This is a genomic window from Stakelama marina, assembly GCF_018122655.1.
Taxonomy (GTDB): Bacteria; Pseudomonadota; Alphaproteobacteria; order Sphingomonadales; family Sphingomonadaceae; genus Sphingomonas; species Sphingomonas marina.
The window spans coordinates 1-57,671 of sequence record NZ_JAGRQC010000007.1 but is presented as its reverse complement, the minus strand read 5'-3'; the positions used below and the strand labels follow the sequence as shown (position 1 = coordinate 57,671).

Below are 57,671 nucleotides of genomic sequence, written 5' to 3'. Positions count from 1 at the left end.
ATCCGGTATTTGTTCGCCCGGTGCTTCCGCTTCAGCGGCTTTGACGCGAACCGGGCCGTCTGGCACGTCGCCAGCATGGAGGTCGGCGTAAACGAGGCCAGCATCGATCCCGAGAGCCTTGTAGATCTTCTCGATGCAAGCCACTTCTTCAGATTGAATCACGCTGTCGGCGTGGGCTATCGCGACAACTGCCGCGCGCAGGGCTAGATGATGCTCAGTGTCCGCATCTTTCAGCTTGCTGCGCAGCCATGACATGTCTGGCGGAACATCGAGATACCATTCGAGGTTGGCGTGGAGACGCTTTCTTTCAAGCTCAGTCAGGCCGCTAACAGCGTCGATCTTTTCACGGAGTGCTCTGCGTTCGGCTTCCACAATTTTGCTGTCGGCATGTGCGACGAAGGTCGCCAGCGCTAGTTCAAACAATTCGGTTCGATAGGCCGGGGAGACGTCTTCAAGCAGTTCGACCGGCTCGCCGAGTTCGAAGATCACAACGGGTTCGTCGATCTTCGGTCCGCGCAGCGAGAATCTTGGGTCTGGAGCCATACCGAACCCGATACGGGCGAGTGCATCCGCTGCGCCAGTCAGGTTCCGCTTGCCGAGCTTCTCCGGCGTTTCTCCTTCCAGGCGCGAGATCACATCAAGTGCTGGGACCAGCCCGCCCGTCGCTACTTGCTCGCGCGCCCAATCCTTGAGTTCTTCCAACTCGTCCGACGGGAACAGACGCCACAGCTCAGCAGGTAGGAGCGCCTGTGCTTCAATGCTCCCGCGGCCATCTGGATTTCGTCCAAGATACCGGCTGAACTTATCGAGTTCATCCATCGCCTCATCTGCGATTTTTTGCGCTTTCTGTACCGGCGACCACAAATCAGTAACGTCGGGGATCACCACATCTCCGCCATCTCCCGCCGTGAGATTGACCGAGCAATTGAACTCGCTGGATGCAGCACGATAGTCCATTTTCAGAAGCTTGCGAGGCGTTCGAATCTTTAAGCCATCAGGATAAAGCGCGTCGAACTTCAATTTGAAAAGTGCCTTGAATTCGTTGCCGCAACGCTCGGCTGGAGTGCGAAGGCGTCGCTCTGGGTGGCAATGCAGCCAGAGATGCAGCCATTCGGCATCGATGGCCTTGCCTTCGGCGATCATGTTGCCGAGCGCGAACTTCAGCGAAAATGGCAAGTCCCAGCTACGGCTCTCAAGGATCGCCTGCTTAAGTGTCGCATCGTCCAAGGAGAAGCCGCCCATCGCCATGATGCGCGCTATGTCGAGAAACTCTCCTAGATACCTTTGAACAGAGTAGTTGTCGGAGAAAAGTGCCTTGAGGCGCTCCACCTCGGCAACGATTTCCTGCTTTTCTTCGTCGGACGGCTGGTCGATCAGAAAACGTCGCTCAAGGCCATAGAAGAAAAGAAACAAATAGCCTGGGCTGATCGATCCATCGACGCGCTCACCGGCAAGCCAATCGAGGTATGTAGCTCGGCAGATGGATGGAATTTCGGAATAACTCGGCCAATATGGCAGATTGTCGCCATTGCGATCATTACCGAATTCCGAAACGTGTTCAGCCGGATCGATGTAGGCTCCACACCTTTCGGTGTAATAGGATGATCCAATGCGTGGGGGAACGCCCATGTAGATCATCCCTGCAATTTCTCGGCCCGCTATTGTGACGGTCTGCCCCTTTGGAACCCAGCCTTGGATTGGACGAGGTGAGCTTGTCTCCTTTGTTGCTCCTATTTGATTTGAAAGCTCTGCGCTCGAAGGTGATTGATCGGGAGCCGGTTCATGGCCGAACAATTTTTCACGCAATTCTTCTATTCGCGAGTGGCGCGTCTCAGTAGCTCCGGTTTCCGGGACTCTTCTCGCAGCATCACGGTCCTGATTGGTAGATTCTTGCCGGTAACTTTCTGACCTCTTCTCAGCTGCCCTCCTCGTTGAAGCAGCCTCCAGAGCTTCTCTTGCAGCCTTTCCTACTCGTATGAGTTCGGCGTTGTCCTGTTTTGGGCGATAGATGTGTGAGGTAGAGCGATCAGGCGGCTTACGTGATGAGTCAGTAATTTCGTCCGGAGAGGGGATGCGAGATGTGATCTCCTCCACCCGTTGTGTGTTCTTTGGGTCGAAGATCGATGTATCGTCGCCAAACAGCTTTTCGCGAAGCTCCTTGGTTCGAGACCCTTTAGGTATCTCCTTCAATTCCACCAGCTTGAGATGTTCGGGTGTTCTTGAGGCTGCCGGGGCAGTTTTCGCTACGCTATGGGCTTGAGGCAGTTCCGCCTTAATATGGCGCCTTACGGACCGAGCACTTTCTCGATGTTGGATTGGCATCTGAGTAGTAGGCGGCTCAACATCCGATAGGGCATGTTCCGACTGAAGCCGTGCGGTTCGACGTTTTTCATGCCACCGAACAAGAAATACAGGGGTAACAAACGCAAACAGCATTTGCATTCCGACAGGCACGTTGGTCATTGCGATGGCAGCGACGAACATGCAGGCAAAGTAGAACAAGAAATACTTGATTGCCCAACGAACGAATCTCAAAGCCCGCCCCCTTCCGCGATAGAGAATACGCTATTGTGTTGAGATCGAAAGGCAATGAATTGATAGCGGGGCAGGCCGTGCAGCCGGTCCTGACATTTGGTGCCTGAAATGGAGCGCGGGTCTTGCCCCCGCAGTGCAAAATCAGCAGGCATTCAAGGTTTGATATAGTCGCGCAGCCGATCCTCGATGACTCGGCGATCCTTATCTGTGCGTTTCAGGCGTCCTACTGATCCGTGCTCGAACTCTGAATAATCGAGAATGACAAGATCGATACCGTGCATCGGAAGCACTGCTCGCCGCAGCTCGTCGTAACGGCGACGTTGCTCGCCGCGCGAAACTCCCGACACTGTTTGCCGCTTGTCGAAGTGCGCGACAGATTGCGAATGCTGAATCTCGTGAAACTCCACTACCAGTTGCCGTGATGGATAGTATGCATCGACCGGTAGTCGCGTTGCCCTACCTGTCGGCCCTCGATCACCTGTCAAAAACGCAAATCTGTGCTGACGGAGCGATTGCTCGCCGAGAACTTCGTCGCAAAGGTCAACGATCCATGCTTCGTCACTATCTTCGCGTTGCGTTGACCGGCGCTCGGACTTACCCCGATGACCTGTCACCTCGGGGCGCTGCGTGGTCGTGAGGAACTCCAAGACCTGAAGCATGTCCCGATGCTCTGCGCTATCGCGCAGCGCTTCCCACCTTCCATTGTGTGGGTGCCAACTGATATTCGCCTGTCTGAGTACCGCGCGAAAACGCTTTGGATCAATGCCGGCCGAGCGTGCCATGTCAGCCGCCGTCACGAGCCGACTTGAACCGCTGCCGCTCATGGACTGAATGTCTCGATGATCGCTCGACCATGTGCCTGTAGGTCGCCACCGTTGGGCCACGTCGAGATCCAGTCGCGATAGCTGGAGAAGTGAAACGCGACGTCATCTCCTCTCACTGCTTCGGCAAATTCCGTGATTTCCTTTCGATGCCGCAAAATATCCTCTGACGGGATAGCTTTGCCTGCCCGTGAGGTCGGTTCGGCAAAAATATAGAGTAGCACGGCGCTGCGGCCTCTTCGCCGCGCCTCCGTCACAAGCCCGAAAGCGTGTTTGACTAACTGCACGGCGTCCAAATGGCGGAACGTGACTGCACCGGACCGCAATCGGTCATGCATTTGCTCATACCGCCGCATATTGTCGCCCCAGACCGGTCGATCATAGGCCGACGATAAAGACACCGATTTCTGGTCACGGAAGGGTTCAAACCGTTTGCTCTCGATGCCGATAAGGCTGACCTGCGTTTGAACGACAGCGTCAAGCCAAGGGTGACGCCCCCCGGACCAGGGAAATCGAGCGGTAAATTCAACATCCACCATTTCCACGGGGCCAGAGTTATCCATGCCGGGCAGCGGCGGAAAACTCTCCAAGCGTTCGATGAACCATCCAAAGCAATTCACAGCAAGGGCGGCTGAGCTTTCAGGACTTGCGAACTTGCCGGACTCGACTTCCTTCCCGCCTGCCGTGGCAAGCCTGTTCAGTACATGCTCTGCCGGAACACCGGGAAGAAAACCGGGCAATGTCATCATCTCGGCACCATCAGTACATTCTCCAATGCCTCAATCATCGCCTTCCGATTTTCAGGTTGCATCTTCTCCAGGTTTTGCTGCTTCCACAAGACTGCTGGCAGATGCCTTGCTTCCGGTATGCCGAGAAGTTCCCAGTCCGGTTCACCGCGCTTGAAGCCGATCAGGAACTGGCGGTGCGCGTCTGGCATCTCGCCAACCATTGTGGCGACGAGTGCCTCGCGGGTAGCCTCTAGATCGGCAAGCTCGACATTCTCTTGCGTCATGCCGACAAATCCGCGCTCGAATTCCTCCGCCAGCGGTTTGTGGGTCGGAGCGAGCACCTCGGCCATCGGGCGATTGTGGCTGATGAGGTAGACGAGGAATGCGCGCCGCAGTTCGTCACTTATACCTTCATTCGCCAGCAGGTCTCGCACGTCGAACAGGTCACGCGGGTGCTGGCGATCCAGCGCCGCCACGATCTTTCCCGCATAGAGGTCGGCGAAGGAAACAACCTGCATTTCGGCGAAGCCGAACGTGTCTTCGACTGTAGGCACAACACTCATGACTACGGGATCGTAGACTGTGCCGCGCAAGACGGGTGTGACCTCGATCTTGATCTGAACGCCTTCGGAGCGGACGATTAGCTTGGTGATGATGTTGTCGCCTGCTGAACGCGATGGGGCGACCGCCGCGCCCGGTATCCCGCCTTCGATCCGCTCCTTGATCCGCATCATTGCCGCATCGATTGCTTTGAGTGATGAAGCGCGATCCTCGACCGGCAAGTAGGTCAAGTCGATGTCCACCGAGAGGCGCGGCAAGTCGCGCACGAAGAGGTTGATCGCCGTGCCGCCCTTGAGCGCGAAACACTGCTCTTGCGCCACGAACGGGATGGTGCGGATCAGGAGGGCAACCTGCTGCCGATAAGCGTCCTGGAAGGCCATTTCCTATTGCACTCCAAGATCGGCAGGCACCGTGATGTCGTATTGCGGATCGAGCCTGCCCCCCTTCACCAGGACCCGTTTGCCGGAACCCAAATCGATCCTGGTCAAGTCGAGTTTCGGTCGCCACGCATGGCGGTGCCGGTCGGCAAAGAACAGGAACAGCCGCTTCACCTTTACGCTGGAGCAGGCTTCGAGAAGAGTTTGCAGGCGACGCGGGCTGAGATCGCTCAAGCCTTCCATCAAGGCATCGACCTGATGAAAGCTTTCATGCTTGGGCAGTTCATCGAGCAATTCGAGAACGGCGCGTTCCTTGCTCGAGTAGCGAACCGGCAATTGCGCGCCAGCGGCACTATACATGGTGGGGCTTGGCAATGGTGGCGTGTCGGAATCTGCCGGAAACAGGCGCAAGCTGTTGTGCCATGCGAATGTCACGTCGAGCGGCAAATCGTCCAGCCAGGTTGGCGGTCGTGTCGGTCCGTAAAGGTGAACTGTATGGACGTTTGCCGAAAGGTAGTGGGCATAGCCTTGCTGTTCGAGCGCGGTGCGACCGCCAACGGTCAGTGGAAGGTCAAGCATGGTCTGGAGCGAGATTACGACCTGCTGCCAGGTCATAGGCCCGCGTGAACGGCGATAGACCCGTCGCGCTGGGCTATCGAGCCAGCCGGAACTTACATACTGGCTGCGCAGCGCGGACGAATAGCCATTGGCCTCCAGCCAAGCGGCATCGACCAAAAGTCCTTCCGGAAGCTCCTGCTGGAGTTGGTTTAGCCTGCTGTCCAAACGCGTAGTCATGCTTAGTGTTTTGCCGCTTATGTAAACTTGTGTCTAGTTTGAAATAATCCCAAAAGACTAAGCTTAACTTAGCATTCTAGCAAAGCTTCAAACTGAGCCGCCCAGCCGATTGCGCGAGAAAAGGCAGATTCGTGCGTGAAATCCGGCAAAGCTGGCGCGGAAATCCGTCGCTGCTGTCGCAAATTCGCGCGTGCCAGCCGCAAGATTGCGTCGAGCGAAAAAATTCTCAGAACCAAGGGCAACGGAGTGGTTTGTCCGCGAACGTCTCTAACCGTCCATAGCTGGTTCAAATCGTGCAAATCGTTGAAGAATTGCCCGAATCCCAACTGAACCTGGCCCTTGCGCCTTTCCAAAAAGTTCTCATTATGTTCCGACGAGGGGCTGCAAATGTCAAAGTGAGAATGCCCCATGTCGAATACCGAACGCATTATCCGCCTCAAAACCGTGCTCGACCGCACCGGCCTTTCCCGCTCCACCATTTATCGCAAAATCGCAGAGGGCACGTTTCCGTCGCAGGTCAAAATCAGCATCCACGGCGCGGGCTGGCACGAGTCTGCCATCAATCGCTGGATCGCCGATCCCGCTCGCTATCGTGAAGAGGAACCGGCGGAATGAGCGGGCATCAACACATCGAACCGATCTGCGTTGGGATTAATGACGCTGCCCGTATGATAGGCGTAGGACGTACGAAGCTGTACGAGCTGATTTCAGCTGGCGAACTCGAAACGGTGAAGATCGGCAACGCAACTCGCGTAACCACCGCCAGCCTCCATGCACTTGTCATGCGACTGCGTGTGGCGAGCAGATAACAACTGCTGACGGTAGCAGCACTTTATGATCGATAGCTCGTCAAGGATGATTTTGTTGCCGTCTCTCCGTGCTGTCACGCCATGCCCGGCGTTCAGGGATCGGGCGCTTAGGGGAGAAAGTGAGCCCCAAGTCCGATCAGCCGGTGTTTTGCACGACCGCCGGCTGCGCGCGGGCCAGGTAAGGCCCTCATCAAGACGATTACTTTAGTTGGCTCACGCGAGCGCGAAGCGCTTCACGTGCGGTGTCGAGCGCAACTGTGTTCGTCTTGGCTGAGCAAAGATCGGCGGCTTTTTCGCCTAGAAAGTAGGCAATTCGTTCGTTGTTGGCTCCGCTTGGATGAGGAAGGCCAGCCATAATCCGTTTCTTGTCGAACTGCCCAAGCGACGCCAGATGATTGAGCGCAGCAGTGACCTTCGGGCCGAGTGGCACTAAAATGGCGTCCGGCAAAGCGGCGAGTTCCTCGCCAGTGTAGTCTTCAAGCCAGCGCCTCAATTCTGGCGTTTTGACCATGTCAGGATTGCCTGACCAGTTATCACCATCCACGAAGACGGGATAACGTAGTGCCGAGGTGAAGTGAACGAGCGTGGAGTCGCGGTCCCACAGTGTGGCCGTCGTCTCCAATCCTAACAGTTCGGCGATACCAACGAGATCAAGCATCCGGACCAGGTTGCCGCGCATTGAACCAGAGAAGCTGGCAAAGACCTTTGCTTCTTTGGCAGCCTTGTCGAGAGGCATGCCATTCATGAGCGCCGCTTGGGCGGCCCGCAGTGCGTTTCCGGCCTGCTGACGCCCAGGCGTCATGCCGACAATGACAATCCGAGCGTCCCGATTAACGTGGTCGAAGGGCGCGTAGCACATTGTCACTTCACGATTTCGAATCTGGCAGCTTTCCATCCTAAGATTTGGAATGGCAGCCGGGTCGTTGAGGGATTGAGTCGCCAACCCTCGTATTCAGTCTGCATATTGCGAGAACTTGTTCGGAATCGAGCGCATCAGAGAGTTCCTTCGAATTTCTGGATTTTCTGGATGAGGGCTTCGGAGATAGAGGCTGGCAAAAGTTCGCCCTGGTCAAAGCAACGTCGCGCATCTTCGACCGTGAAATCAAAAGCTGGGGCGAGCGATGCCAATGGGCCTAGATTTATGATGCTGGCCATTAGCAAACCACGCGTTGAGTTTGCCGGATTGGCGTTCGCCAAGCGTTGGGTGATCCACGCGGGATCGACGGCAGAGACATGGAAGTCCTTGCGACTTTTCAGCCAATCTACCGCATCAAGTGCGTGAAGGTGAACAAATGCCGGAGAAGCGCTGTTGCGATCCTGGGATGTCCTCGCCGCACTCGTCCTGATTAGCTTATCTGGACCACAGCGGTTACGTATCGTGCGCGTGTCCAGGCCTGAGAGGAGGGCCAAATCGCCCACCGTTAGCGACGATTCGGTCTCCCCATAGAAGGCCCCTTCGATTGTCTCGATGAGATTGAGCCATGCGTAAGCAAGCTCGTAGATCCTTCGGACTTCGCCATTCCTTGCTGCGGTAAGGTCTAGGCCGCCCAGCGCGACGTCCGGGAGGGTGGACAGAAAGTGTTCCAGGAAATCGAGCGCATCGTTCCGAGCAAACTCAACGTCCGGTCGATGCTCATGGTGAAGGGAGAGCTGGCGACGCTCCAACATCCCGAACAGCAGAAGAACTCGATCCGAAATAGCAAAGCGCGCCAGATCGATTGATGCGATCTCGGCTTCGGACAGATTTTCATCTGCAAGCCCCTCGACCTCGATCCCGAGAAATTCATTTCGCACCTTCGAACCAGCCGGGTCGGCAAGCGTGAAATAAAGGTCATCTGCCTTCAGTAGAAGGCAATGCCGCAAGTTGATTTCAACTTCGCTGAGAGAGGGAATTTCCATGACCGGCTCCTTTGTGATATCTTCATATCACTCATATAAAGGTCCGAGTCAACAGAAAAATGATATCTAGATATCACCGATCTTGCGGATCGACGCCTACGATTCCGTTTAGCCGATGAATTCGGCCCACATCGCCATCAACTCCCGCCGCTTGTCGAAGAAGTCGGTGCGGCGATAGGCTGCTTCAACCTGGTTGCTCAGCTTGTGGGCCAAGGCCTTGTCGGCCACTTTCTTCGGAAAATCGGTCTTTTCCGCTGCCCAATCGGTGAATGCGGAACGGAAGCCATGGACGGTTGCGCCCTTGATCCCGGCATCGCGCAACAGCTTGGTCATCGTCATGTCGCTGATGGGCTTCTCGCCATTATTCGAGAAGATGAGGCCATCGTCGCTCGTGCGCGACTTCCAGCGCCGACGCAGAATGGAAACCGCTGCCTTGGAGAGCGGCACCACATGCGTTTCCTTTGCCTTCATGCGCTCGTCGGGGATGGTCCAGACCGCCTTGTCGAGGTCGATCTCGGTCCAGACGGCCTTGCGCGTTTCGCTCGACCGTACGGCATTATAGATCGTGAAACGCAGGGCATCGCGGCCTGTAGTGGGTGATGCAGTCGTCAGCTCCGTCATGAACGCCGGAATGTCCGCAAAGGGCATTGCCTTGAAGTGCTCGACCTTGTCGGTCTGGCGCGGCAATCCTTTGCGGACTGAACGCAGCGCGGCCTCTTCTTCCCGCCAGCCCTTGATATGCGCGAAGTCGAGCACGGCACCGATGCGCTGCAAGATCTTACGGGCGGTGTCGGGGATTTCGAGCCAGATGGGCGTGAGCACCTCGACCACGTGTGTGCTGTCTACCTGATCGACGGCTTCCTGCCGATTAGCGGGAAGACATGGTTCTCCATGCTGGCGATCCAGTTGCGGTAGTTCTGGTTTTTCCAGCCGTCCTTCAACGCCTCGTAGCACTCGCGCGCTGCCGTTTCGAAGCTGGGCACAACCTTGCGCGACTTCCGTCGCTCGGCCACCGGGATCGATCCCGGCGCGAACCTGGCGGCGTAATGCGGCTGCGGCGTCCCGCGCCTCAGTCAACGTCACATCGAGCGCCGATCCCAATCCGTAGTCGCGCCGCCTGCCGTTATGCTGCATCCGCAAGACCCAACTACGGGAGCCGCTTTCCTTCACGAAAAGACACAAGCCACGGCCATCAACGTAGCGACCGGGCTTGGCGTTCTTCACCTTCGATGCTGTCAGTGCCATAGGTTATACACACCATAAAATTGTTCCAACTTTCGACCCCACATGGTGATCGAAATGCAGGCAAACGGGGGCGATCAACCGTGAACACGGTAGAAGACAAATCCCTGATTTTACAGAGTAGTTAGGGACGTCCCGACACTGCCTGCGACAGAAGTTTTAGCATTGTCGGGTGCGCCAGCCGCTGCCGGTGCGGCAGAAGCTGGCGCATTCAGCCGAATTTACGCCGCCACCTTGGCGAGCGCGCTGACCAGTTCCTGGGCGGCGGGGCCTGACGAAGCCGGATTCTGTCCGGTAATCAGCAGCCCGTCATGCAGCACATGGACGCCCCAGTCGTCGGTTTTCGAATAGATGCCGCCGGCATCCTTCAGCATATCCTCGACGAGGAACGGCACCACATCGGTCAGGCCGACCGCCGCTTCCTCGCCATTGGTGAAGCCGGTGACCTTCTTGCCGGCAACGAGCGGAGAACCGTCGGCCGCCTTGGCGTGGCGGAAAACCGCAGGGGCGTGGCAAACCGCGGCGACGTGCTTCCCTGCGGCGAACGCCTGTTCGATCAGCGCGCGCGAATGCGCGTCCTCCGCCAGATCCCATAGCGGCCCGTGCCCGCCGGGATAGAATATCGCGTCGAAATCCCCGATCGCGACGTCGTCGAGCCGACGCGTATCGGCCAGCCGGGCCTGCGCATCGGTATCCGCCTCAAAACGGCGCGTGTCTTCGGTCTGCGCGCTGGGGTCGGCACTTTTCGGATCGAGCGGCGGCTGCCCGCCCTTGGGCGAGGCAAGCGTGATGTCCACGCCCGCATCCTTCAGCACATAATAAGGCGCGGCCAGTTCCTCGAGCCAGAAGCCCGTTTTCTCGCCGGTATCGCCGAGCCGGTCGTGCGACGTCAGAACCATCAGGACCTTCATGTCGATCTCCTAAAAATCACATTCACAGTGACTGGAGATGGGAAGGCGGCCCCACGATTTCCACCGCCGCTTACCGCACCGGCGTCGCCGCTCCGTCGCCGACGACGGTGGTCCATCGCCGCACGCGCCAGTGCGTTACGAGGCCCTTGGTGACATAGGGATCGGCCTTGGCGAACGCCTCCGCGCCCTCCGGGCCGTCGCCCTCGAACAGCAGCACCGCCCGGTCGACGGGATCGTCGAGCGCGCCGCCCAGCACCAGTTCGCCGCGATCCGCTGCGGCCCATGCCAGCGAAAGATGCTCGTCGCGCAGCGCCGCCCGGCGCTCGAGATAATCGGGCGCCAGGTCGTAGATCAGCAGGAAATGGGCCATCGCATCAGTCCGCGAACAGCAGTACCGGCGTCTCGAGCAGCTTCTTGAGCGCCTGGACATAGCTTGCCGCATCATAGCCGTCGACGACACGGTGGTCGCAGCTGATCGACAGGTTCATCAGCTTGGCGCGGCGAATGTCGTCGCCGTCGAACACGGGGCGTTCGACGATCTTGTTCGGCCCGATGATCGCGACCTCGGGACGGTTGATGACCGGCGTCGTCGCGACACCGCCCAGCGGCCCGAGCGAAGTGATGGTCAGCGTGCCGCCCTGCATCTCCTCGGACTTCGCCTTGCCCGTCCGTGCGGCCTCGGCGAGGCGGTTGATCTCGCTCGCGAGCTGCCAGACATTCTTGTCCTGCGCGTCGCGGATCACCGGCACCATCAGCCCGGCATCGGTCTGCGTCGCCATGCCGAGATTGACCGTGCCCGACCGCGTCACCACGCCCGCCTCGTCGTCGTAGCGCGCGTTTATCATCGGGAAGTCGGGCAGCGAGCGGCAGATCGCGACGATGATCAGCGGCAGTACCGTCAGCTTGGGCCGCTGCCCACGATTAGCGTTGAGCGAGGCGCGCATCGCCTCGAGCTCGGTGACGTCGATTTCCTCGACATAGGTGAAGTGCGGGATGTTGCGCTTCGACGCCGCCATGTTCTCGGCGATGCGACGGCGCATGCCGATCACCTTGACCGTTTCGTCGGCCCAGCCGCGATCGGCCTGCGGGGCAAGATAGCCCTCGCCCGATCCGTAGCGCAGATACGCGTCGAGATCGCCGTGCCGCACGCGCTCGCCATCGCTGCGCACATCGGCGAGATCGATGCCGAGGTCGTGCGCGCGCTTGCGCACTGCGGGCGATGCCAGCACCGGGCGGTCATGATCCTCCCCGGAACGGGGAAGGGGACCGCTCGCCGAAGGCGAGGGGTGGAGGGAGGCATCCGTTGCGCGGTTCGCCTGCTGCGATCCCCCTCCACCAGCCTGCGGCTGGTTCCCCTCCCCCTGCGGGGGAGGATTTAGGCTCTTGTCCTTCGCCTCTTCGCGAATTTCGGCGTCTTCCTCGTCGGTCGTGCAGGCGGCTTCGGCCTCGCCCTCGGCATCCTTGCCCGGCGTTTCGGCCGCAACCTGTTCCTCGACCTCGGCCTCGTCGCCTTCGACCTCGATCACCACCAGCGTCGACCCGATCGGAATCATGTCTCCGGCCTCGCCCGCCAGTTCGAGCACCTTGCCCGCGACCGGCGATTCCATCTCGACCGTAGCCTTGTCGGTCATCATGTCGGCAAGCTGCTGGTCCTCCTCGACCACGTCACCGACCTTCACATGCCATTCGACGACCTCGGCCTCGGAAATGCCTTCGCCAATGTCCGGCAGACGAAATTCAAAGCGAGCCATTAAAAAACTCCGTTGGTGTCGAGCGAAGTCGAGACACGCTGGGACAGAAATTCGCTTCCGTTTCTCGACTTCGCTCGAAACGAACGGAAGGGTGAGGACGGCGCCATCACGCGTCCTTCATGATGTTCTTGAGCGCCTCGCCGATGCGGACAGGGCCGGGGAAATAGGCCCATTCGAGGCTGTGGGGATACGGCGTGTCGAAGCCGGTGACGCGCGTCACCGGCGCTTCGAGATGATAGAAGCAGCGTTCCTGCACCAGCGCGGACAGTTCCGCGCCGAAGCCCATCGTCCGCGTCGCTTCGTGGACGATCATGCAGCGGCCGGTCTTCTTCACCGACTCCTCGATCGCCTCGATATCGACGGGCACGATCGAACGCAGGTCGACGATCTCTGCATCAACGCCGGTTTCCTTGACCACATTCTGGCAGACATGGACCATCGTGCCGTAGGCGAGGATCGTGACGTCCTGCCCCTCGCGCACCGTGTTCGCCTTGCCCAGCGGAATGCGGTAATATCCGGTCGGCACCTCGCCGCCGGGATGTTTCGACCAGTTCTTCGACGGGCCGTCCCAATGACCGTCGAACGGGCCGTTGTAGATGCGCTTGGGTTCGAAGAAGAGGACGGGATCATTGTCCTCGATCGCCGAGATCAGCAGCCCCTTCGCGTCATAGGGCGTCGACGGGATCACCGTCTTCAGACCCGACACGTGCGCGAAGATGGACTCAGGCGACTGCGAATGCGTCTGCCCGCCGAAGATGCCGCCGCCAAAGGGCGACCGCACGGTGATCGGCGCGGTGAACTCGCCCGCCGAGCGGTAGCGCAGACGCGCCGCCTCGCTGACGAGCTGGTCGAGCGCGGGATAGATGTAATCGGCGAACTGGATCTCGGGCACCGGCCGCAGGCCGTATGCGCCCATGCCGACGGCGACGCCGATGATACCGCATTCGGTAATAGGCGTGTCGAACACGCGCTGCTTGCCATATTTGTTCTGCAGGCCGGCGGTGGCGCGGAAGACGCCGCCGAAATAGCCGACATCCTCGCCCATCACGACGACATTGTCGTCGCGCGCCATCATCACGTCCATCGCGGAATTGACCGCCTGGATCATGTTCATCCGCGCGGTGTCGCCTTCGCGCTCGGGCGTCGGGGCGATGCGCGCTTCTTCGGTGGTAATATCGTTCATCGGCTCGCTCACTTCCGGGCCCAGGGGCGGCCGGAGGCTTCTTCCTCTGCCATCATCTGTTGCTGTTGCTCGCGCAGGTGCCAGGGCATCTCCTCGTAGACGCCCTCGAACAACGTATCGAGCGGCTGGTGGAGGCCGTGGCCGAGAATGCCGTTCTTCTCGGCATCCTTCTGCGTCTTGCGGACGAGGTCGGCGCACTCCTTGTCCATCGCTTCCTGCCGCTCCTCGTCCCACTCGCCGAGCGCGATCAGGTGGTTCTTGAGCCGCGTCACGGGATCGCCGAGCGGCCAGTTCGAATATTCCTGCGCGCTGCGATAACCGGTGGGATCGTCCGAGGTGGAGTGCCCTTCGGCGCGGTAGGTGAAATGCTCGATCAGCGTCGGTCCCTGGTTGGTCCGCGCGCGCTCGGCCGCCCATAGCGTCGCCGCATAGACCGCCAGCGCGTCGTTGCCGTCGACGCGAAGCCCGGCGATGCCGTACCCGATCGCGCGCGCGGCAAAGGTCGTCGCCTCGGCACCGGCAAAGCCGGAAAAGCTCGAAATCGCCCACTGGTTGTTGACGACGTTGAGGATCACCGGCGCGCGGTAAACGCTGGCGAAGGTGCAGGCCGAATGGAAGTCGCCCTCAGCGGTCGATCCCTCGCCGCACCAGGTCGCCGCGATCCGCGTGTCGCCCTTCGCGGCCGACGCCATCGCCCAGCCCACGGCCTGCGGATATTGCGTCGCGAGGTTGCCCGAGATCGAGAAGAAGCCGTCTTCCTTCGACGAATACATGATCGGAAGCTGCTTGCCCTGCAGCTTGTCGCCCTTGTTCGAATAGATCTGGTTCATCATCTCGATCATCGGATAGTTCCGCGTGATCAGGATGCCCTGCTGGCGATAGCTGGGAAAACACATGTCGTCCGACGCCAGCGCCATCGCCGCGCCGACGGCGACCGCCTCCTCGCCCGTCGATTTCATGTAGAAGCTGGTCTTGCCCTGCCGCTGCGCGCGGAACATGCGCTCGTCGAACGCGCGCGTCATCGCCATGTTGCGCAGCATGCGGCGGAGCACATCGGCATCCAGCCGCGGGTTCCACTGGCCGACCGCCCGGTCGTTCTCGTCGAGCACGCGGACGAGGCCGTAGGACAGCTCGTGAAACGTATCGGGATGCGCGCCGACATCGGGGCGTTTCGCGGCATCGGCCGCCGGCACCTCGATATCGGAAAAGTCGACCTCGTCGCCCGGCCGGAACTTTGGTTCGGGGACGTGGAGCGACAAGGGTTTCAGGTTGGCGCGCTGTTCGCTGGCCATGCTCTCTCCAAACAGAATGACGGTCCGCGGCGTTCCATCAACGCGCGGATTCGGCTTTCGCCGCGTTGTTATAAAATTTCAACGCCGAAAGCGAGTCATGGTTGCGAGAGCGACAAGTTCAGCGTGGCAGGGCGATGCTCCCGGTCACGTCGAAGCTGCCCGAAACGCCCGGAGCACCGGTGTCGGGCTGCCCGCCGCCGACCCACAAGCGGTATGCCGACTGCGTCACGCGCATCACGCCCTTGTCGTCGGCAAAGGCCAGATCGCGCGGATCGAGCTTGAAGCTGACCGTGCGGCTCTCGCCGGGCGCAAGATGGACGCGGTTATATCCCTTGAGCGATCGGATCGGCGTCGCCGGCCGGCCCGGCACCGACAGATAAAGCTGCGCGACCTCGTCGCCAGCGACCTTGCCGTCGTTGCGGATCGTCACGCTGACGGTCTGCGGATCGCCCGCCTTCACCGATGGCGTCAGCTTCAGCCCCGAATAGCCGAACTGCGTGTAGCTCAGCCCGTGCCCGAACGGATATTCGACCTTGCCGTCGAAATAGCGATAGGTCCGCCCCTTCATCGCATAGTCTGTGAAGGGCGGCAGTTCGTCGGTCGACTGGTAAAAGGTCACCGGCAGCCGTCCGCTGGGATTGGTCTTGCCGCTCAGGATATCGGCGATGGCGCGGCCGCCCTGTTCGCCGGGATACCATGCCTGCAGCACCGCCTTCGCCCGCATATTGGCGTCACCCAGCGCGATCGCCGAACCCGATTGCAGGACGATCACGACCGGCTTGCCTGTCGCCTCCAGCGCGTCGAGCAGCTTCCGCTGCGCCGCCGGCAGCGCGATGCTGGTGCGGTCGCCGCCGTCGAAGCCAGGAATCTCGAGCTGCATTTCCTCGCCCTCCAGCCAGGCGTTCAGCCCGACGAACGCGACGACGACATCGGCGTCTTTCGCCGTCTCGACCGCTTCGGCGCGCAGCGCGCCCAGCGGCGCCTTCCACGCAAAGGTGATGTCGCTGGCGCGCGACGACTGATGCGCGAACTCGACTGAAAAGGCGCGCGGCGTCGTGTCGTCGAAATGTACCTTCATCGGCTCGAACGTCTGGTCGCGCTTGTTGCACTTCATCTCGACCTGCTGGTCGGGGACGCCTTCGATATGGATGGTGTAGCGTTCGGACCCGTTGCCGACATCGCAGCGCCGCCGCGTCTGCAGTTCGAACTCGTAATCGCCGGCGGCGGGCGGTGCGATCCTGCCGCTCCAGCGCACCGAAAAGGTCTTCGGATCGACGCCCGGCGCCGGGTCGATCCCCGCCCAGTTGACGTCGATCGCGGGCACCTGCCGCGTCGCGACGGGGTCGCCCGAAAAATCGGCATTGTTGTAAAAGGTCGCGGTCAACCCGCCGGGAAAGGCGGTTCGCGGCACCATCACCGGCACCGATTCGGTAAAGGGCGCGCCTTGCGCATAGGAAACGCGGTCCTTGCCGAACGTCTGCTCGATCCCGTCGAGCGGCAGCACAGCGCCGACCGGCGTGCCGTTGTAATTACCCTCCAGCCCGATCAGCGCAGTCGCGGTCGGGCCGACCACGGCGATCTTCTGAGCACCCGCTGCAAGCGGCAGCGCACCGTCATTCTTCAGGAGTACGATCGATTCGCGCGCCGCCCTCAGCGCCAGCGCCTTGTGCTCGGGCGAATGATCGGCGCTGATCGGGATCGACGAAAAGGGCACCCGGTCGGCGGGGTCGAACATGCCCAGCCGGATACGCGCGGCGAACAGCCGCTCGAGCGCGCGGTCCATCTGCGATTCGTCGATATAGCCCTTCTTCACCGCTTCGGGCAGCGACAGCATCTCGTCCTTGAAATCGCAGCCGGTGTCGGTTCCCGCCTTCACCGCCATCGCCGCCGCCTGCGCCATCGACGTTGCGTTGTGATGTCCGTTCAATATGTCGTCGATCGCACCGCAATCGGACGTGACGAAACCCGAAAAGCCCCAGTCGTCGCGCAATATGTCCTGCAACAGATGACTGTTCGCGCACGCAGCGGTTCCGCCCACGGCGTTATAGGCGCACATCAGCGATTCGGCCTTTCCCTGCGTGATCGTTCGCCGGAACGCGGGCAGATAGGTCTCGCTCATGTCGCGCGGCGACGGATCGACGTTGAACCCGTGGCGCAGCGGTTCCGGCCCCGAATGGACGGCATAATGTTTGGGCGTCGCGACCGCTTCCAGATAATGCGGATCGTCGCCCTGCACGCCCTTGATGAACTCGGTCGCGAGCGTACCGGTCAGATAGGGGTCCTCGCCCAGCGTTTCCTGCCCGCGCCCCCAGCGGGGATCGCGAAAGATGTTGATGTTGGGCGACCAGAAGGTCAGCCCGTAATAGCGGTCGTAATTCTTTTCGCGCTGCGCCTGATTATATTTGGCGCGGCCCTCCACCGCGACGGTGCGGCCTTCGAGATGCATCAGATCGCGGTCGAAGGTGGCGGCCATGCCGATCGCCTGCGGAAACACGGTCGCCTCGCCCGAACGCGCAACCCCGTGCAGCGCCTCGTTCCAATAGTCGTAGGGCGGGATGCCGAGCCGCTCGATACCCGGCGCGGCGTTCTGCATCTGCGCGGCCTTTTCCTCCAGCGTCATGCGGCTGACGATATCGGCGGCGCGCTTGGCGACCGGCGCATCGGGATCGCGATAGAGCTGCGCCGAGGCGGAGCTTGCCAGCATCGTGCCCGCGGCGAGCGCCGCCAGCGCAACAGATTTGCGAAAAACCGTCATGTCCCTCTCCCGTCGCTGCGCGTGGTCCGCGCTTGTCGGGCAGACGGTACCAGAGCATTCGTGTCTTTGGTAGCGCTCTCATTACGATTTTTCAGGGTGTATCGGGCATTCCATATTCGCCGATCAGCGCGCGCGTCACGCCGTTGGTCCAGCCGAATCCGTCCTGCAGCGGATATTCGCCGCCACCGCCGGGGCGCACCTTTTCGACGTCATATTTCTCGACCAGCTTGCCGCTCGCACGATATTCGCGCACGACCGTCGTCAGAAAGCGCGTCGCGATTTCGCGCGCCAGTGCGCCATGTCCGGTCCGGCGCAGCCCTTCGACCGCGATCCATTGCAGCGGCGCCCAGCCATTGGGCGCATCCCATTGCTCGCCGGTCTGGATGCGCGTCGTCCGCAACCCGCCCGGCGCGAGCAGCAGATGCTCGATCGTCTGCGCCACCTGGTCGGCATGCTCGCCGGTGTCGAGACCGGTAAACAGCGGATAGGCGGTCGCCGCCGTCACCTCCGGCTGGATGCGGCCTTCGCGCAGGTTCCAGTCGGCATAGGCGCCGCGATCGCCGTTCCACAGCCAGCGCTCGACCGCGCGTTTTCGCGCCTGCGCCTGTGCGCGGTAATCGGATGCGCACCCCTCGCCCAGCGCTTCGCAGCGGCGGGCGATGTCCATCTCCATGCCATAGAGCAGCGCGTTGAGATCGACCGGCACGATGCTGGTCGTTTCGATCGACGAGAGCTTGTGGTTGTCGGCCAGCCAGCGCGACGAAAAGTCCCATCCGCTTTCGGCCGCGGCGCGCAGGTCGCGATAGACCTGCCGGTCCTGCCGCTCGCTTTCGCGCGCGGTCAGCACATCCTCGCGATAGCTTTCGTCGCGCGGTGTGTCGCGCATGTCCCAATAACGGTTGAGGATGCTGCCATCGGGCATCCGCACGACATGTTCGGAGGCGCGATGCTCGGCCGATACCTTGCTGCGCCCGCGCATCCAGAACGCATGTTCGCGCTTCAGCGTGGCGAGCCTGCGCTCAAGCGTCGCGCGGTCGCGCTTTTCCGACAGGCCCATCATCAGATAGAGGACCGGCGGCTGCGACCGGCTGACATAATAAGTGCGCGTGCCGTTGGGGACGTGCCCGAACCGGTCGACCAGATGCGCGAAATCGGCGATCATCGCCTCGACAAGTTCGTCGTGCCCGTCGGCCTTCGCACCGAGCAGCGTGAAATAGCTGTCCCAGTAATACATTTCGCGGAACCGCCCGCCCGGTACGATGAACCGTTCGGGCACCGCGATCTGCGACGACCCCGGCTCACGCTGGACCGGCTGGCGCGTCAGGTGCGACCACAAATTCGCGATATGCTCGGCGACCGGCACGTCCGGGTGCGTTCCGCGCCCCAGCGGCTGGGCGGGCGCGGCCTGTTCGGGCATCTCGAAATTGTCGAGGACGAAGCGGCGCAGCTCGGGGTCGGTCCAGTCTTGGCGCGCCCTGAAATCGGCCAGAATCGCCTTGCTGTCGCGTCTGGGAATGGCATCGGCGAAGCTCTTGCTGTCGCGAAAGATGCGGCGCATCTCGACGGCACGGAACAGCGCGCCGAAACGCTCTTCGGGCGTTACGACGCGCGCCGCTTCTGCCTCCGCGCCGCCGGACGCACGCGGCGGCGGCGTGGCGGCGCAGGATGGCAACGCGCTCAGCGCCAATGCCGCAAGTCCCGCGCGCCAGCGCCGCATGCCTCGTCTCCCATCGTAACGGCGATCAGGCGCCCGCCACTTGCTGTTCGATCACACCGAAGATCGGATGGTGGTTGTCGTCCTCCGCCCAGATGCGGACGGTGTCGCCCGCCTTCAGGAATTCGGTGGTCGGCTTGCCATCCTTGATCGTCTCGACGGTACGCACCTCGGCAAGGCAGCTATAGCCGACGCCGCCGTCCTTGATCGGCTTGCCCGGCCCGCCATCGGCATCGCGGTTCGACACCGTGCCCGACCCGACGATGGTGCCTGCGCCCAGCTTGCGCGTCTTGGCGGCGTGCGCGACCAGCGTGCCGAAATCGAAGGTCATATCCTCGCCCGCCTCGGCCCGGCCGAACGGTTCTCCGTTCAGATCGACCATCAGCTTGCGGTTGAGCTTGCCGTCCTTCCACCAGTCGCCCAGCGCATCGGGCGTCACGAACACGGGCGAAAAGGCACTGGCCGGTTTCGACTGGAAAAAGCCGAAACCCTTGCCCAGCTCGCCGGGAATGAGGTTGCGCAAGCTGACGTCGTTGGTCAGCCCGACCAGCCGCACCGCCTGCAACGCCTCTTCGCGGCTTGCCCCCATCGGCACGTCGCCGGTCACGACCACGACTTCGGCTTCCAGGTCGCAGCCCCAGCTTTCGTCCTTCAGCGGGATGTCGTCGCGCGGCCCCAGAAACCCGTCCGATCCGCCCTGATACATCAGCGGGTCGTGCCAGAAGCTTTCGGGCATCTCCGCCCCGCGCGCCTGCCGCACCAGCTTCACATGGTTCACATAGGCCGAACCGTCGGCCCATTGATAGGCGCGCGGCAGCGGCGACGCGGCGTCATGTTCATGGAAACGCTCGCGCGGGATCGCCTCATGTTCGAGGTCGGTCGCGAGGTTGCGCAGCTCGGGCTCGATCCGGTCCCAGTCGTCGAGCGCCGCCTGCAGCGTCGGCGCGATATGGCTCGCATCGGCGTACCAGGCGAGATCGTTCGATACGACGACAAGCTGTCCGTCGCGTGCCCGCTTCAGGCTGGCCAGTTTCATATGCTCTCCCTTGGGCGTTGGTTTCGATTGTTACCACATAGAATGTCGCGCCGCGATGTCGAGCCAACGCGCGGACCGGTTGACAGTGCCATCGCACCCGCGCATCCGGGAACAATGTATTCAGGCCTCGGCTTTCTCGACCATCCCGGTGAAATGCCGAAGAGAATTCGTGAACGTGACTGGAGCGGCACCCCGCTCGGTCCGCTCGACGAATGGCCGCAGGCGCTGCGTTTCGCACTCAACATCTGCCTCGGGTCGAGCTTTCCCACCGCCATCTATTGGGGGCCGGAGCTGCTCCTGCTGTACAACGACGCCTGGGCACCGATTCCCGCCGAACGCCATCCCGGCGCACTGGGGCGTCCGGCGCGCGAGGTCTGGTCGGATATCTGGGACGTGATCGGGCCACAGTTCGAAAGCGTCCTCGAAACCGCGTGCGGCTTTTCCGCCTATGACCAGATGCTCGCGATGGAGCGCGACGGCGTCGCGCAGGAGACCTACTGGAACTACAGCTTCACCCCGATCAAGGACGAATACGGCAAGGTCGCCGGCATCCTCAATCAGGGAAACGAGACGACGCGGCAGGTGCTGTCCGAGCGGCGTCGCATCGAACAGATCGAGCGGTTCAGCGAACTCGTCGAGCAGGCGCCCGGCGCGATCGCGGTGCTGCACGGCCCCGACTTCACCTACGAAATGGCCAACGCCGCCTATATGGAACTGGTCGGCAATCGCCCCATTCTCGGCAAACCGATCGCCGTCGCGCTGCCCGAAATCGCCGAACAGGGCTTCATCGAACTGCTCGAACGCGTCTATCGCACCGGAGAGGCGTATCGCGGCGACGGCGTCGTCGTCGAATTCGAACGCCACAGCGACGGGCCAGACCGCCGCATCCTCGACTTCATCTATCAACCGATCAAGGATACCGGCGGCAACGTCACCGATATCTTCGTCGAGGCGAACGACGTTACCGACAAGCTTGCCGCGCTTGATGCGCTGCGCGTCTCCACCGAGGGGCAGACCTTTCTCTATTCGGTAGCCGAGCGGCAGCGCAATTTCGAAAAACCGTCCGAAATCCTTCGCTTCACCGCGCGAGCGGCAGGACGCCGCCTGAAGGCAGACCGCGTCGGCTTCCTCCGCGTGCAGCCGGAAGATACGGTCGCGTTCGGTCCCGGCTGGCGCACCGAGAAACTGCCTCCGCTGAATGGCGAGATATCGCAGGATATGCTCGGCACGGCCGTCTGCGACGCCTATTCGCGCGGCGAAACGGTGGTGATCCGTAACCGTTCGGAAGATCCGGTTCATTCCTCCCCGACCGGGGCCGACCTCCCGCCCGCCGGCATCGGCGTGCCGTTGATCCGCGGCGGACAATGGGTCGCCAGCCTGTTCGTCCACAACAGCACCCCACGCGACTGGTCGCGAGAGGATGTCGCCTTTGTCGAAGCGGTCGCCGAAACCACCTGGGATTCGGTCGAGCGGATCGAGGCGATCGCGGCGCTGCGCGACAGCGAGGAAAAATTCCGCGCGATCGCCAATTCGATCGAACAGATGATCTGGTCGACGCGCGCCGACGGCTATCACGATTACTACAACGACCGCTGGTACGAATATACCGGCGTGCCGTACGATTCGACCGATGGCGATTCCTGGACGGACATCTTCCACCCAGACGACCGGCCGCGCGCCTGGGAACGCTGGCAGAAGAGCCTCGCGACGGGCGACCCCTATCACATCGAATATCGGCTCCGGCACCATAGCGGCGTCTATCGCTGGGTGCTCGGCCGGGCGCAGCCGATGCGCGACGAGGGCGGCAATATCGTTCGCTGGTTCGGCACCTGCACCGACATTCAGGAAATCGTCGACGCGCGCGAGGTCCTGGCCCGTTCGCGCGAGGAACTCGAAACCGCGGTTCGGGAACGGACCAGCCAGTTGATGGCGGCCGAGGAAAAGCTCCGCCAGTCGCAGAAGATGGAAGCGGTCGGCCAGCTCACCGGCGGCATCGCGCATGATTTCAACAATATGCTCGCGGTCGTGATCGGCGCGCTCGACCTGATCGACCGCCGGCTCGAACAGGGCAACAACGATATCGGCCGCTATGTCGAGGCCGCACGAGACGGCGCGACGCGCGCGGCCGGGCTGACGCGCAGGCTGCTCGACTTTGCGCGCCAGTCGCCGCTGACCCCTGCCCCGGTGCGCGTCAACGACCTGATCGAGGACATGCTCGACCTGCTCCGCCGCACGATCGGCGAAAAGATCAGGATCGAAACCGATCTGGCGGGCGGCGCCTGGCACGTCGTCGCCGATGCGAGCCAGCTCGAAAACAGCATCATCAACCTTGCCGTCAACGGTCGCGATGCGATGCCCGATGGCGGAACGCTGTCGATCCGCACCACCAACCGCACGCTCAGCGCAAGCGCAGCGGGCGAGCACGGGCTGGCCGCAGGCGATTATGTCGAGATCGGCGTCGCCGATACCGGCACGGGAATGACGCCCGACGTGGTCGAGCGCGCGTTCGAACCCTTTTTCACGACCAAGGATGTCGGCAAGGGGACGGGGCTCGGCCTCAGCCAGATTTTCGGGTTCGTCGGCCAGTCGGGCGGGCAGGTGCTGATCGAAACCGAACCCGGCAAGGGCACGCTCGTCCGCATCCTCCTTCCGCGCGACAGCAATACGCGGCATGTCGACATCGCTCAGGAACCGCTTTCCAAGACCGCGCCGCGCGCACGCGCAGGCGAAACGGTTCTTGTCGTCGAGGATGAAGAGCGCGTCCGCTCCTTCTCGGTCGAGGCGCTCCGCGAACTCGGCTACACGATCATCGACGCCGAAGGCGGTGAAGCAGCGCTCGAACGGATCGCCCGCGAAGACCGCATCGACCTGTTGTTCACCGACGTCATCATGCCGGGCATGACAGGGCGTGAGCTGGCCGAACGCGCGCTCGAAATGCGGCCGGGCCTGAAACTGCTCTACACCAGCGGTTATACGCGCGACGCGATTCAGGAGACCGGCGGGCTGAGCGCAATGGCGACCGTGCTGCCCAAGCCGTTCGGGATCGACGCGCTCGCCGCGGCGGTCCGCAAGACGCTCGACGGCGGCGAACCCGCAAAACCCGTGGACCTTCGCGCGCAAGACGATTAGGGCGGCGTCCGTTTGGCGCAGGCACATCCCGCGCCCCGACTCTTTGAAGGAGACCCGTCGTGGCCAATGTCGCGGTGATCGGCGCCCAATGGGGCGATGAAGGCAAGGGCAAGATCGTCGACTGGCTGGCAGAACGCGCCGACATGGTCGTGCGCTTCCAGGGCGGGCACAATGCCGGCCATACGCTCGTCGTCGGCGATGCGGTCTACAAGCTGTCGCTGCTGCCCTCGGGCATCGTCCGCGGCACGCCCAGCGCGATCGGGAACGGCGTGGTGCTCGACCCCTGGGCGCTGAAGGCGGAGGTCGAACGCCTGCGCGATCAGGGCGTCTCGGTCACACCCGACACGCTGATGATCGCCGACAATTGCGTGCTGATCCTGCCGTTTCACCGCGATCTCGACGCGCTTCGCGAGGATGCCAGCGGCGCGGGCAAGATCGGCACCACGCGGCGCGGCATCGGCCCGGCCTATGAGGACAAGGTCGGCCGCCGCGCGATCCGCGTATGCGACCTGGCGCATCTCGAAACGCTCGACCCGCAGCTCGACCGGTTGATGGCGCATCACAACGCGCTGCGTGCGGGCTTCGACGAACAGCCGATCGATCGCGACAGGCTCGTCGCCGAGCTGAAGGAAATCGCCGGCTTCGTGCTGCCCTTCGCGCGGCCCGTATGGCAGACGCTCAACGAAGCGCGCGCGGCCGGCAAGCGCATCCTGTTCGAAGGCGCGCAGGGCGTGCTGCTCGACATCGATCACGGCACCTATCCGTTCGTCACCTCGTCGAACACCATCGCCGGGACGGCGGCGGGCGGGTCGGGGCTCGGCCCCAGCGCGGTCGGTTTCGTCCTCGGCATCGCAAAGGCCTATACGACGCGCGTCGGTTCGGGCCCCTTCCCGACCGAGCAGGAAAATGAAACCGGCGAAAAGCTCGGCACGCGCGGGCATGAATTCGGCACCGTCACCGGGCGCAAGCGCCGCTGCGGCTGGTTCGACGCGGTGCTGGTGCGACAGGCGGTCGCGGTGTCGGGCGTGACCGGCATCGCGCTCACCAAGCTCGACGTGCTCGACGGGTTCGAGACGATCCGCATCTGCACCGGCTACCGGTTGCGCGGCGCAACGCTCGACCACTTCCCGTCGCACGCCGCCGACCAGGCGTCGGTCGAGCCGGTCTATGAAGAGATCGAAGGATGGTCGCAATCGACCGCCGGCGCACGAAGCTGGGCCGATCTTCCCGCCCAGGCGATCAAATATATCCGCCGCGTCGAGGAACTGATCCAGTGTCCTGTCGCGCTGGTATCGACCAGCCCGGAGCGCGAGGACACCATCCTCGTCCGCGATCCCTTCGCCGACTGAACACGGCTATCGGAGCGGCGGCGCCCAATTTTGGGCCTGATTTTGGAAAGGCAGCGGCGGGCCCGGTGGGAAACCGGACCCGCCCAGGCGATTGACCCTCGGGGGGAGAGGTTGCGCCTGAAACCGTCCGGCCGAATACGGTCCGGACGCGGTGTCTTCGGCAGCGGCGGTCTTGCCCCCACGCCTCGACCCGGACCGATCAAAGCCCGCTTCGCTGCGGATTGCCAGACTGGGCGGGTCGGGTGACCGCAGCTTATGCGCGGCTTGCCGGGAGATGTGGGGAAAGCGCGACGGGCCGAGCGGTCAGCCGCCGCACTGCGCGCGGTGAAGCAGTTTCTGGTCGGCAAGCACCAGCGCCATCATCGCCTCCACGACCGGCGCGCCGCGAATGCCGACACAAGGGTCGTGACGGCCCTTGGTCGCGATCTCCGCCGCCTCTCCTTCGCGCGTGACGGTCTCGACCGGCGTCAAGATCGAACTGGTCGGCTTGAACGCGACGCGTACGCGCACCGGCTGGCCGGTCGAAATGCCGCCGGCGATGCCGCCCGCGTGGTTGGCGAGGAATTGCGGGCCGTGATTGCCCGGCCGCATCGGATCGGCATTCGCCTCGCCCGAAAGCCGCGCCGCCTCGAACCCGTCGCCGATCTCGACGCCCTTTACCGCGTTGATGCTCATGCACGCCGATGCCAGTTCGCTGTCGAGCTTGGCATAGATCGGCGCGCCCCAGCCGGCGGGTACCCCGGTCGCTTCGCACGCGATCACGGCGCCCAGCGAGCTGCCCGCCTTGCGCGCGTCGTCGACCAGCCTCTCCCAGCGCGCGGCGGCATCGGCGTCGGGACAGAAAAAGGGATTATTGTCGATTTCGGCCGCGTCGAACTTCGCCGGGTCGATCGTGTCGCCGCCAATCTCCTCGACCCATGCGCGGATCGAAACCTCCGGGATGGCCAGCCGCGCCACCGCACCCGCCGCCACGCGCGCCGCCGTTTCACGCGCAGAAGACCGCCCGCCGCCGCGATAGTCGCGAAACCCGTATTTGGCGTCATAGGCATAATCGGCATGGCCGGGGCGATAGGCCTTGGCGACCTCAGAATAGTCTTTCGAGCGCTGATCGACATTCTCGATCATCAGCGAAATCGGCGTACCCGTCGTCTTTCCGTCGAACACGCCCGACAGGATCTTCACCCGATCGGGCTCGCGCCGCTGCGTGGTGAAGCGCGACGTGCCCGGCCGGCGCTTGTCGAGAAACGGCTGAATATCGTCTTCGGACAGCGCAAGTCCCGGCGGACACCCGTCGATGACAGCACCCAGCGCCGGCCCATGGCTCTCACCCCAGGTCGTAAACCGAAAAACGCGTCCGAAGGTATTGAAACTCATGCGTCCTCCGACAGTGCAGCAAATGCCTCGGCGTGGCGCGCCTCGCCCTTTGCGCCGCATGGCAGGCCATCCTGCAATTCGAGCGCCATGAAGAACGGCCCGGCATAGAGGCTGTCAAAGCCCTCCGCCGTCGCGGTTTCGAAACCGAAGCGTTCGTAAAATCCGGGTTCGCCGAGCACGAACATCAAGAGCGCGCCCGCCGCGCGCATCCGCTCGATCGCCGCAGCGATCAGCGCCTCGGCCACGCCCGTCCGGCGATGCTCGGGCAACACCGCGACGGGCGCCAGCGCCACCGCCGGAACGGAATCGCCGCCGATGCTCGCCTCCATCCGGCTTACCGCCACCAGCCCCTCGACCGCGTTGCTGTCTTCATCGCGCGCCAGCAGCACCAGGACGAGGTCGCCATCGATGGCGAGCTGTTTTACCAGCATCGCTTCGGACGGCCGCGCGAAGCAGGTCGTCAGCACATGGTCGATATCCGCCGCATCGATCGGGCGCGCGGGCTGGATGACGGTACTCATCCCGACCGCCGATCAGCTCAGCGCGATGTCGGGCGCGTCCTCGGCCTTCATGCCGATGACATTGTATCCGGCATCGACATGGTGGATCTCGCCGGTGACACCGCTCGCCAGATCACTCAGCAGATACAACCCCGCGCCGCCGACATCGTCGATCGTGACGTTGCGTTTCATCGGCGAATTGAGCTCGTTCCATTTGAGGATATAGCGGAAATCGCCGATCCCGCTCGCCGCCAGCGTCTTGATCGGCCCGGCCGAAATCGCGTTGACGCGGATATTGTCGCGCCCAAGATCGACCGCGAGATACTGGACCGAGGTGTCGAGCGCCGACTTCGCCACGCCCATCACGTTATAGTGCGGCACGACCTTTTCCGACCCGTAATAGGTCAGCGTCAGCAGGCTGCCCCCGTTCGGCATCATCGCCTGCGCGCGCTTGGCGACGGCGGTGAAGCTGTAGACCGAGATATTCATCGTCATCAGGAAGTTGTCGAGCGTCGTGTCGTAATAACGGCCACGAAGCTGGCTCTTGTCCGAAAAGCCGATCGCGTGGACGACGAAGTCGATCGTCGGCCAGTGCTCGGCCAGTTCGGCGAACGCCGCGTCGAGCCGGTCCATGTCCGACACGTCGCATTCGATCAGCTTGTCCGAACCGAGCTGCTCGGCAAGCGGACGCACGCGCTTGGCCAGCGCCTCGCCCTGATAGGTGAACGCCAGCTCCGCGCCATGCTCGGCGAGCTGCTTGGCAATGCCCCAGGCGAGCGATTTGTCGTTGGCGAGCCCCATGATCAGCCCGCGCTTGCCCTGCATCAAACCCGTCACGACGTCTTCGCCTCCTTCTTGCTTTGCGCGTCCTCTAGACCCTCGTCGGGGTCTTCCGCCAGTGCCGCGTTGAGCTCCGCGCCCATTACGACGCCCAGCCCGACGACGAAAAAGAAAATGAGCGCGATCATCACGCCCGCCATGCTGCCATAGGTCAGGTCGTATCCGCCCAGCATGCCCAGCACGACCGGCAACAGCGCGGTCGTCGCCAGCCACCATGCAGCGGTAAAGGCGGCGCCCGGCCATTTGGGGCATTTGGAATAGCGATACCGGCTCGGCGTCAGCGAATAGAACAACATGTACAGCGCGCCGAACAGCGCCAGCGACGGCGCGATCCGCGTCAGCGACACCGCCTTTGCGGTTCCCGTCGCAAAGGGCAGCACGCGCACGATGAACTGTTCGATCCCGGTCAGCACGACCTGAAAGCTGAACGACAGCATCACCAGCACCACCGATGCGATGATGAGGCCGATCGACCCCAGCCGATACTCCCAGAAGGCGCGGCTCGACTGTGTGCCATAGGCGCGCTGGAGGATCGACCGCACCGTCTCGATAAAGCTCGCGGTCGTCCACAGCCCGACGAGCGCACCCAGCCACAGCAGCAAGCCCGACCGCGCGGCCAGCACGTCCGAAATCGGCTTGCGCAGCACATCGGCGACATCGGGCGGCACCGTTTCCAGAAACGCATTGAGCGCGTGCAGGCCGTCGCCCGTCTGGCCGAGCAGCTTGGCGATCGCAGCGGCCACGATGAAAAAGGGAAACAACGTCAGCAGCGACAGGTAGGCAAGATTACCCGCATGCATGAAACCGTCGGACCATACGCCGATGGCGACGCGCTTCATCACCTCGATCGCACGGTCGCTGACGCCCAGGTCCCCCAATCGCCGGTGTACGCGTCCGCCCAGCCCCTTGCGGCGGGCCTCCGGCGATTCGGGGGAGCCTGCTTCGTCCACGATAGCGCTTTAAACGCCCATCTTCGCGCGCGGGTTCGTATCGCCTCCGTCCCAGGCCTCGACGAATTGCTGGAGCGCGGCATCGCCAGCGGGAATATCGATCATCAGCGTGACGAGCTGGTCGCCGCGCCCCGACGGCTTCTTGTGAAAGCCGCGGCCCTTCAGACGCAGCGTCTTGCCCGAGGTCGATCCCTTGGGAACGGTCAGCATCACCGGCCCTTCGACCGTCGGCACGCGCACCTTCCCGCCCTTCACGGCTTCGGCAAGCGTGATCGGCAGGTCAAGGCGGACATCGTCGCCGTCGCGGGTGAAATAGGCGTGGGGCTGAACCTCGATGGTGACCAGCGCGTCGCCCGCGCCGCCCGGCCCCTCCTGGCCCTTGCCCGCCAGCCGCATCTGCGTGCCGTCCTCGACGCCCGCGGGCAGTTTCAGGTCGATCGTCTTCCCGTCGGACAGCGTGATGCGCTGCGGCTTCAGCGCGGCGGCATCGACGAAGGGCACGCGCAGGCGATAGGCGACATTCGCGCCCTTGGGCTGCGGGCGCCGCCCGAAACCGCCGAAGCCGCTCGAAAAGCCGCCGCCGCGGCGCTTGCCGCCCATGCCGAACAGCCCCTCGAACACGTCGCCGAGATCGGCCTCGTCGCCGCCGAAATCGAACTGCGCGCCGCCGGGGCGATAGCCCCCCGCGCTCGCGCCGCCGCCTCCGCCGCCAAAGCCGAAGGGCGATGTCGGATTGCCTTCGGCGTCGATCTCGCCGCGGTCGAAGCGCGCGCGCTTGTCCTTGTCGGTCAGCAGGTCATAGGCCTGCGTTACCTGGCTGAACTTCTCGGCCGCCTTGGGATTGTCCTTGTTCCGGTCGGGGTGCAGCTCCTTGGCGAGCTTGCGATAAGCCTTTTTGATATCGGCTTCGCTCGCGCCGCGCGCCACGCCCAGGGTTGCGTATGGGTCTGCCATTGTCTTCCTGTATTATCCTGTTGACGCACTACATCGGCGCGCGCGCGCTTTCGTGCAAGATCAACCGTCGTTGTCGAGCGGTTCGACATCGACGGATACGTGCATCTCCTGCGCGCCCGACCCCAGCGACACGCCGTCGATCGGTGCGATATCGCCGTAATCGCGGCCGATGGCGACGACGATATGGTCCTCCGCCATCCAGATGCCATTGGTCGGATCGACGCCCACCCAGCCGCGATCCGGCCCGCACCACAGCAGCACCCACGCATGGGTCGCGTCGGCACCGACCAGCCGCTCCTGACCCGGCGGCGGAAGCGTGCGCAGATAGCCGGAGACATAGGCCGCCGGCAGCCCTGCCGCGCGCAGCCCCGAAATCATGATCTGCGCGAAATCCTGGCACACGCCGCCGCGCCGCGCGAACGCCTGCGCCGGCGGCGTATCGACCAGCGTCGCCGCCGGATCGAAGTCGAAGTCGCGCTGGATACGCCGGGCGAGCGCAATGGCGGCGTCGAGCGCGCCGCGATCGGGGTCGAGATCGTCCGCACACCAGTCGGCAATGTCGCGGTCTAGCGGGATATGCGGCGACGGATAGAGATAGGCCGCAGGTCCGCCCGGCGATGGATCGCGGCTATCGAGCGCCAGTCGGGCAACGTCGCGCAGCGTCGGATCGTCGGGCGCAGGGACCGGCACGGGACGCTCTACGATCAACTCGGCGCTGCTTTCGATCGTCAGCGTCGATGTGCGCTGTTCGACGATCAGCCGCACGATATTGGCAAGGCCCGCGGGCGCGCGCGACGGCGCGGTCCTGCCGCCGGGCTCGACCCTCAGACGGTAATCGACCAGTTGCTGCCCCGACCACAGGATCGGCTTCAGCCGCAGGTTGCAGCGCGCGAACGCGGCCGGCACCGCATAATCGAAACGAGTGATATGGCGGATGGCATAGCGCATCATGGTCAGGCGAGCGTCAGCCCTTCGGCGCGCAGCGGTTCGGCGCCTTGCAGGAAATAGCGCCGCGATATGGCATCCGACAGCCTCCCCAGTTCCTGCTCCAGCTCTCCCAGCAGCGCGGCATCGACCCGTTCGGCCCGCGCGACCGACAGCTTTGCCGCGATCGCTTGCCCCTTGGCTTGTTGCGGTTCGGCGATGCCGTCGTCGGACAGCACCGGCAACGCCGCCAGATGCGCGTTGATCGCGGCAATCTGGAACGCCAGCCCGCGCGGATTGCCGGGATCGCAAACGATCAGGTCGATCGCCGGCGCGCGCGCCACCCCGCTCATATAGCGCTGGCGATAGCTGATCTGGCTGTCGGCCAGGTCGAGCAAGGTCAGCAGGTCGTCATGCGTCGGCTCGGCGGCCAGAAATATGCGCGCCATGTGCGCGATTTCCTGCGCACGCTCGACGCGGCGACCAAGGTCGTGAAACGCCCAGGCATCGGTTCGCGCCATATGTTCGGCCGACAGCCCGGCGAGCGCGGCATAGCGCCGCTGGAGCGACCCGGCGCGGTCGAGCAGCCCGCCCTTTTGCGGGAACGGCGCTTCGAGCAGCCGCACCATATCCGCCGCCAGCCGCTCGCGCGAACCGTCGCCGATCGTCCGGGCGAGCCGGTTGATCGCGCGCACGCTCTGCGCATCGCCTTCCCCCTCCAACGCGGCGCGCGCAAACTCGACCAATGCGTTGCGGTCGAGCGATGGTGGCGGCATGGCGGCGCCCGCGCCGGTAATCAGATCGACCAGATGCTGCAGCGTCGCGGGGGCGAGCGCGGCGCCCGTATCGGCGCTGATCGAGTTGCCGAGCAGCACCCGGATCACGGTCAGCAGCGCCTCTCCGCGCTCCAGATATCGTCCCAGCCAGAACATGTTGTCGGCGACGCGGCTTGGCAGCGTGCCCGGGTTGCGGCGCAGCCGCACCGATCCGGGCGCGGGCAGCAGCGACATCGGATCGACCGGCTCGGCACAATGTACGCAGACATCGGCCGACCAGCTTCCCTCCCCCATCAGCACGGCGCGCGGATCGGGATTGTCGCCGATCCGGGCAAAACCGCCGGGGAGCACCGACCACTCGCCTTCGGGTCCGCGCGCCGCGAACACGCGCAGCGTGAAGGGGCGCGCGACCAGCCCGTCGCCATTGGCGACCGGCATCGTCGAAAGATGGACGATCTCCTGCCCGACATAATCCTGCGGCCGCCGCGCAAGGTCGGCGAGGAGCAGTTCGCGCTGGTCGTCGGACAGGCTCGACCCCAGCACCGCCTTGCCGTCCGGCAGGCCCAGCGGGGCCACGCCGAAGGCCGGGCCGATCAGCATCCGGTCGAGCTCGCGCTCGACATGGTCGCGCACGTCCTCGTCACCGCACCACCAGGTCGCGATATTGGGCAGTTTCAGATCCTGCCCGGTCATCCTCAGCGCAAGCGCGGGCAGATAGGCGGAAAATGCCGGGGCCTCGAGCGCGCCGGACCTAGGGGCGTTGGACAGGACGACATTGCCCATCGCCATCGCATCGATCAGCCCCGGCACGCCGATCGTCGATTTCGAATCGAAGGTCAGCGGGTCGAGCATCCGCGGGTCCAGCCTGCGCAGCAGCGCATCGATCCGCTTCATGCCCGCGATCGTGCGAACATAAACGGTGTCGTCGAGCACGCTCAGATCGGCGCCCTCGACAAGCAGAAAGCCCAGATAGCGCGCGAGATGCGCCTGCTCGGCATAGCTCTGGTTGTACCGCCCCGCGGTCAGCAGCCCGATCCGCGGGTCCGATCGGTTGCACAGCGCGGCGATCCCGTCGCGCAGCGCGGCGAAGAACGGCGCATGGCGAGAGATATTGAGCCGCGACTGCAACCCGCCCAGCATCCGCGCGATCGCCAGCCGGTTTTCAAGCGCATAGCCCGATCCGGTGCCTGCGCGCAGATGGTCGGCAAGCACGCGCCATTCGCCGGTAGGGTCGCGGCACAGATCGGCGGCGAAGAACTGGAGCTGATATCCCCCCGGCGGCGTCAGATGCTGCATCGGCCGCAGGAAGAAGGGGCTGCCCGTCACCAGCGCCGCCGGGATGCGCCCGCCGCTGACCAGCTTGCCCTCGCCATAGATGTCCTGAAGGATCGCCTCCATCAGGTCGGCGCGCTGGACGATGCCGTCGGCAATTCCCTGCCATTCGCGCTCGCCGATCATCAGCGGCACCGGCGACAATGGCCAGGGGCGCTCGTCATTCTCTCCGGCGATGCGGTAGCCGGTGCCGATATCGTCGGCCTGGCGCTGGGCGCGTTCGCGAGCGGTGGCGAGCGAACCGGCAGAGGTCGTCGCAATCTCTTCAAAGGCGGTCAGCCACGCCTCGCGCTCGACACCGCGCGCGGCGCACAGCATGTCGCTCTTGACCGGGCCGCTGCAATAATCGGCGATCCACCGCTCGGCGATTTCGCCTGCGTCCGGCGGCGCATCCGCTGCCCGGCTAGCCACTATGCCCGACCTTCATTTCGCCCATCCGACCATTGCGGGCGCGACGTGACCACAATCGCCACCGGCTTGCAACTGGCGATCATCAGACGTCGGGAAGACTCTGGTCGGCAACACCCCACCCGGCGAGGTTGCGGCTGTTCGACCGTTCGATCAGCGTATCGGCATCCTTGACGGTAAAGCGCTTGGCCGTGTCGATATCCTTCAGCTCGGTCCAGCTCACCGGTGCCGCCACCGGCGCGGCTTCGCGAGCGCGCGCGACATAGGGCAGTACCGCCGTCGAACCGCGCTGGTTGCGCAGCCAGTCGATGAAGATGCGGCCCTTGCGCTTCGCCTTCGACATCGTCGCGGTGAAGCGGTCGGGCTCGGCCTGCGCCAGCGCGCGGCTGAACCGTTCGGCGAACGATTTGACCTCGGGCCATTCCGCCTCTGGCGTCAACGGCACGACGACATGGACGCCCTTGCCACCCGACAGCATGGCAAAGCTTGCCAGACCGATTTCGGCGAGATGCGCTTTCAGGTCCTCGGCGGCCTTCTTCACGTCACCGAAATCAAGGCCCTCGTCGGGGTCGAGGTCGAACACCATCCGGTCGGGCTTTTCGACATCGGAGACGAGGCTGCCCCAGCCATGAAACTCGATCGTGCCCATCTGCACGCAGGTCAGCAGCCCCTTGGCATCCTCGATATAAAGATAGGGCTCGGTCGTCCCATCCTTCTCGGTGATATCGACATGGTGCACCGCCTCGCCGAAGCTGCCTGCGTCGTGCTTCTGGAAGAAACACTGTTTCGCGCGTCCCTGCGGACAGCGCACCAGGCTCACCGGGCGATTGGCGGCCCAGGGCAGCAGGATGCCGGCGACCGAGGCGTAATAGTCGGCGAGCTCACCCTTGGTGATCCCGGCATCGGGAAAGATGACGCGGTCGGGATGGCTGATCGCCACGCCGACATCGGCGGCACCGGATCGGGCTTTTTGCGGTTTTTCGGTCACCACCTCATCCGCCTCCTTGTCCTCGCGCAGCCCCAGAAAGCTCGCATGCCGCACGACATCGTCGGCGGTGAATTCGGCAAAGGCGATCTCGGCGACGAGCTTCGGCGTCACCCAATGCGCACCCTTCGCCGCCGCCTTGGGAACCTCGACCGGCGGCGTCTTGCGCGCGATGCGGTCGAGCTTTGCGCTCAACGCTTCCAGCGTATCGCCATCGAAGCCGGTGCCGACGCGGCCCGCATAGCGCAGTTCGTCGCCGTCATTGACCGCGAGCAGCAGCGACGCGAACGGCCGCCCCTTGGCCGAGCTTTCCGACCAGCCGACGATCACGAACTCCTGCCGTTTCGTGCATTTGACCTTGAGCCAGTTCTTCGTCCGCTTGCCGCGATAGGGCGCATCGACGCGCTTCGACACGATCCCTTCATAGCCCTCGCGGCACATCGCATCGAACAGCTTCTCGCCCGCGCCGAGCACATGGTCGGCATAGTGGATGCGGCTGTCGCACCCGGCGAGCAGCGCCTCGAGCCGTTCCTTGCGCTGCACCTGCGGCAGCGTGCGCAGATCCTCGCCATCCTCGCTCAGCAGGTCGAAGGCGAACAGCGTCATGTCGCCGCCCTCCGAAATCGCGGTCTGCAGCGTCGAGAAATCGGGCCGCCCGTCCTTGAACGCGACGATCTCTCCGTCGATCAGCGCCGCGCCGGACAGCGACCCCGCCGCCTCGACGATGCCGGGAAATTTCTCCGACCAGTCGAGCCCCGACCGCGTAAACACCCGCGTGCCACCCTTGCCGATGCTCAAAAGCGCACGGTAGCCGTCATATTTCACCTCGTGCAGCCACTGGTTGCCCGCCGGCACCTCGTCGACCAGCGTCGCAAGCTGCACCTCCTCGAACGCGGGCGCCTTCACCGTGCGCGATTTCGCCTTCGCGCTGGTCTTGGCCTTCTTCCCCTCGGCGATCTCCTGCATCGTCCGCCCGGTCTTCACGCTCGTCAGCGCGGTTTCGACCAGCGTGTCCGATCCGCCCGCCTCGGCATCGTCGATCTTGCGCAACAGCCAGTTCTCGCGCTTTTCGCCCTTCTTGCCCTTCAGCCGGATCAGCAGCCACTCGCCCTTCATCCGCTCGCCATCGAGCACGAAATGGAGGTGGCCCTTCGCTAGGTCCTGTTTCGACTTGCCCTTGATCGGCGCCCAGGTGCCGTCATCCCACAGCATCACCGTGCCGCCGCCATATTGGTCCTCGGGGATCGTCCCTTCGAAGCTCCCGTAATCGAGCGGATGGTCCTCGGTCCGAACCGCCAGCCGCTTGTCGTCGGGGTTGAGGCTCGGCCCGCGCGTCACCGCCCAGCTCTTGAGCACCCCGTCCATTTCGAGGCGAAAGTCCCAGTGCAGCCGCGTCGCGTCGTGCTTCTGCACGATGAAGCGGTTGCCGTGCCCCTTGGCGAGCGTCCCCGCCGGCTCGGCGGTCTTCGCGAAGTCGCGCTTGGCATTGTAGCTGGCGAGCGGATCGGACTTGGCCACCTAGCGCCTCCCTGCCGACAGCGAAGCGCGATCACGCACTTTTCTTCGCCTTCGATGTCTTCGCCGACGACGATTTCCGCGTCGTTTTCTTCTTCGCCCCGCCCTCGGGCTTTTCGAGCGACTTCTTCAGCGCCGACATCAGATCGACCACGTTCGACGCGCCGCGTCCGCCGCCATCCTCGTCGCTTGCCTCGACGACCTTGCCGCCCTTTGCCTTGCGCTTCTTCTCGATCAGTTCCCGCAGCGCATCGACATAGCGATCGTGGAATTCCTGCGGCTCGAACGGCGCCGCCTTTTTCTCGATCAGGTCCTCGGCAAGCTCGAGCAGGTCGGCATCGGGCTTGTCGTCGGGAATGTCGCGGAAATAGCTCTGCGCCTTCCGCACCTCCTCGGCATAGCGCAGCGTCTCGAGCACCATGCCGCGCCCGCATGGTTTCAGGCTGACGACATATTCGCGCCCGCGCAGCGCAAGCTGGCCCAGCCCGACCTTTTTCGTCCTTCTCAGCGCCTCGCGCAGCACGATGAACGCCTCCTCGGCAAGGTCGTCGGCGGGCACCACGAAATAGGGTTTTTCGAAATAGAGCACGTCGATCTCGTGCGCATCGACGAACTGGGTGAGCTCGAGCGTCTTTTTCGATTCGAGCTTCACCGCATCGATCTCCTCCTGGTCGAGCAGCACGTAATTGCCCTTTTCGACCTCATAGCCTTTCATGATCTCGTCGGTGTCGACCGGCCCAACACCGGTCACCACCTTTTCGTAATGGATCGGCTTGCCGCTCGGCTCGTGGATCTGGCGGAACGACACGCTCGCGCCCGATTTGGTCGCCGAATAGATTTCGACCGGAATGGAAACTAGCGCGAGGCGGATCTGCCCCTGCCAATATGCGCGTGCCGCCACGTCCTGCTCCTCACTGTTTCGCGGTCGATTCAATCCGCGGCGCGGCGACTCGTTCCGTGGCGCCGATGCTCGACTTGCGCGGCGACGGCGCGTAAAGCGGCGCGCATCATGGCAGACGATCCCTTCACGCTGTTCGATAGCTGGTTCACCGACGCGCAGGCGAGCGAGCCCAACGATCCCAACGCGATGGCGCTCGCCACCGCCGATGCGAAGGGGCGCCCCTCGGTCCGCATGGTGCTGTTGAAGGGGCACGGGCCGGACGACGGCTTCGTCTTCTACACCAACCGCGAAAGCGCCAAGGCGCACGACCTCGCCGAAAATGCGCAGGCCTCGCTCCTTTTCCACTGGAAGTCGCTGCGCCGCCAGATCCGCATCGAAGGGTCAGTGACACCCGTCTCGGACGCCGAATCGGACGCTTATTTCGCCACGCGCGGGCGCGATTCGCAGCTCGGCGCGTGGGCGTCGGAACAGTCGCGCCCGCTCGATGCCCGCGAAACCTTCGAGGCGCGGTTCGCCGAGATGCAGGCCCGCTTCGACGGTCAGGATGTACCGCGCCCGCCGCATTGGGGCGGCTACCGCGTCACGCCCGACCATATCGAATTCTGGCAGGATCGCGCGCACCGCTTACATGAAAGGCGGGTCTTCGACCGCGATGGCGATCATTGGCGCGAAGGAATGCTCTATCCGTGACGAGGGAAGAAGCACGCAAATTCGGCTGGCTGGCCAAGCGCGCCGCGCTTGCCAGCGTGGCGATGGCGTGCTCGCTGCTCGTCATAAAGGCGTTCGCCGCCTGGCGCACCGGTTCGGTCGCGATGCTCGGCTCGCTCGCCGATACCGGGCTCGACCTCCTTGCCTCGCTGGTGACGCTCTACGGCGTCAAGATCGCCGCCGAACCCGCTGACCACGATCACCGTTTCGGCCATGGCAAGGCAGAGGCGCTGGCCGCACTGTTCCAGGTCGGGCTGATCACCGCCTCGGCGATCGGGATCGCCTGGCGCGCGATCGAACGGCTGCACATCCCGTCGGCAACGCGCGACGGCACGCTCGGCATCGCCATATCGCTCATCGCGATCGTCGCCACCTTCGCGTTGCTCGCTTATCAGCGCCGCGTCATCAAACAGACCGGCTCGGTCGCGATCATGGCCGACAACGTTCACTACCAGTCGGACATGCTGCTCAACATCTCGGTCATCGCGGCGCTTGCGCTCGACCAGTATCTGGGGCTGCACTGGGCCGATCCGGTGTTCGGCATCGCCATCGCGCTGTGGCTCGCCTGGGGCGCGTTCAAGGCGTCGAGCGAGGCGATCGATCACCTGATGGACAAGGAATGGCCCGAAGAGGAGCGCCGCCGCTTCCTCGACGTCGCCGCGCGCCATCCGCAGCTTCGCGGCATCCACGATTTCCGCACCCGCCGCGCCGGCAGCCACGACTTCGCCCAGTTCCACATGGAGGTCGACCGCGACATGACCGTCGCCGCCGCGCACACGGTGATGGACGAGGTAGAGGCCAACATCCACCGCGCCTTTCCGCGCGTCGAAATCCTGATCCATCTCGATCCCGAAGGGCATGTCGATACCGACAATCCGTTGATCGAGGAGGACGTCACCCCGCACTGGTTCTCCAAACGCATATGATGAAACTTCCCTATGCCCAGGTCGACGCGTTCGCCGACCGCCCCTTCGCCGGCAATCCGGCGGCGGTAATGCCGCTCGACACATGGCTCGCCGACGATGTGCTCCAGCAGATCGCCGCCGAGCATAATCTGAGCGAAACCGCCTTCCTGATCCCCGACGAAAGCGGAGAGGCCGATTACGAACTGCGCTGGTTCACGCCCATGACCGAGGTCGTGCTGTGCGGCCATGCGACGCTGGCGAGCGGGCATCACATCCTGTCGCGCGACGCGTCGCGCGAGCGCGTGACCTTCCGCACGCGCCGGTCGGGGCTGCTCGAAGTCGCGCGGACGGGCGACGGATACCGGATGGCGCTTCCCGTCTGGACGCCGACGCCCAAGCCGATGGATGCGATCGTCACCGCGCTCGGCCTCGACCATGCGGTCGAAACGCTGTGGAACGATAACGACTATGGTCTCGTCATCGTCGAAAGCGAGGATATCGTGCGCGACCTGCGCCCCGATTTCCGCGCACTCGCCGATATGGGCGACGTGCTGACGATCGTCGCCGCGCGTGGATCGGAAACCGACGTGGTAAGCCGCGCCTTCGCCTGCGGCGCGGGCATTGACGAGGACCCGGTAACCGGATCAGCGCATGCGGTGCTGACGCCCTATTGGACCGAAAAGCTCGGCCGCGACCGCTTCACCGCCTATCAGGCAAGCAGGCGCGGCGGGTATCTGACCTGCGAAATGGCGGGTGACCGTGTCATCCTGGGTGGTCGCTGCGTCACCGTGGCCGAAGGCAATCTGCTGCTTCCCGACTAACCACCCCGTCACCCTGAACTCGTTTCAGGGTCCACCGCGCAACCGGCGACGTTGCAGATAATTTCGTAGCGGACGCCGAACCGGCTTCGGCATGACGACGGCGTTACTGGTCGCCCGCCGGCAGGATCGCGTCCATCGCATCGCCCAGCGTCGCGATCACCGATCCCAGCTTGCCCTCGTCGGTATGGCCAAGCCGCACGAGCACCACGTCATGCTCCTTGCCGTCGCGCCCCGTGCCATGCCCGACGAACACGAACTGGCCGAGATGCCCCTTCATCCCCGCAGCACTCGCCGGACCCTTGCGATCGAACAGCCCCGGCTCCACGCCCTCGGGCGTGCGGGTGTTCAGCCAGGTCTGCCCGCCATAGCCGGCATAGGCCTTTGACGGCGTCTTCATGAACGCCAGCCAGGCCGGATCGACGATCTGCGTCCCGTCGGGCGCCTTGCCGTCCAGCAGCACCGATCCCATCCGTCCCCAGTCGGGCAGCGTCATGTAGATCAGCGATCCCCCGATCTGCGTCCCGGCCCCGTCGAACTCCAGAAACGCGCTCTTCACCCCCGCCGGCCCGAACAGGCGCTCCTGCGCAAAGTCGCGATACGCCTTGGCCCTCACGCGCGGGTCGGTGCTGTCGGTCAGCGTTCGCGTGATGATCTCCGACAGGATGATCGTCGTCAGAGAGCTGTATTCGAAATGCGTGCCCGGCGCATATTCGAGCGGCTGGCCGATCGCCCGCGCCGCCATGTCCTGCGTTCCCGAGACGAACAGCACCTGATTGGTGTCGGACTTCTCGATCGGATTGCCGATCTCTGTATGGCGCAGCCCCGACGCCATGTTGAGCAGGTTGCGCAGCGTGATTTTCGCGCGCGGGTCGCCGGGCTTTTGCCACTCGGCGACCGGTGCGGGCGCATCGAGTTGCAGCTTTCCGTCGCTTACCAGCTCGCCGACCAGCATCGCGGTGACGGTCTTCGCCATCGACCAGCTGATCAGCCGGTTGGCATCCGAATAGCCGGGTTCATACGCCTTCACCGCCGTGCAACCGTCGATCAGCAGCAGCTCGGCGCGCGTTTCGGGATGGTCGGTGAACAGCGACTTGAGCGGCGGCAGCGCACCGGCAACCGGAGCATCGGGGCAGGCGCCGGTGCGAAACGGTTCGGGCACCGCCGGCTTCGGCGCGTCGGCGGCGACGAGGAACATCGCGGCAATTGGGGCGAGCCAGGCGAGATGCTTGCGCGACATGACGTTTACGATAAGGTCAACCGCGATGAAGGCAAGGCGCATCCTCCAGTTCGCGATCGGCATCGTGTTGCTGCTCGCCGTCGCGGGCTTCACCTATGTCCGCTCCATGACGCCCAAGCTCGAACTCGGCGTCGGCTATGCCGCGCGCGTCGCCTGTGGCTGCCGCTATATCGAGGGTCGTCCGCTGAACAGTTGCCCGACCGATTTCGAACCCGGCATGGAGCCGATCCGCCTCAAGGACGATCCGGCGACCAGGACCGTCACCGCCTATGTCCCGCTGATCGCGAGCCGCTCGGCTACCTTCGACCCGGTCCTCGGTTGCCAGCCGCAACCCTTCAAGGGCACCCCGCTCAAGGTCCACGACGCCAAACCCTAACCGTCATCCCGGACTTGATCCGGGATCCATGGCGCAACGCCCCAACGCGCCGGCACGACTAGAGAATTTTCCTACAACCCCACTGTTGTGCCACACTGCGTCCGGCTCTTTCGCACCGTCGATCCGTCCCGACCACCCGACGCGCCACCGCCCGTCCGATGTTGGAAATTTTCGAAAAGCTTTGCCGCGAATTGTGTGAAGTTACGCCGCCGCCAGCGCCGCTTCGGCGCGCTCGGTCTCGGCGATCCAGCCGCCGCCCAGCACGCGCTCGCCGGCATAGAGTACCGCCGCCTGTCCGGGCGCGACACCGTATTCGGGCTGCTCGAACACCACCCGGTCACCGATCAGCCGCGCCGGCACCGGCTTGGCGAGCGAGCGCACCTTGGCGCTCAGCGGGCCGTCATAATCGGCGCCGATCCGGTTGATCCCCTCGATCCGGGCCGCCGACACCGCCAGCGCGCGCTTGGGGCCGACCACCACCTCGCGCCGCGTCGCATCGACGCGCAGCACGTAGAGCGGCTCGGGCTGGCCGCCGATCTCGAGCCCGCGGCGCTGGCCGACGGTATAGTGGATGATGCCCGGATGCTCGCCCAGCTTCACACCGCTCTCGTCGACGATGTCGCCGCCGGTATCGGTTTCCGGACGCAGCTTCTTGACCAGCCCGGCATAGTCGCCATCGGGCACGAAGCAGATGTCCTGGCTGTCTGGCTTGCCCGCGACGCACAGCCCCAGCTCGGTCGCGATCTCGCGCACCGCGGTCTTCGGCATCCCGCCCAGCGGAAAGCGGATGAAGTCGAGCTGCTCGGTCGTCGTCGCGAACAGGAAATAGCTCTGGTCGCGCGCCGGATCGGCAGCACGGTGCAGCTCGGGCCCCTCGGCTCCCACGACGCGGCGGACATAATGCCCGGTCGCCAGGCAGTCGGCACCGAGGTCCTTCGCCAGCCGGAACAGGTCGGTGAACTTCACCCCCATGTTGCACTTCACGCACGGGATCGGCGTCCGCCCCGCAACATATTCGTCGGCGAAATCTTCGATCACCGATTCGCGAAAGCTCGATTCGTGGTCGAAGACATAATGCGCGATGCCCAGCCGGTCGCAGACCGCGCGCGCGTCGCGGATGTCGCGGCCCGCGCAGCAGGCGCCGGCGCGGCCCACCGCCTCGCCATGATCGTAGAGCTGCAACGTCACCCCGATCACCTCCGCGCCGGTCCGCGCGGCGAGCGCGGCCACGACCGAACTGTCGACCCCGCCCGACATGGCGACGACGATCCGCCGCTCCGAAAGCGGCTCGGGTAGCTGGAAATCTGCGGTGAACATTGCCGGCGCGCTAATAGCCGCAAGCGGCGTCCAATGCAAAGTTGCCGCTCGGAGGGGTGTCTTTACCGCCCTTTCAGCTTTCGCCGCTAGGACGGTCGCTCGGTAACGACTGTTTCGGAAGACCAAGCGTGGATTTGAGTTTCGCCAGACCGGACATGGAAGCAGCGGAAACGGCATTGCCGACCGCGCTTGCCGTGCTGATGGTCGGCGTCGCCTCGCGCCAGGCCGCCAGCCCGACGGCACGGCTCCACGCCAATCTGATCCGCAGTGCCGCCCGGCTGCCGCTTGCACCGCGCCACGGTGCATTCAACGCGGCGGTCGCGACGGCGCTAACCGCGTGGCAACCGCGGTGAACGGTCCGTTTACCGAGCCGTTTCAGCGGATGTTCAATGTCCGCGGATATCGGTCTTGGAAGTGTTGATTGGGGGCCCCGCCCCGACCCGAGGAACGTAATGATTGAGAACCAGAAGATCCGTCCAGAAAAGGTAATCGGTCCGCTCGGCGAGCCGCTGACGCTCGATACGCTGCCGCCAACCGACACGACCCGCTGGGTCGTCCGGCGCAAGGCAGAGGTCGTCGCCGCGGTCAATGGCGGGCTTCTGACCGTGGACGAGGTCTGCAACCGTTACGGGCTGACGGTAGAGGAATTTGCGGGCTGGCAGCGCGCCATCGACCGGTCGGGGATGCCCGGTCTGCGCGTCACGCGAATCCAGCATTACCGCTCGCTATACGAACGCCAGCAGAAATATTGAGGCGCCAACCAGTCCTTTCGAAGACGAAACAGCACTGGAACCTTTAGGCCGATTCGCGAGTCCTTACGCTATCCGCCCGAGACGACTTCGGGTGTAACGGAGGGACCGAGATTATGAGTATTGTCGGCATCATCATCTGGCTGATCGTAGGCGGCATCGTCGGCTGGCTCGCCAGCCTTGTGATGCGCACCGATGCGCAGCAGGGCATCCTGCTCAACATCGTCGTCGGAATCATCGGCGCGGTTATCGGCGGCTGGTTGTTCGGTGGCAGCATCAACGGCGCGATCACGATCGGCACATTCATCTATTCGCTGATCGGCGCGATCATCCTGCTGGCGATCATCAACCTGATCCGGCGCGGCTCGGTACGGTAATCGCCGACCTAGCAACACCGCATATGCGACAGGGCCGCTTCTCAATGGAAGCGGCCCTTTTCGTATCCGCCTATCGCAGAAGAAAGCGGACGGTGACGGTCGCGTTCACATTCTGCTGCCCCGGCGCGATCTTGGTGTTCGGGGCCGCGGCTTCCATCCGCGCCATCGCCATCGGACGCGGTGGCGGGGCCGAGTTCGCCCCCTCGCTGATCGAAAGAATGCGGTCCACGCGTAGACCGGCGGCCTTGGCATAGAGGTCCGCACGCGACCTTGCTCGGCGAATCGCATCGGTCCGCGCCTCGTCCTGCGCAGCGTCGATGGCGTCGATCGACAGGTCGGGACCGTTGATCTGGTTGGCGCCCTGCGCAACCAGCGCGTCGAGAATGGCGCCGCTCTTTTCGATGTCGCGGAATCGCACCGATACGCTGTTAGAGGCCTGATAGCCGGTGATGACCGGCGGCTGATTGTCGCCATATTTATATTGCGGGCTGAGCGAGATCGCGGCGGTCTGGACGTCCTTGTCGGCAATTCCGGCCTTTTTAAGCGCCGCGAGCACCGCAGCCATCCGTGCCGCATTCTGCTTGAGCGCGTCGCCCGCGCTCGTCGCCTGCGTGACCACCCCCGCCCTGATCGTCGCGATGTCCGGAACGCGCGTCGCCTGCCCTTCTACCACGACCTCCAGCAAGGTCGCGTTGTCGGGAACGGTCAATTCGGCAGGCGTGCCCGTCTGGGCTGACGCGGCGGGAATGCCCCAGATCAGCGTCGCCGCGGTGGCGGCCAGGATCATCTTGCGCATCGGCTTCCTCTCTCAAAACAACAGTCGATTTCGCGGAATATCCGGCATTGCCCGCAACCTGCGATGAACGGTGCGGTCAGCGTGTGCGGCGCGCCACCATGATCCGGTAAAGAGCAATCAGCACGACCGCACCCAAGGCTGCCAGCCCATAGCGTTCCCAAACATTGTCGATCCGTACCCCGGCCGCCCCGGCAAGGAAACCGCCGAGCAAGGCCCCCGCAATGCCGACGAGCATTGTTACAACCGCGCCGCCCGGTGTTCTTCCCGGAAGCACGAAGCGTGCGGCAAGACCGACAAGGAGCCCGAGGACAACCCATCCCAGTATCAACTGTCCCTGCATCATCGCCCCCTGTTACGGCTCTGAAATGAACGGCATCGAGCGTTCCCTGTCGTTTTCGGCAATGCAAGCCCGTATTATGTCGGACTGGCGCGTTTGGCTTGCAGAATGTCCCGTAAAAGGGCACGCCGAGCGTGAAAGCACCAACCCGCTTGAGCTTGGTGACTTATTCATATAACACAGCGTGAAGAATCAACGCGGCAACAGAGGGCCGAAACGGAAGTGGCGCATATGAACTACGAGTCCCAGTCGTTCGGCGAGGAGGAGCGCTTGTCGCTCGAAGGCCCCGAAGGACCATCGCGCAGGCGCTGGTGGATCATCGCGGCGATTGTCGTGGCGATCCTCATCGTCGCCTTTGCCGCATTTGCCATGGGCGGCAAGGATAAGGGCGCTGGCAGCGAAGATCCGCTGGCGGCATCGAAACGCGAAGGCCAGATTCCGACGGTCAGCGTGGCCGTGCCGGGGCGCGAGACGGTGCGCAACGTCATTTCAGGGACCGGCTCGCTCGCCGCGCGGCGCGAAATGCCCGTGGGTGTCGCCGGAGAGGGCGGCCGCGTAACCCGCGTCCTGGTCGAACCCGGCGACTGGGCGAAAAAGGGTCAGGTCCTCGCGACTGTCGACCGTTCGGTCCAGTCGCAGACGACCGAAGCGCTGGCGGCGCAGGTCCGCGCGGCAAAGGCCGATGCCGACCTCGCGCAGTCCAATCTCGACCGCGCCAAGCAGCTCGTCGATCGCGGATTCATTTCCAAGGCCGATATCGACAACAAGACGGCGACGCGCGATGCCGCCGCCGCCCGCGTTCGCGTCGCACAAGCACAGCTCGACGAAGCGCGCGCGCGCAACGCACGGCTCGACATCCGCGCGCCGGAGGCCGGTCTGGTCCTCACCCGCAATGTCGAACCGGGGCAGATCGTCAGCGCCGGGTCGGGCGTGCTTTTCCGCATGGCCAAGGGCGGGCAGATGGAAATGCTCGCGCAGCTTAGCGAGGGCGACCTTGCCAAGGTATCGGTCGGCGTTCCCGCAACGGTGCAGCCGGTTGGCAGCGACCAGACCTTCAAGGGCGAAGTCTGGCAGGTTTCGCCGGTCATCGACCCGCAGACGCGGCAGGGAATCGCGCGTATCGCACTGCCCTACGACAAGGCGCTGCGCCCCGGCGGTTTCGCCAATGCGAGCATCATGTCGGGCGCCAGCGACGAGCCGGTGCTCCCGCAGTCGGCGGTACTCAGCGACAATCAGGGCAATTACGTGTATGTTCTGAACGCGAATAACGAGGCCGAACGACGCGCAGTCACGCTGGGCGATGTTTCGGACGAAGGCGTCGCGATCAAGAGCGGCCTCAACGGAACCGAGCGCGTGGTGCTGAGTGCCGGCGCGTTCATGAACCCGGGCCAGAAGGTCAAGCCCAATCTGGTCAAGCTGGAGCGCTGACGAACCATGTCTTTCCGCAGAATCTCTGCCTGGGCGATCCGCAACCCGGTTCCGCCGATCGTCCTGTTCATCGCGCTGACGATCGCCGGCATGGTCAGCTTCATGCGGATGGACGTCAATCAGGACCCCGACATCGAATTTCCGATCGTCTGGATCAACATCACGCAGCCCGGCGCCGCACCCAGCGAACTGGAGACGCAGGTAACGCGGCGCGTCGAGGCGGCGGTCCGCAACCTGCAGGGAATCGACCAGATCGATTCGACGGTGCGTGAAGGCAATTCGCAGACGATCGTCCAGCTCGACATCGGCACCCCAATCGATCGCGCGGTCGAGGATGTGCGCAGCGCGGTCCAGCAGATACGAAGCGATCTGCCCGACGGAATCCTGGAGCCGCAGGTCGGGCGTGCCAATACGACCGATAACGACATTGCGAGCTTCACCGCGATCGCCACCGACATGACGCTCGAGGATCTGAGCTGGTATGTCGACAATACCGTTTCGAAGACGCTGCTCGAAATCCCCGGCATGTCGACGGTCGAGCGTATCGGCGGCGTCGACCGCGAAATCCGCGTGATCCTCGATCCGGTAAAGGTGCAGTCATACGGCCTGACCGCGGCGCAGGTGAACCAGCAGCTTCGCCAGGTGAACCTGAACGCGGCGGGCGGGCGCGCGGAAATCGGCGGGTCCGAACAGTCGGTTCGCGTGCTCGGCAATGCGCAGAGCGCGATCGATCTCGGCAAGACGCAGATCGCGATCGGCGGCGGTCGCACCGTTCGCCTCGACAATATTGCGCAGGTGAAGGACCTTTATGCCGAAAAGCGCAACTCGGCGAAATATGACGGCAAGGAAGTCCTCGCCTTCGACATCAAACGCACCAAGGGGGCGTCGGACGTCACCGTCTTCCACGCCGCCGAAAAGAAGCTGCAGGAGCTCGAAAAGCGCAACCCGCAGGTGCATTTCGAATTGCTGTTCAACGACTCGAAATATGCCGAGGAACAGTATCACACCGCCATCGACGCGCTGATCGAAGGCGCCGTACTGGCGGTCATCGTCGTGTTCCTGTTCCTGCGCGACTGGCGCGCGACGCTGATTTCCGCGCTCGCCATCCCGCTATCGGCAATCCCGAGCTTCTGGTTCATGGAATTGATGGGCTTCACGCTCAACCAGATGACGCTGCTCGCGCTCAGCCTGGTCGCCGGCGTGCTGGTCGATGACGCGATCGTCGAGATCGAGAACATCGTCCGCCACATGCGAATGGGCAAATCGGCCTATCAGGCGTCGATCGACGCCGCCGACGAAATCGGCGTCGCGGTGCTTGCGACGACGATGTCGATCGTCGCGGTGTTCCTGCCGGTCGGCCTGATGCCCGGTATTTCCGGCCAGTTCTTCAAGAATTTCGGCCTGACCGTCGTCGCCGCGGTGCTGATGAGCCTTGCCGTGGCGCGCCTCATCACACCGATGATCGCGGCGTATTTCCTGAAAGCGAAGGGCCACGCATCGCACGGCGAAGGGCCGATGACCGATGGGTATATGAAGATCCTGCGCTGGTCGCTCGACGATCGCCGCGCGAAGCGGGTGGCCGCCCAGGGCGGGGCGAAGCGCTGGCTTGCCAAGTTCCTCGATCATCGCCTGTGGATCGTCGGCATGGGCGCCTTCGCATTCCTGCTGACCATCGTCTGCTTCGCGATGCTGCCGATGACGTTCCAGCCGGTGCAGGACCGCGACAATGTGACGGTGACCGTCGACATGGTGCCGGGGACCACGCTCGCGCAGACACAGAAGGTCGTCGACCGGGTCGACCGGCTGATGTCGAAACAGCCGATCGTCACCGACACCTATGCCCGCACCTATGTCGGCAACGGTCGCGTCGTCGCGAAACTGTCCGAGGACCGCGACATCACCAGCACCGAGTTCGAAAAGTCGCTGGCGCCGACGCTCAACCAGATTCCGGACGCGCGCGTCACCTTCCGCTCGCAAAATGGCTGGGGATCGAGCGGTCGCGACCTGACAATCACGCTGGGCGGCGAAGATCCCAAGCTGCTTGAGGCGGCGGCGATCAAGGTGGTCGACCAGATGGCGCAGCTCAAATCGGTGGTCGCGCCGCGCATCACCGGAGACCTGCAGCGCCCCGAAATCGTCATCCGTCCGCGCATGGACCTCGCCGCCAATCTCGGCGTGACGACGGCGGCGCTGTCGAACGCGATCCGCATCGCGACGCTCGGCGATATCGACCAGAACAGCGCGCGCTTCTCGCTGTCGGACCGGCAGATTCCGATTCGCGTGGCGCTCAACGAAAATGCCCGTGCGCGGCTGTCCACCATCCAGAACCTGCCCGTACAGACGCAGAGCGGCGGATCGGTCCCGCTAAAGGTCGTCGCCGATATCGGCTTCGGCGCGGGACCGACGCAGATCGAGCGCACCAATCTGGAGCGCAAGATGGTAATCGGCGCCGACCTTGCGCCGGGCGTGGTATCGGGCGACGCGATGAAGCAGATTCACGATCTGCCGGCGATGAAGAACCTGCCGCTGGGCGTGCACGAAATGACACTGGGTCAGGCCAAGTGGCAGCAGGAAATGCTCCAGAACTTCTTCATCGCCGTCATTTCGGGCGTGATGCTGGTCTTCGCGGTGCTCGTGCTACTCTACAAGCGGGTAATGCCGCCGTTCGTGAACATGGGTTCGCTGATGCTCGCGCCGCTGGGCGGTGCGCTGGCGCTGCTCGTTACCGGCAATCCGCTGTCGCTGCCTGTGTTCATCGGCCTGCTGATGCTGCTCGGCATCGTCGCCAAGAACTCGATCCTGCTGGTCGATTTCGCGCTCGAGGAAATGGGCAAGGGCGTCGCCAAGTTCGACGCGATCATGGACGCCGGGCACAAGCGCGCGCAGCCGATCGTGATGACGACGGTCGCGATGATCGCGGGCATGGTGCCGACTGCGCTTTCGCTACAGGGCGATTCGTCCTGGCGCGCACCGATGGGCATCGTCGTGATCGGCGGCCTGGCGCTTTCGACCGTGCTGACGCTGCTGATCGTGCCTGCGACCTTCAGCCTGGCGGTTGGTCTCGAACGCTGGATCGGGCCGAAGCTCAGCCGCAGGCTGCTGACCTATCGCCCCGGCGACGACCAGGAAGACGGGGCGACCATCGACCACAAACCGGGCGGCGGCCGTATCGGCTATGGCCCCGATGGCGAAGAACCGCAGCCGGCAGAGTGAACTTTCCCCGTTCTCGGGGATTGTTTCGGGCATGATGCCGTCCTTGCGCGTCGCACGATCGGGCGACGCCGCCCCACCCGCGCTCGTGCGAATGCGCCTGATCGCCACCGGCCTGCTGGTGGCGATGGCGGCGTTGTTCCTGATCGCGCGTTCGCAGCAGGGCGTTCACCCGGCCTGGGGCTATGTCCAGGCCTTTGCCGAGGCGGCGATGGTTGGCGGACTTGCCGACTGGTTCGCGGTCACCGCGCTGTTCCGCCATCCGCTCGGCCTGCCGATCCCGCACACCGCGATCGTGCCGCGCAACAAGGACCGGATCGGCGATACGCTGGCGGCGTTCCTGCGCGACAATTTCCTGATCCCTTCGGTCGTCGCGCGGCGGATGCGGCGCGTCGATGTCGCCGCGGCGATCGGGCGCTTTCTCGCCGCGCCGCCCGAGCGCGGACGGCTGTGGAAAGGCGCATCGCGGCTGGTGGCCGACATTCTTGAATCGCTCGATCAGGACCGGCTGGGCGGCATGGTCAAGACGGCGATGGCCGACAGGCTGCGCCGGATGGACATTGCGCCGCTGCTCGGCCAGGCACTCGACGCCGCGATCGCCGAAAATCGCCACGCCCCGCTGCTCGACCAGACGATCCGGTGGGTAGGGCGCACGCTGGAGGCCAACGAACATCTGATCCGCGACATGGTCCACCAGCGCGCCGGCGCGATCATGCGCTGGACCGGTCTGGACGAAACACTCGCCAACAAGATCATCGACGGGCTGCACAAGCTGGTTGCCGATATGGCGGAAGATCCCGGCCATCCACTGCGTCAACGCGCGGAGGAGGGCCTCGCGCGGCTGGCGTTCGACCTCCAGTTCGATCCCGTGATGCGCACCCGCGTCTTTACGCTGAAGGCCGAGCTGCTCGACAACCCGGCGATGGAACGCTGGTGGCTCGGCATGTGGGAGCGTATGCGGCTCGGCATGTTGAAGGCGGTGCGCAATCCCGATGCCGCGATGTCGGGTTATTTCGGCGATGCGCTGCGCCAGTTGGGCGAGACGCTGCAACAGGACGCCGGATTGCGCCGCACGATCAACCGCTTCGCCCGCCGCGCTGCTGTCGGCGCCGCCGCCGATTACGGCGACGGCATCGTGCGGCTGGTCTCGGATACCGTTCGCGGCTGGGATACGCGCACCGTCACCGGCCGGCTGGAAAATGCGGTAGGACGCGACCTTCAATATATCCGCATCAACGGCACGCTGGTCGGCGGGCTGGTCGGCCTGCTGATCCACGTCGTCGATACATTGCTGTGATCCGCTCAGCGTTCCCAGTCGAGACAGGGCCATCCGCTCGCCGCCGCCAGCTTGCGAAGCGGCCCGTGTGCATTGACGGCAAAAGGCTCGTCGGCCCAGGCCAGCACCGGCGCGTCCGAAACATGGTCCGAATAGAAGCGGATATACGCATCGTCGCGGGCGATACCCTGATCGGCCATCCATTGCTCGATCCGCGCGAGTTTGGCGTAACCGTAGCAATTCTCTCCGCGAATACGCGGCAACAGGTCGCCGGCATCGTTGAAATGCGATTCGGTGGCGATGACCACGTCCATGCCAAGCCGCGCGCCGATCGCCTCTGCGTAAAAGCGGTACGATGCGGTCGCGAGCACGAGCCGGTACCCGGCCGCGCGATCGGCGGCGATCCGATCGCGCGCGCCTTCGAAGATTCCGCTCGCATCGACCGTCTCGGCAAAGGCTTCGGACAGCGCCGTGCGGTCGCCGGGGGTCACGCGCTTGCCGACGATCAGCCGCTGCGTGATCTGCTTCAACCCGGCGCGGTCGATGAGTTTCAACGCATAGCCGAGCGAGGCCAGCGCCGCGACGGGCATCAGCGCCAGCCGCCACGGCGCGCGGTGTCTCGCGGCGTGAAGCATGAACGGCGTCCATGTCGGCGCACGCGTGATCGTCTTGTCCATATCATAGATGGCGAGGTGCTGCATTGGCGTACCTAAACGTCTATGTGCTTGCCGTGCCAGCGCAAATGCACGAAAGAGGCCGGCAATGAGTGCGAATGCCGATTTCACCGCCGAAACGAAGGGCGACGCCCGAACGCTGCGCTTTACCGGCGATCTTTCGCTCGCGCATCTCGGCGACCTGTCCGACCGGCTCGACGCCTATGAGGACGAGGTCGACCGCATCGATCTGAGCGCGATCGAGCGGATGGACACGGTCGGTGCATGGGTGGTGCATAAATTCGCCCGCAACCATGACGCGGCGGTGGACGGGCTGGACCCCGATCAGGAAAATCTGATCGAGCAGGTCGAACATGCCGACCAGCCGGTCGCTCGGCCGCCGAAGCCCGCCTCCCCGTTCATCCGCGTTCTCGACGAAGTCGGCGCGGCGACGATTACCGCGATGCACACGCTTGTCGGGCTGCTCGGCTTTTTCGGCGCCACACTGGTCGCCTTTGGCAACGTCATCCGTCATCCGCGGCGCTTTCGTTTCAACGCGACCGTCCACCGTTTCGAAGTCGTCGGCGTATCGGCGCTCGGCATCATCGGGCTGATGAGCTTTCTGATCGGCATCGTCATTGCCCAGCAGGGGGCGGTGCAGTTGCGCCAGTTCGGCGCCGAGGTATTCACGATCAACCTGGTCGGCCGGATCACGCTTCGCGAACTTGGCGTGCTGATGACCGCGATCATGGTCGCGGGCCGTTCGGGTTCGGCCTTTGCAGCGCAGCTCGGCACGATGAAGCTGACCGAAGAGATCGACGCGATGCGCACGATCGGCGTTTCGCCGATGGAAGCGCTCGTACTTCCGCGCACGCTGTCGGCGGTGCTGCTGATGCCGCTGCTCGGCTTTTACTCCTCGTTGATCGCGATCATCGGCGGCGGACTGTTGTGCTGGGTCAGCCTCGGCATTCCCCCCGTCACCTTCATCCAGCGGATTCGCGAGGTCGTGCCCATCACCGACCTTTATGTCGGTCTGGTAAAGGCGCCGGTATTCGGCCTCATCATCGCGGTCGCCGGCTGCTTCCAGGGCATGCAGGTCGAAGCCGATGCCGAACAGGTCGGCCTGCGGACCACTGCCGCGGTCGTGCAGGCGATCTTCCTCGTCATCGTGCTCGACGCCTTTTTCGCGATGTTCTTCACCTGGATCGGGTGGATCTGATGGCCGGGGAGAAGGACGACATCATCATCTCGGTTCGCGGGCTGAAAAACAGTTTCGGCGAACAGGTCGTGCACGAAGATCTCGACCTCGACGTGCGGCGTGGAGAGATTATCGGCGTGGTCGGCGGATCGGGCACCGGCAAGTCGGTGCTGATGCGATCGATCATCGGGCTGCAACCGCCCGATGAGGGAGAGGTCACCGTTTTCGGCGAATCCGCGCTCGGCCAGGACGAAACCCAGGCGATCGAGATGCGCAAGCGCTGGGGCGTGCTGTTTCAGGGCGGCGCGCTGTTTTCGACGCTGACCGTCGCCGAAAATGTCCAGGTGCCGCTGCGCGAATTCTACCCCGACCTCGACCTTGCGCTGATCGACGAGATCGCATCGTACAAGATCGTCATGTCGGGGCTCGATGCCAGTGCCGGCCCCAAATTCCCGGCCGAGCTGTCGGGCGGCATGAAGAAACGTGCCGGGCTGGCGCGTGCGCTTGCGCTTGATCCCGATCTGCTCTTCCTCGACGAACCGACCGCCGGACTCGATCCGATCGGCGCGGCGGCGTTCGACGCGCTGACGCAGTCGCTGCAAAAAACGCTTGGGCTGACGGTCTTTCTGATCACCCACGATCTCGATACCCTGTACGCGATCTGCGACCGCGTGGCGGTACTTGCCGACAAGAAGGTGATTGCGGTGGGTACGATCGACGAACTGCTCGCCACCGATCATCCGTGGATACAGGAATATTTCAACGGGCCGCGCGGCCGCGCCGCGGTGGCCAGTACCGAGAAACAAGGTTGAGCCGCTGATGGAAACCAAATCGAACCATGTCCTGGTCGGCGCCGTGGTGCTGATCCTCCTCGCGGTGCTGGCGCTGTTCCTGGTCTGGCTGGCGCGGATCAACGGCACCTCGGAAAAACAGTACGACATCTTCTTCAAGGAAGCCGTCGATGGCGTGAACAAGGGTTCGCCCGTGTCGTTCGCCGGCGTGCCGTCGGGCCAGGTAAAGGAAATCGCGCTCTACAAGCCCAATCCCGAACTCGTCCGCGTGCGCATCAGCGTCAACGAGGACGTGCCCGTGCTGCAGGGAACCACGGCGACGATCCAGGGCATCGGCTTTACCGGCGTCAGCCAGATCCAGCTCGACGGCGCGGTCAAGGGCGCGCCGCCGATCACCTGCCCCAAGGTGCACCCCGAAACCGATTGTCCGCTGGGCGTGCCCGTAATCCCGACCAAACAGGGCGGGCTCGGCGCGATCCTCAGTTCGGCGCCGCAATTGCTCGAACGGCTGACGACGCTCACCGAACGGCTGACCGAGTTGCTGTCGGACAAGAATCAGGCATCGATCGCGGGTATTCTCGACAATACCAACCGCCTGACCGATGCGCTCGCCGATCGCGGGCCGGAGATTGCCGCGACGCTCGCCGAAACGCGCGTGGCGATCCAGAAGGCGGGCGACGCCGCAAAGCAGATCGGCGACCTCGCCGATACCAGCAACAGCGTGCTGAAGGACGACGTCCATCCGGCGATGGGCAATCTGAACAAGGCGATCAAATCGGCGCAGCAGAGCATGGATACGCTCAACGCCGCGATCGGCGATGCGCGGCCGGGGCTCAAGACCTTCTCGAAACAGACGGTTCCCGAGGTCAACCAGCTGATCGCCAATCTGCAACAGATGTCCGAGGCGCTGAACTCGGTCGCGCAGAAGGTCGACCAGAATGGTGCGGGCTCGATCCTCGGCCCACAGAAACTTCCCGATTACGAACCGAAGGACAGCAGGAAATGACGGCTGCCATGAAGAAACTGCTTCCGCTCGCCGGCCTAGTATTGCTTGGCGCCTGCGTGAAATTCGGCAGCGAGCCGCCGCCGTCGCTGCTCTCGCTCGACAGTGCGGCGAGCGTGCCCGTCGGCAAGACGCAAAGCTCGGCCAGTGCCAAGACGATCACGATCAAGGTGCCCGAAGTTTCGCAGGAACTGTCGGTACAGCGCGTGCCCGTGCAGGCGACCGATACGTCGATCGCCTATATCAAGAACGCGCAGTGGGTCGAACCGCCCGCCCGCCTGTTCGCGCGCCTGCTTGCCGACACGATCTCCGCCAAGACCAACCGCGTCGTCGTCGGCACCGCGCAGTCGCTGGTCAATCCGGGCGCTACGCTTTCGGGCGAGCTACGTTCGTTCGGTGTCGATGCCGCGACGCAGGAAGCGGTCGTGACCTATGACGCCGCGCTTGTCCGCAAGGATTCGCAAACGGTCGAGAAGCGCCGGTTCGAGGCCCGTGTGCCCGTCAGCGCGATCGAGGCCGGTCCCGCCGGTCGCGCGATCAATGAGGCCGCCAACCAGGTAGCGGCAGAGGTCGCAGCCTGGGTGGGCAGCTAGTCCGCGCCCGCTTCGTCCGGTGCGCGTCGCACCGGGTCGGGCACATTGCAGATATCGGCGCCGCCCGCCGGAACGGTGAAAAATGGCGGCTGTCGGTTTTCGCGTTCGTGGATATAGGCGGCAAAGCGCGGATTGTCGGTCGCACGGTACTGATAGTGCGGTCGCTGCGCCGCGGGCAGATCGGATGCGAGCCGGACGCTTTCTATCGGAAGACGGCGCGCCGGGTCCTGATAGAAGCCGAGATCGCCCTTGCCACGCGGCAATGTCGACAGGTTCTCCATCCCGTCGATGACCCTGCCGACCAACGCGATATTGCGGTCGAGATGGCGCGGTGCGTGACCGATCACGGTATAAAGATCGCCGCCGCTGCCCGTGCTCGGCGCCAGGTCGCGCGCCACGCCGACCATGCCGTAACAATGCGGCAGCCACGACCGGGCACCGTTGCCCACGATCTGCCAGCCATCGGCGCTGAAACCGGCACGCGCGGCATAGGGATCGCGCCGCGTCAGCCGGTCGACCGCATCCGACGCCGCCCAGTCATATTCTGCGGGCGGCTTCGCCACGACATCTGCAGGCAACGCCTTCTTCTCGGTCACATCGCCCCATTGCACGACATAATTGTCCTGCGCGCGGTACACCGTCTCGCCGTCCCACCAATGCGCCTGCGCAAGCTTACGGATGTTGGCGACATGGACAGGCGCATATCGCGGCGCGAGCCGGATCACGACCCTCCCCCCGCCGTGCAGCGTCATCACCAGCAGTTCGTCGTCGGGAATTGCGCGCCAGTCGGTGGCGATCGGGTCGGACGGTTTGGTGGCGCCGGTCGCCGGCGTCTGCGCGGCGAGGGCAAGGGCGAGAAAGGGAATGATCATGCCGGTGAGGCTGGCACGCGCCCGCGCGCTTGGCAATCATATGCGCATCGACCTTGCGGTTCGCCCGCACAGGGCTTAGGGAGCCGCGTTCCAGGATCGTGCGGAGCGGTGGCCGAGTGGTCGAAGGCGCTCGCCTGGAAAGTGAGTATACGGCAAAACCGTATCGAGGGTTCGAATCCCTCCCGCTCCGCCACATTTTTGAAATATTGGTTGATTTTCAGACGCTTATATAAGCCCCTCTGGAACCGGCCAACATTTTACCCAACATTTGACTGCCATTGGCCTCGAGTCACTGAACGCCAGAAAGTCGCCTGCAAACAGAGGGTGAGAGAGCATCGACAACCCTATAAAACTCACTGACTGTGATTTTACGCAGTTTGAGCGTGAATTTTGACGAAAGAGCGCATAAAAGGCTTCGAAACTGCAGGCAGAAGTAAGATGCTAGTTTCTTTTCAGGTCTCAAATTACAAATCGTTTCGCAGCGATGCCATTCTAAACTTGAATGCAAATCGGGCTGACAAGACGATCCCTGGCGCGATTCTGCGACCAGAGGATGGGTCGGACAAGGACGCCCAATTGTTGGCCGCCGCAGCCATATATGGCGCCAATGCCTCGGGAAAAACCAACCTGATCATGGCGCTGGACTATTTCACGAAGGCGGTCGCTTACTCACAATCCATATGGAAACCTGGCTCCGGCACTCGCGTCACACCAAATGCCCTAGATGCAGAGAAGCCAACACGGATGGAGGTCGTCGTAATAGTGAACGGCGTCCGCTATCGGTATGGGTTCGAAGGCAACCCCCGAACTTTCACGCGCGAATGGCTCTTTAGCTATCCTGTGGGTCGCGAACGCGAGCTATTCGTTCGCGAGACCAATTTCGAAACTGGCGAACCCCAAGTCACGGCCACCTTTGGACGAAACCTTTCTGGCAGCATTAGAGATTTCAACTCGTCTCTGCGTCGCGCAAATGAGAACAGCCTTCTCTTAAGCGCATTAGCTCAGGACAATCAGAGTGAGGCTCTGGATGTTTTCAGTTATTTCTATGATGCAAATCGCATTATCGATCGTACAGACCAGGATAATGAGATAAAATTCGCATCTCGCTTCACGGAGACTATGCCCGATTTTAGGGAGCTATTGCTAGGTCTACTTCAAACCGCCGACCAGAGTATTGTCGACATTGACGTTGAAGAGATCGAAAAAATAGCATCTTCAGAAGGAAGCGTGGACGAAATAAGCGAAATCGTTCCGAACTACGAAACTAGGTTTAATAGTATCATATCGGGTGTCACGGTAACTCTGCCTCTCAACGTTCAATCACGTGGTGTTAAAAGTGTCTATGCCATGTCTGCGCACGCCTGCATGTCGCTTCTAAGAGGTTCGCTACTAATAATCGATGAAATTGACACGAGCATGCATCCCCATCTTGTTGCTAAACTAGTGAGCATTTTTCAGAATCCAGCAACAAATCCGCATGGCGCGCAGATCATATTCTCCACTCATGACACCCATCTCATAAGTATCGAACACCTGCGCCGCGATCAGGTATGGTTTGTCGAGAAAACTGACGGCGTTTCCGAACTATTTGCATTGAGTGAATTTTCACCGAGGAAGGGCGAAAACCTCGAAATGTCTTACCTGCGAGGCAAGTTTGGTGCCGTCCCAGAAGGCGGGGTGAGCCTTAGACTACTTGGCTTATCCAATCAGGTGAGTTCGTCTCGAAGCAACCAGGCGAGCGTTACTGAGGCGTCCGATGAGTAGGCCCGCTTTTCGAGAACGCAGAGTTGGCGGGCGCAAGCCTAAAGGAAAGCGAATTGGGATTGCTTATGATGGTCAACGCACTGAAGATGGCTATTTTCGGGGTTGGCAACAGGTCCTGGCCCAAGGAAAAATGCAGGTTTTCCCTAACTATGTAAAAAGCGGTGGCAATCCCCGAACCGCGGTACGCGAAGCTGGAAAGCTCCGGCGTCGCGACCCCGACCTGGACGAATTGTGGTGCGTCTCGGATGTCGATGACACATCAGCAGACGAAATCTTGCAAGCAGTCGCTGAAGCGAAGCGCAGCGGCATCAACCTCTGCTTGTCGAATCGGTGCTTCGAAATATGGCTTGTTTGCCATTTCGAGAAAACCACAAGATACATTTCGTCGGAATCCGATGCGGTCGCGCTATTGCAGCCTCACTCCGATGGCTATTCCGCAAACAACAAAGCAATCGATTTCGGCAAACTATTTCCGCTAACGGAAGTGGCAATCGCCAATGCGGTTTGGCTAGCGGAACAGGGGCACGATAATCCTTCAACGGAGGTCCATCGGCTCGTCGCCAAGCTATTTTCAGCTCTGGGGTAGCGCGGCGCTAGTCAAGAATTTCTTAGTCCCGCAGCCGCTTTGAAGCGCAGTATCGCTTTACGGTAGCGGGAGAAATTTTAAAGTGGCGAGACGTCTCCACAATGCTCGCCCCGTTGGTTGATCGCCAAGCCCGAACCTCACCCGCATTGGCGGCACATGGACGCCCCAGCCCCTGCTTGCCTCGATGAGTTCGGCCCGTTGATGCAAGCGCAGCCCGCGCTGCCGCTCTCCCAGCCTCGCAGCGTTCGCGTATCCTTTCACGTTCCATGTCAGCCATCTGGGCCAGCACGGCTACAATCAGCTCGCCCACTCCTTTGGTGACGTGACC

The 57,671-nt window shown here is 63.3% G+C and carries 51 protein-coding genes and 1 tRNA gene (1 of these 52 running past the window's edge); 21 read left to right on the top strand and 31 right to left on the bottom strand.

The annotated features are described in order from the left end of the window. The 5 genes from J7S20_RS16190 to J7S20_RS16170 form a co-directional block, all read right to left on the bottom strand. Positions 1-2,535, bottom strand: partial view of a TerB N-terminal domain-containing protein gene (locus tag J7S20_RS16190; RefSeq protein WP_284055284.1) — the 5' portion only. The gene continues 399 nt to the left of window position 1, outside the view; 2,535 of the gene's 2,934 nt are visible here — the first part of the coding sequence; its start codon is at positions 2,533-2,535; the stop codon falls past the left edge of the window. A 152-nt stretch (positions 2,536-2,687) separates the two neighbouring features. Continuing rightward, positions 2,688-3,317 (bottom strand): hypothetical protein, encoded by a 630-nt coding sequence (locus tag J7S20_RS16185; protein WP_284055283.1) that lies wholly within the window; start codon positions 3,315-3,317, stop codon positions 2,688-2,690. Between the two features lie 38 nt (positions 3,318-3,355). Then, positions 3,356-4,105, bottom strand: coding sequence for a PGN_0703 family putative restriction endonuclease (locus J7S20_RS16180; protein ID WP_284055282.1), 750 nt, complete (start codon positions 4,103-4,105; stop codon positions 3,356-3,358). Then, positions 4,102-5,025 carry a nucleotidyl transferase AbiEii/AbiGii toxin family protein gene (locus J7S20_RS16175; protein WP_284055281.1) on the bottom strand — a complete coding sequence of 308 codons (924 nt, stop codon included), beginning with the start codon at positions 5,023-5,025 and terminating at the stop codon, positions 4,102-4,104. The genes J7S20_RS16180 and J7S20_RS16175 overlap by 4 nt, the downstream gene beginning before the upstream one ends. 3 nt (positions 5,026-5,028) lie before the next feature. Beyond that, the gene (locus J7S20_RS16170; RefSeq protein WP_284055280.1) at positions 5,029-5,817 is read right to left on the bottom strand and encodes a type IV toxin-antitoxin system AbiEi family antitoxin domain-containing protein; all 789 of its coding nucleotides are present in this window, start codon (positions 5,815-5,817) and stop codon (positions 5,029-5,031) included. 408 nt (positions 5,818-6,225) lie between these two features. Between J7S20_RS16170 and J7S20_RS16165 the strand changes: the two genes are divergently transcribed. Together J7S20_RS16165 and J7S20_RS16160 are read left to right on the top strand one after the other, a co-directional pair. Further along, positions 6,226-6,432, top strand: coding sequence for a helix-turn-helix transcriptional regulator (locus tag J7S20_RS16165; RefSeq protein ID WP_284055279.1), 207 nt, complete (start codon positions 6,226-6,228; stop codon positions 6,430-6,432). Continuing rightward, positions 6,429-6,626: a helix-turn-helix domain-containing protein gene (locus J7S20_RS16160; RefSeq protein WP_284055278.1), complete on the top strand. Its 198-nt coding sequence runs from the start codon at positions 6,429-6,431 to the stop codon at positions 6,624-6,626. Before J7S20_RS16165 ends, J7S20_RS16160 begins: the two co-directional genes overlap by 4 nt. Before the next feature lie 199 nt (positions 6,627-6,825). Here J7S20_RS16160 and J7S20_RS16155 read toward each other — a convergent pair whose 3' ends face one another. From J7S20_RS16155 to J7S20_RS16105, 11 genes are all read right to left on the bottom strand, one after another. Then, positions 6,826-7,569, bottom strand: a complete 744-nt coding sequence (locus J7S20_RS16155; RefSeq protein ID WP_284055277.1) for a uracil-DNA glycosylase family protein — start codon at positions 7,567-7,569, stop codon at positions 6,826-6,828. A gap of 50 nt (positions 7,570-7,619) precedes the next feature. Next, complete coding sequence (locus tag J7S20_RS16150) at positions 7,620-8,525, bottom strand: hypothetical protein (RefSeq protein WP_284055276.1); 906 nt, start codon at positions 8,523-8,525, stop codon at positions 7,620-7,622. A 108-nt stretch (positions 8,526-8,633) separates the two neighbouring features. Then, positions 8,634-9,770 (bottom strand): tyrosine-type recombinase/integrase, encoded by a 1,137-nt coding sequence (locus J7S20_RS16145; RefSeq protein WP_284055275.1) that lies wholly within the window; start codon positions 9,768-9,770, stop codon positions 8,634-8,636. A 218-nt stretch (positions 9,771-9,988) separates the two neighbouring features. Further along, the gene (locus tag J7S20_RS16140) at positions 9,989-10,678 is read right to left on the bottom strand and encodes a type 1 glutamine amidotransferase domain-containing protein (RefSeq protein ID WP_284055274.1); all 690 of its coding nucleotides are present in this window, start codon (positions 10,676-10,678) and stop codon (positions 9,989-9,991) included. A gap of 70 nt (positions 10,679-10,748) precedes the next feature. Continuing rightward, positions 10,749-11,048: a YciI-like protein gene (locus J7S20_RS16135; protein ID WP_284055273.1), complete on the bottom strand. Its 300-nt coding sequence runs from the start codon at positions 11,046-11,048 to the stop codon at positions 10,749-10,751. Positions 11,049-11,052: 4 nt separating this feature from the next. After that, the gene (locus J7S20_RS16130) at positions 11,053-12,429 is read right to left on the bottom strand and encodes a dihydrolipoamide acetyltransferase family protein (protein ID WP_284055272.1); all 1,377 of its coding nucleotides are present in this window, start codon (positions 12,427-12,429) and stop codon (positions 11,053-11,055) included. A gap of 106 nt (positions 12,430-12,535) precedes the next feature. Beyond that, entirely contained in the window at positions 12,536-13,543 is a 1,008-nt protein-coding gene (locus J7S20_RS16125; protein WP_284055290.1) for an alpha-ketoacid dehydrogenase subunit beta, read from the bottom strand. Positions 13,544-13,620: 77 nt separating this feature from the next. Further along, the gene (locus J7S20_RS16120; protein WP_284055271.1) at positions 13,621-14,904 is read right to left on the bottom strand and encodes a 3-methyl-2-oxobutanoate dehydrogenase (2-methylpropanoyl-transferring) subunit alpha; all 1,284 of its coding nucleotides are present in this window, start codon (positions 14,902-14,904) and stop codon (positions 13,621-13,623) included. 118 nt (positions 14,905-15,022) lie between these two features. After that, the gene (locus J7S20_RS16115; RefSeq protein ID WP_284055270.1) at positions 15,023-17,659 is read right to left on the bottom strand and encodes a glycoside hydrolase family 3 C-terminal domain-containing protein; all 2,637 of its coding nucleotides are present in this window, start codon (positions 17,657-17,659) and stop codon (positions 15,023-15,025) included. A gap of 91 nt (positions 17,660-17,750) precedes the next feature. Further along, entirely contained in the window at positions 17,751-19,376 is a 1,626-nt protein-coding gene (gene treF, locus J7S20_RS16110) for an alpha,alpha-trehalase TreF (RefSeq protein WP_284055269.1), read from the bottom strand. A gap of 25 nt (positions 19,377-19,401) precedes the next feature. Beyond that, positions 19,402-20,409, bottom strand: a complete 1,008-nt coding sequence (locus J7S20_RS16105) for a fumarylacetoacetate hydrolase family protein (RefSeq protein ID WP_284055268.1) — start codon at positions 20,407-20,409, stop codon at positions 19,402-19,404. A gap of 114 nt (positions 20,410-20,523) precedes the next feature. Here J7S20_RS16105 and J7S20_RS16100 point away from each other — a divergent pair, with 114 nt between their 5' ends. After that, the gene (locus tag J7S20_RS16100; protein ID WP_284055267.1) at positions 20,524-23,538 is read left to right on the top strand and encodes a PAS domain-containing protein; all 3,015 of its coding nucleotides are present in this window, start codon (positions 20,524-20,526) and stop codon (positions 23,536-23,538) included. Positions 23,539-23,597: 59 nt separating this feature from the next. Then, entirely contained in the window at positions 23,598-24,887 is a 1,290-nt protein-coding gene (locus tag J7S20_RS16095; protein ID WP_284055266.1) for an adenylosuccinate synthase, read from the top strand. A gap of 303 nt (positions 24,888-25,190) precedes the next feature. On the opposite strand, the gene aroC is transcribed toward J7S20_RS16095, so the two are convergent. The 9 genes from aroC to ku form a co-directional block, all read right to left on the bottom strand. After that, positions 25,191-26,261 carry a chorismate synthase gene (aroC, locus tag J7S20_RS16090; protein ID WP_284055265.1) on the bottom strand — a complete coding sequence of 357 codons (1,071 nt, stop codon included), beginning with the start codon at positions 26,259-26,261 and terminating at the stop codon, positions 25,191-25,193. Then, on the bottom strand, positions 26,258-26,782 hold the full coding sequence (locus J7S20_RS16085; protein WP_284055264.1) for a GNAT family N-acetyltransferase: 525 nt from the start codon (positions 26,780-26,782) through the stop codon (positions 26,258-26,260). Before J7S20_RS16085 ends, aroC begins: the two co-directional genes overlap by 4 nt. Before the next feature lie 12 nt (positions 26,783-26,794). Then, positions 26,795-27,598: an enoyl-ACP reductase FabI gene (gene fabI / locus J7S20_RS16080; protein WP_284055263.1), complete on the bottom strand. Its 804-nt coding sequence runs from the start codon at positions 27,596-27,598 to the stop codon at positions 26,795-26,797. Beyond that, on the bottom strand, positions 27,595-28,554 hold the full coding sequence (locus tag J7S20_RS16075) for a YihY/virulence factor BrkB family protein (protein WP_430980962.1): 960 nt from the start codon (positions 28,552-28,554) through the stop codon (positions 27,595-27,597). Before J7S20_RS16075 ends, fabI begins: the two co-directional genes overlap by 4 nt. 6 nt (positions 28,555-28,560) lie before the next feature. Beyond that, a complete protein-coding gene (locus tag J7S20_RS16070) occupies positions 28,561-29,505 on the bottom strand; it encodes a DnaJ C-terminal domain-containing protein (protein ID WP_284055261.1) in 945 nt (314 codons plus the stop codon). Between the two features lie 60 nt (positions 29,506-29,565). Continuing rightward, entirely contained in the window at positions 29,566-30,453 is an 888-nt protein-coding gene (locus tag J7S20_RS16065) for a transglutaminase family protein (protein WP_284055289.1), read from the bottom strand. Between the two features lie 5 nt (positions 30,454-30,458). Continuing rightward, positions 30,459-32,948 carry a circularly permuted type 2 ATP-grasp protein gene (locus tag J7S20_RS16060; protein ID WP_284055260.1) on the bottom strand — a complete coding sequence of 830 codons (2,490 nt, stop codon included), beginning with the start codon at positions 32,946-32,948 and terminating at the stop codon, positions 30,459-30,461. Positions 32,949-33,030: 82 nt separating this feature from the next. Beyond that, positions 33,031-35,448, bottom strand: a complete 2,418-nt coding sequence (gene ligD, locus J7S20_RS16055; RefSeq protein ID WP_284055259.1) for a DNA ligase D — start codon at positions 35,446-35,448, stop codon at positions 33,031-33,033. 31 nt (positions 35,449-35,479) lie between these two features. Then, the gene (gene ku, locus J7S20_RS16050; protein ID WP_284055258.1) at positions 35,480-36,346 is read right to left on the bottom strand and encodes a non-homologous end joining protein Ku; all 867 of its coding nucleotides are present in this window, start codon (positions 36,344-36,346) and stop codon (positions 35,480-35,482) included. 108 nt (positions 36,347-36,454) lie between these two features. Here ku and pdxH point away from each other — a divergent pair, with 108 nt between their 5' ends. Genes pdxH through J7S20_RS16035 form a run of 3 tightly spaced genes read left to right on the top strand, consistent with a single transcriptional unit; the run spans position 36,455 to position 38,780 of the window. Then, on the top strand, positions 36,455-37,036 hold the full coding sequence (gene pdxH, locus J7S20_RS16045) for a pyridoxamine 5'-phosphate oxidase (protein WP_284055257.1): 582 nt from the start codon (positions 36,455-36,457) through the stop codon (positions 37,034-37,036). Next, positions 37,033-37,980, top strand: coding sequence for a cation diffusion facilitator family transporter (locus J7S20_RS16040; protein ID WP_284055256.1), 948 nt, complete (start codon positions 37,033-37,035; stop codon positions 37,978-37,980). The genes pdxH and J7S20_RS16040 overlap by 4 nt, the downstream gene beginning before the upstream one ends. Continuing rightward, complete coding sequence (locus J7S20_RS16035; RefSeq protein WP_284055288.1) at positions 37,980-38,780, top strand: PhzF family phenazine biosynthesis protein; 801 nt, start codon at positions 37,980-37,982, stop codon at positions 38,778-38,780. The genes J7S20_RS16040 and J7S20_RS16035 overlap by 1 nt, the downstream gene beginning before the upstream one ends. A 103-nt stretch (positions 38,781-38,883) precedes the next feature. Here the strand turns inward: J7S20_RS16035 and J7S20_RS16030 are convergent, their stop codons facing one another. Then, complete coding sequence (locus J7S20_RS16030; RefSeq protein ID WP_284055255.1) at positions 38,884-40,017, bottom strand: serine hydrolase domain-containing protein; 1,134 nt, start codon at positions 40,015-40,017, stop codon at positions 38,884-38,886. Between the two features lie 25 nt (positions 40,018-40,042). Between J7S20_RS16030 and J7S20_RS16025 the strand changes: the two genes are divergently transcribed. Beyond that, positions 40,043-40,393, top strand: a complete 351-nt coding sequence (locus J7S20_RS16025) for a hypothetical protein (protein ID WP_284055254.1) — start codon at positions 40,043-40,045, stop codon at positions 40,391-40,393. A 201-nt stretch (positions 40,394-40,594) separates the two neighbouring features. Here J7S20_RS16025 and mnmA read toward each other — a convergent pair whose 3' ends face one another. After that, complete coding sequence (mnmA, locus tag J7S20_RS16020; RefSeq protein WP_284055253.1) at positions 40,595-41,710, bottom strand: tRNA 2-thiouridine(34) synthase MnmA; 1,116 nt, start codon at positions 41,708-41,710, stop codon at positions 40,595-40,597. A gap of 155 nt (positions 41,711-41,865) precedes the next feature. Here mnmA and J7S20_RS16015 point away from each other — a divergent pair, with 155 nt between their 5' ends. From J7S20_RS16015 to J7S20_RS16005, 3 genes are all read left to right on the top strand, one after another. After that, positions 41,866-42,063: a hypothetical protein gene (locus tag J7S20_RS16015; protein ID WP_284055252.1), complete on the top strand. Its 198-nt coding sequence runs from the start codon at positions 41,866-41,868 to the stop codon at positions 42,061-42,063. Positions 42,064-42,162: 99 nt separating this feature from the next. Next, a complete protein-coding gene (gene sciP / locus J7S20_RS16010; RefSeq protein ID WP_284055251.1) occupies positions 42,163-42,462 on the top strand; it encodes a CtrA inhibitor SciP in 300 nt (99 codons plus the stop codon). A 113-nt stretch (positions 42,463-42,575) separates the two neighbouring features. Further along, entirely contained in the window at positions 42,576-42,836 is a 261-nt protein-coding gene (locus J7S20_RS16005; RefSeq protein ID WP_284055250.1) for a GlsB/YeaQ/YmgE family stress response membrane protein, read from the top strand. 70 nt (positions 42,837-42,906) lie between these two features. Here the strand turns inward: J7S20_RS16005 and J7S20_RS16000 are convergent, their stop codons facing one another. Together J7S20_RS16000 and J7S20_RS15995 are read right to left on the bottom strand one after the other, a co-directional pair. Beyond that, the gene (locus tag J7S20_RS16000) at positions 42,907-43,632 is read right to left on the bottom strand and encodes an SIMPL domain-containing protein (protein ID WP_284055249.1); all 726 of its coding nucleotides are present in this window, start codon (positions 43,630-43,632) and stop codon (positions 42,907-42,909) included. Between the two features lie 76 nt (positions 43,633-43,708). After that, a complete protein-coding gene (locus J7S20_RS15995) occupies positions 43,709-43,975 on the bottom strand; it encodes a GlsB/YeaQ/YmgE family stress response membrane protein (RefSeq protein ID WP_284055248.1) in 267 nt (88 codons plus the stop codon). 225 nt (positions 43,976-44,200) lie between these two features. Here J7S20_RS15995 and J7S20_RS15990 point away from each other — a divergent pair, with 225 nt between their 5' ends. Genes J7S20_RS15990 through J7S20_RS15980 form a run of 3 tightly spaced genes read left to right on the top strand, consistent with a single transcriptional unit; the run spans position 44,201 to position 49,904 of the window. Continuing rightward, positions 44,201-45,397, top strand: coding sequence for an efflux RND transporter periplasmic adaptor subunit (locus tag J7S20_RS15990; RefSeq protein ID WP_284055247.1), 1,197 nt, complete (start codon positions 44,201-44,203; stop codon positions 45,395-45,397). Between the two features lie 6 nt (positions 45,398-45,403). Then, positions 45,404-48,610: an efflux RND transporter permease subunit gene (locus tag J7S20_RS15985; protein WP_284055246.1), complete on the top strand. Its 3,207-nt coding sequence runs from the start codon at positions 45,404-45,406 to the stop codon at positions 48,608-48,610. 34 nt (positions 48,611-48,644) lie between these two features. Beyond that, positions 48,645-49,904, top strand: a complete 1,260-nt coding sequence (locus J7S20_RS15980; protein WP_284055287.1) for a DUF445 domain-containing protein — start codon at positions 48,645-48,647, stop codon at positions 49,902-49,904. Between the two features lie 5 nt (positions 49,905-49,909). Here the strand turns inward: J7S20_RS15980 and J7S20_RS15975 are convergent, their stop codons facing one another. After that, positions 49,910-50,584, bottom strand: coding sequence for an HAD family hydrolase (locus tag J7S20_RS15975; protein ID WP_284055245.1), 675 nt, complete (start codon positions 50,582-50,584; stop codon positions 49,910-49,912). Positions 50,585-50,645: 61 nt separating this feature from the next. On the opposite strand from J7S20_RS15975, the gene J7S20_RS15970 reads away from it, so the two are divergent. Genes J7S20_RS15970 through J7S20_RS15955 form a run of 4 tightly spaced genes read left to right on the top strand, consistent with a single transcriptional unit; the run spans position 50,646 to position 54,121 of the window. Beyond that, positions 50,646-51,755 carry an ABC transporter permease gene (locus tag J7S20_RS15970; protein ID WP_284055244.1) on the top strand — a complete coding sequence of 370 codons (1,110 nt, stop codon included), beginning with the start codon at positions 50,646-50,648 and terminating at the stop codon, positions 51,753-51,755. Continuing rightward, positions 51,755-52,546, top strand: a complete 792-nt coding sequence (locus tag J7S20_RS15965; protein ID WP_284055243.1) for an ABC transporter ATP-binding protein — start codon at positions 51,755-51,757, stop codon at positions 52,544-52,546. Before J7S20_RS15970 ends, J7S20_RS15965 begins: the two co-directional genes overlap by 1 nt. Before the next feature lie 7 nt (positions 52,547-52,553). After that, positions 52,554-53,531, top strand: a complete 978-nt coding sequence (locus J7S20_RS15960) for an MlaD family protein (protein WP_284055242.1) — start codon at positions 52,554-52,556, stop codon at positions 53,529-53,531. 8 nt (positions 53,532-53,539) lie between these two features. Beyond that, entirely contained in the window at positions 53,540-54,121 is a 582-nt protein-coding gene (locus tag J7S20_RS15955) for an ABC-type transport auxiliary lipoprotein family protein (RefSeq protein ID WP_284055241.1), read from the top strand. Here J7S20_RS15955 and J7S20_RS15950 read toward each other — a convergent pair. After that, entirely contained in the window at positions 54,118-54,993 is an 876-nt protein-coding gene (locus J7S20_RS15950; RefSeq protein ID WP_284055240.1) for a peptidylprolyl isomerase, read from the bottom strand. The two genes, J7S20_RS15955 and J7S20_RS15950, sit on opposite strands and share 4 nt — an antisense overlap. 102 nt (positions 54,994-55,095) lie before the next feature. On the opposite strand from J7S20_RS15950, the gene J7S20_RS15945 reads away from it, so the two are divergent. From J7S20_RS15945 to J7S20_RS15935, 3 genes are all read left to right on the top strand, one after another. Next, positions 55,096-55,186: transfer RNA gene (locus J7S20_RS15945), tRNA-Ser, on the top strand. A gap of 197 nt (positions 55,187-55,383) precedes the next feature. Then, positions 55,384-56,757, top strand: coding sequence for an AAA family ATPase (locus J7S20_RS15940; RefSeq protein WP_284055239.1), 1,374 nt, complete (start codon positions 55,384-55,386; stop codon positions 56,755-56,757). Beyond that, positions 56,750-57,343, top strand: coding sequence for an RloB family protein (locus J7S20_RS15935; protein ID WP_284055238.1), 594 nt, complete (start codon positions 56,750-56,752; stop codon positions 57,341-57,343). Before J7S20_RS15940 ends, J7S20_RS15935 begins: the two co-directional genes overlap by 8 nt. The last annotated feature ends 328 nt before the right edge of the window (positions 57,344-57,671 follow it).

Bases quoted from the DNA above. Each gene is read 5' to 3' on its own strand.
- J7S20_RS16185 (WP_284055283.1), bottom strand. From the start codon at position 3,317: ATGGCACGCTCGGCCGGCATTGATCCAAAGCGTTTTCGCGCGGTACTC.
- J7S20_RS16180 (WP_284055282.1), bottom strand. From the start codon at position 4,105: ATGATGACATTGCCCGGTTTTCTTCCCGGTGTTCCGGCAGAGCATGTA.
- J7S20_RS16175 (WP_284055281.1), bottom strand. From the start codon at position 5,025: ATGGCCTTCCAGGACGCTTATCGGCAGCAGGTTGCCCTCCTGATCCGC.
- J7S20_RS16170 (WP_284055280.1), bottom strand. From the start codon at position 5,817: ATGACTACGCGTTTGGACAGCAGGCTAAACCAACTCCAGCAGGAGCTT.
- J7S20_RS16165 (WP_284055279.1), top strand. From the start codon at position 6,226: ATGTCGAATACCGAACGCATTATCCGCCTCAAAACCGTGCTCGACCGC.
- J7S20_RS16160 (WP_284055278.1), top strand. From the start codon at position 6,429: ATGAGCGGGCATCAACACATCGAACCGATCTGCGTTGGGATTAATGAC.
- J7S20_RS16150 (WP_284055276.1), bottom strand. From the start codon at position 8,525: ATGGAAATTCCCTCTCTCAGCGAAGTTGAAATCAACTTGCGGCATTGC.
- J7S20_RS16145 (WP_284055275.1), bottom strand. From the start codon at position 9,770: ATGGCACTGACAGCATCGAAGGTGAAGAACGCCAAGCCCGGTCGCTAC.
- J7S20_RS16140 (WP_284055274.1), bottom strand. From the start codon at position 10,678: ATGAAGGTCCTGATGGTTCTGACGTCGCACGACCGGCTCGGCGATACC.
- J7S20_RS16135 (WP_284055273.1), bottom strand. From the start codon at position 11,048: ATGGCCCATTTCCTGCTGATCTACGACCTGGCGCCCGATTATCTCGAG.
- J7S20_RS16130 (WP_284055272.1), bottom strand. From the start codon at position 12,429: ATGGCTCGCTTTGAATTTCGTCTGCCGGACATTGGCGAAGGCATTTCC.
- J7S20_RS16125 (WP_284055290.1), bottom strand. From the start codon at position 13,543: ATGAACATGATCCAGGCGGTCAATTCCGCGATGGACGTGATGATGGCG.
- J7S20_RS16120 (WP_284055271.1), bottom strand. From the start codon at position 14,904: ATGGCCAGCGAACAGCGCGCCAACCTGAAACCCTTGTCGCTCCACGTC.
- J7S20_RS16115 (WP_284055270.1), bottom strand. From the start codon at position 17,659: ATGACGGTTTTTCGCAAATCTGTTGCGCTGGCGGCGCTCGCCGCGGGC.
- treF (WP_284055269.1), bottom strand. From the start codon at position 19,376: ATGCGGCGCTGGCGCGCGGGACTTGCGGCATTGGCGCTGAGCGCGTTG.
- J7S20_RS16105 (WP_284055268.1), bottom strand. From the start codon at position 20,409: ATGAAACTGGCCAGCCTGAAGCGGGCACGCGACGGACAGCTTGTCGTC.
- J7S20_RS16100 (WP_284055267.1), top strand. From the start codon at position 20,524: ATGTATTCAGGCCTCGGCTTTCTCGACCATCCCGGTGAAATGCCGAAG.
- aroC (WP_284055265.1), bottom strand. From the start codon at position 26,261: ATGAGTTTCAATACCTTCGGACGCGTTTTTCGGTTTACGACCTGGGGT.
- J7S20_RS16085 (WP_284055264.1), bottom strand. From the start codon at position 26,782: ATGAGTACCGTCATCCAGCCCGCGCGCCCGATCGATGCGGCGGATATC.
- J7S20_RS16070 (WP_284055261.1), bottom strand. From the start codon at position 29,505: ATGGCAGACCCATACGCAACCCTGGGCGTGGCGCGCGGCGCGAGCGAA.
- J7S20_RS16065 (WP_284055289.1), bottom strand. From the start codon at position 30,453: ATGCGCTATGCCATCCGCCATATCACTCGTTTCGATTATGCGGTGCCG.
- pdxH (WP_284055257.1), top strand. From the start codon at position 36,455: ATGGCAGACGATCCCTTCACGCTGTTCGATAGCTGGTTCACCGACGCG.
- J7S20_RS16035 (WP_284055288.1), top strand. From the start codon at position 37,980: ATGAAACTTCCCTATGCCCAGGTCGACGCGTTCGCCGACCGCCCCTTC.
- J7S20_RS16030 (WP_284055255.1), bottom strand. From the start codon at position 40,017: ATGTCGCGCAAGCATCTCGCCTGGCTCGCCCCAATTGCCGCGATGTTC.
- J7S20_RS16025 (WP_284055254.1), top strand. From the start codon at position 40,043: ATGAAGGCAAGGCGCATCCTCCAGTTCGCGATCGGCATCGTGTTGCTG.
- mnmA (WP_284055253.1), bottom strand. From the start codon at position 41,710: ATGTTCACCGCAGATTTCCAGCTACCCGAGCCGCTTTCGGAGCGGCGG.
- J7S20_RS16015 (WP_284055252.1), top strand. From the start codon at position 41,866: ATGGAAGCAGCGGAAACGGCATTGCCGACCGCGCTTGCCGTGCTGATG.
- sciP (WP_284055251.1), top strand. From the start codon at position 42,163: ATGATTGAGAACCAGAAGATCCGTCCAGAAAAGGTAATCGGTCCGCTC.
- J7S20_RS16005 (WP_284055250.1), top strand. From the start codon at position 42,576: ATGAGTATTGTCGGCATCATCATCTGGCTGATCGTAGGCGGCATCGTC.
- J7S20_RS16000 (WP_284055249.1), bottom strand. From the start codon at position 43,632: ATGCGCAAGATGATCCTGGCCGCCACCGCGGCGACGCTGATCTGGGGC.
- J7S20_RS15995 (WP_284055248.1), bottom strand. From the start codon at position 43,975: ATGATGCAGGGACAGTTGATACTGGGATGGGTTGTCCTCGGGCTCCTT.
- J7S20_RS15990 (WP_284055247.1), top strand. From the start codon at position 44,201: ATGAACTACGAGTCCCAGTCGTTCGGCGAGGAGGAGCGCTTGTCGCTC.
- J7S20_RS15985 (WP_284055246.1), top strand. From the start codon at position 45,404: ATGTCTTTCCGCAGAATCTCTGCCTGGGCGATCCGCAACCCGGTTCCG.
- J7S20_RS15980 (WP_284055287.1), top strand. From the start codon at position 48,645: ATGCCGTCCTTGCGCGTCGCACGATCGGGCGACGCCGCCCCACCCGCG.
- J7S20_RS15975 (WP_284055245.1), bottom strand. From the start codon at position 50,584: ATGCAGCACCTCGCCATCTATGATATGGACAAGACGATCACGCGTGCG.
- J7S20_RS15970 (WP_284055244.1), top strand. From the start codon at position 50,646: ATGAGTGCGAATGCCGATTTCACCGCCGAAACGAAGGGCGACGCCCGA.
- J7S20_RS15965 (WP_284055243.1), top strand. From the start codon at position 51,755: ATGGCCGGGGAGAAGGACGACATCATCATCTCGGTTCGCGGGCTGAAA.
- J7S20_RS15960 (WP_284055242.1), top strand. From the start codon at position 52,554: ATGGAAACCAAATCGAACCATGTCCTGGTCGGCGCCGTGGTGCTGATC.
- J7S20_RS15955 (WP_284055241.1), top strand. From the start codon at position 53,540: ATGAAGAAACTGCTTCCGCTCGCCGGCCTAGTATTGCTTGGCGCCTGC.
- J7S20_RS15950 (WP_284055240.1), bottom strand. From the start codon at position 54,993: ATGATCATTCCCTTTCTCGCCCTTGCCCTCGCCGCGCAGACGCCGGCG.
- J7S20_RS15935 (WP_284055238.1), top strand. From the start codon at position 56,750: ATGAGTAGGCCCGCTTTTCGAGAACGCAGAGTTGGCGGGCGCAAGCCT.